The organism is Margalitia sp. FSL K6-0131 (genome assembly GCF_038008735.1).
GTDB classification, from domain to species: domain Bacteria; phylum Bacillota; class Bacilli; order Bacillales; family Bacillaceae_C; genus Margalitia; species Margalitia shackletonii.
This window is the reverse complement of sequence record NZ_JBBOZS010000001.1, coordinates 1-57,671: the sequence shown is the minus strand read 5'-3', so window position 1 is coordinate 57,671 and position 57,671 is coordinate 1. Positions and strand designations below refer to the sequence as shown.

The following is a 57,671-nucleotide window of genomic DNA, read 5'->3' as shown; positions in this document are numbered from 1 at the left end:
TCTTCATCGGATGCATCCTTATGCTCAACAATTTTCTCTACATATCCTGCATCATTTCTTATGATGCGTCCATAACCGTCTGGTTTTTCTGTATATGCTGTTAAAATGGTAGCCTTTGCATTTTGCTCCTCATGATGCTTTAATAAAGCCTCAATCGTTTCCGCTTTGATAAGCGGAGTATCTCCACAAACTACAACAGTTGTTCCATTTTCTTTAGATAAATCTTGTTCCGCTTGCATAACAGCATGGGCAGTACCCAATTGTTCTTCTTGAAGGGCATAAAGTGTTTTACCATCTAGCTTTGACTTTACCAAATCTGCTCCATGTCCAATAATGGTGACCATTTTATTAACATTTAGCTTTGATATTTGGTCAACAACATGTTCCACCATTGGTTTTCCGCAGACAGGGTGAAGTACCTTATAAAGCTTCGATTTCATTCTCGTCCCTTGTCCTGCCGCTAAAATAACAGCAAATCGATTTGTCATATTTGGTCCCCCAATAAACCTATTTATCCATAAAAAATATATCTTAAAAAGGAGCGTATTTCAAGGAATCTTCGTGAAGTACATATTATTGTTAAAAAATGAGGAAAGTGGAATCTCAAGATTTGATATTTGAGAATAGAGGCTAGACTTGAGGAAAGGATTGCCGATACCATAATTTTTTCTATTTAATTCTAACAAAAATATATAATAGGCAGAAAAAGAGCCTTACTATTTATTAAGTAGGCTCTAGTTGCTTTATTTCAATTTAAGAAGCACCTGCTTCTTCGAATTCAACTTCCTCTAACTCACCCAATCTATTGTACTCCGTTAATACAGCTTCTTGAATTTTACTGCGCGTATTGGAGTTAATTGGATGTGCAATATCACGAAATTCTCCATCTGGAGTACGTTTGCTTGGCATTGCTACAAACAAACCGTTATTTCCATCAATGACACGGATATCATGAACAACAAATTCATTGTCCAGAGTAATAGAGGCAATCGCTCTCATTCTTCCTTCCGTATTAACCCGGCGCAATCTAACGTCTGTTACTTCCATCCTGTTCACCACCTTTTTCCCTAGATAGAATCTAGTTAATGTATTCAACAGATTTTAGAAAACTCCTTCTTTAATTGTATAATTTTTTAAAAAATTTCATGAGTTCCAGTTTTGTAAAAAAACTAATAGCTTATTGTCCAACATACTAGGACAATATGGACAACAAACTTATAATTTATACGAAAGTTTTCCTTAAAAGTTTCAAAAAGATAGAAAAGCGTAAGCGCAGCAGCTCTTAGCTTACAGATATCGGAATCTCCGACGGAAGATTTAAGAAACACGGCGAGGTAGTTCATGAGTCAATGCCCGCTTATCGTTGGGTGAAAACGTAGAAATCCGTTCGGCGATAGACAAAGATCAAACTTGTGAAATAATTTATGTGATACAAACCTTTTAAATTGTTTATACCAAAAAAAAACAAACCGAATACGGTTTGTTTTCCTGGAATTTATTTAACTAGTGCTACTACTTCGATCTCTATTAAAGCATCTTTCGGCAATCTAGCAACCTCTACACATGAACGTGCAGGCTTATGTACGGAAAAATACTCTCCATATATTTCATTTATGGCCGCGAAATCATCCATATTTTTAATAAAAACGGTTGCTTTTACAACTGTTTCTAAAGAAGCTCCTGCTTCTTTTAATACTGCTTGAAGATTGCGAAATACTTGATGTGTTTGTTCTTTAATATCACTCGATATCATTACACCTTCAGTAGTTAACGGAATTTGTCCAGAGCTAAAAAATAGATTATTAACAACAATTCCTTGTGAATATGGACCTATAGCCGCTGGTGCTTCATTGGTAGCAATTACCTTCATTCTATTTCCCCCTCAAAAATAGTTTACTTTAAAGTTCCTGAAGTATTGTTTTCGTATACAGATACAATAAAGTATAAGAAAAGAACTTTAAGTAAAATAATTTCCCTCAACAACTTTAATTCTTTTCTCTTTCATGTCTACATCCATAAGCTTTACTAGAGAAACATAGTCGTCCACTAATCTTTCCTGTGCATCCTCGGATTCAACCAAAACAGCAATTCCTGCAACGAAAGCCTTGAACTCTTCTAAGAGATTCATCATCCCCGTAATCGTTCCTCCTGCTTTCATAAAATCATCTACGATTAATACTTTTGCACCTTCATTCAAGCTTCTCTTGGAAAGAACCATCGTTTGGATACGTTTTGTAGATCCTGAAACATAGTTAATGCTGACTGTAGACCCTTCCGTTACCTTACTATCCCCTCTGACAATAACGAACGGTACATTTAAGTGCTCTGAAATCGCATGGGCAATTGGAATTCCCTTTGTTGCTACCGTCATAATAACATCAATGTCGGTATCAGCAAAAGCGGAAGCTAGCAGTTTTCCTACTTTGTTCATAATTTGCGGCGTCCCTAACAAATCAGTCAAATACAGATAGCCTCCAGGAAGCAGGCGGTCAGCGCTGGCAATAAGTTCACAAAGCTCGCCAATAAATTCCTTTGCTTCTTTTGTACTCGCTTTTGAAATATATTTTACCCCGCCGGCAGCACCCGGTACAGTTTGAAGGGTCCCGATTCCTTGCTTTTCAAACGTTTCTTTGATAATGGCAAGATCTTCGCTTATAGAAGATTTGGCAGAGCCATATCTTTCCGAAAAGAATGTCAATGAAACAAGTTCCTTCGGCCGTTCTAATAAATAATGCGTCATATCGATTAGGCGCTCACTACGACGAAACTTCATATAACAAGCCTCCGTTAAAATCCGAATAATATAGGTTAAATATAGCACCAATATACGGAATTTGTCTATAACTGTTAATGATTAATTATTTAGGCTGCTTTCGTATAAATTATTATTTTTCATAAGCTGGGATTAAACCTAATCTAAACTTAGTTTAGGACAGCTTTACTTATTTCCCTTTTTTCATTGAAATTTGGAAATAAAAAAGATATTTAAATATAGAAAAGCGAAAAGAGTCATTATTAAGAAGGAAAACGCTCGCCTAACAACCTTACCGCAAACACTTGATCACAAAATCCACGTAGCCCATTATAAATTCTTTGAAGCCGTGAATCGTATTGTACAAGACCAAATACAGTTGGTCCGCTCCCGCTCATTAGCACAGTATCCGCTCCAAACCTCTCCATTTGTTCTTTGATTTGATATACCTCTGGATGGAGCTTCAAAGTTACGCTTTCTAGTACATTTCCAGTCTCCCTGCATACACCTTCATAATTCTTTTGCTGGATGGCATGAATCATTGCCGCTGTATTAGGATGTTTAACGCTGGATAGATCCAAATTATTATACACATCTGCTGTCGATACACCTATAGAAGGCTTGGCCAAAATGACCCAGCAATTTGGCGGTGCAGGCAATTCCAATATCTTTTCTCCACGGCCTTTTGCCAATGCGGTTCCTCCATACACACAAAAAGACACATCCGACCCAATCTCTGCACCTATTTCAGCAAGCTGATCTATCGATAATCCAAGATTCCAAAGCTGATTTAATCCTCTTAATGTTGCAGCAGCATCACTGCTTCCACCTGCAAGCCCCGCTGCAACAGGAATCATTTTATCAATAGCAATCGAAACGCCTTGTTTGATTTGAAATTTTTCCTTCAAAAGCTTTGCCGCCTGATAGGCTAAATTGCGCTGATCATCTGGTACGAAACGGCTTTGTGAAATAATAAATATCTCACTATCTGTTCTCTCTGAAAGTTCGATACGATCTGATAAATCAATGGTAGTCATTACCATTTCAACTTCATGATAACCATCTTCACGTTTTTTTAAGACATCTAATGATAAATTTATCTTGGCCGGAGCTTTTACTAAAAGCTTCACTATATACACCTACTTTAAATCCTGCTTAACAAACATTTTCCGATTTCAATTAAACAAAAGCTTATTTGTCCTATTTTAACATAAATAGATATGTACATGACAATCTCCACAAATACTGTATTTTATCATGATTAAACAAAAGTCGAAAGTATTATTTTTTTATTGTATAATCGTTATCCTTATTTGTGGACAAAATAGCGTTCTCTTAATCAATTTGGGGGATATGCATCGATAATTTCAACAATTAAAGTAGTCAGCCAGACTGTATTTTTCTCACACAAAAAGACCGAGTTAAACTCGGTCAGACGGTATGTTCTAGTTATTCGCTTTGTGAGCTTCATTTGTATTCATTATATTTGATTCTTATTAGCTAGTTGTTGTTGTGCAATTTCAATGGCTTTTTTCACCATATTACCTGCATCCCTTGCCTTAATGCCGCCCCATCCTTCTTGTTGGACAACATCATAAAAGCCCAACTCCTTGGCCAACTCTTGCTTCATCTCATCAGACATAATGCCTCTTCTTCTGCCCATTACGATTTCCCCCTTTAACATACCGCATTATTAGTATATACTTGGGGGCCGCAAATATTTTGGATGAAATTTACAACATTATTATTTCAGAAAAAAGCCTTATTTATCATTTTTCTACTTTCCAATGAAGAATTAGTTTTCAAAGGAAGGAATAATGTTGAAATTTGTCTATTATTATATGCAGCTCTAATTAATTCCCATTAAAAAGACCTTATCTAGAAGAACGCTCAAAGACAAAATAAAAAGCAGTAAACATAATGTCTACTGCTAGCTATTTTATATTTCTTGATGTTTTTCAAAGAAGGTAAGTTGTACTGTTTCAGTAAGTACATCTGCATAGCTATAGGAAACACGCTCAAAAGCATTTTCCTCTTGATCTAATTCGATGACAAAAACTGATGGATAAGTTTCTGCCAAAACACCAGAACGTTCAATCGTTTTTCTTCGACCGCCATTAGCTTTTAACATTAATCGTTTACCCAGATTAGAATCAAGGGATTTTTTAATGTCAGTTAATGTTTTTGGCATTTTGCTCCACCTCACTATGTATTAGTGTAACACAGCTTCAAAAAAAGGTCAAACATAAATTATTTATTTTATCAATGAAACAAAGTCAATGTCAATATTTTTTCATCAACAAAATGATTGTTTTTTTTACATTTACTAGTATTTCCAACTTAAAGTTTATTATGTAAAAATAATAATTAATAAGAAAAGCGCAAGTACTTTAGCTCAATCCTGGGGACTTCAACACAAGATTTAGGAAACACAGTGAAGGACAGTTGGTGTTAAACATGGGGAGAAAATGTAGAGATTTGCTAGCAAATAATTGAATGGTAATAAACCTATACTTACTTATTCCTTCAAAAAAAAACAAAAGCTCTAATGATTTCATTAGCGGCTTTTGTTTTAGTCTTCAATTGGTTTGTATGGCATCCCCGTCCGCAGTACTCCTTTTGTTTCTACTCCACCAATCCCCTTTTCACCTGTCAAGGTATTACGTAAAACATCCCATACATTAATTTGTTCCATGAATGGTGTATAACAAATTTTGGCTACGATATAAACCGGGTCTAGCGCATGAATATTTACTCTTAACGGAGAACTTGCAAAATTCGCACCGGCATAAATGAGTGATTCAAAGTGCGATTGGCATGCACCCGCAAAAATAACTAATTGATCCAAGTGGGGAACCTTTCTTCTAGCCTCACTTACTGTTTTAACAAAGTATTTAGAATGACGATAAGCATTAATATCCGATTTCTTCCCTTTTGCTTTAGAGTAGGCATCGTGCCCTGTAATAACAAGAATATCCGGACGGTATTGATCAATTAAATGAGATATTTGATTTGGCATTTCCTTCTCATTGCAATGTACACCGTAAACCGTTAGTCCTATCTTTTCATATAAATCTAAACATTTTTGCAAATAGGAGGGGTCTCCATCAATATGAAGAACACGTCCGGGAATTTGAAAGAAATTAAAATCGTGATTATAGCTATTTGTTACTCGGTATTCTTGCCTCTGTCTTAGTAACTCCATTTCCTGCTGAAATAATTTAAAGGATTGAGCTTCAAGGTTTCGATATTCCCGAGATATTTTTGAACGTTCATCCGAATTGATTGAAATTAAATCGTCCACGGGAGCATCTGCAATTAATCGAAAGTCTTCTCCATAAAGAATAGCCGTTTTCTTACCATTGATTTCTTTTATATCAATTACTTTAAAAAGAAGATCACATTCATAAGACAGACGCCCAACAATTGAATTTACCTGAACATTCACCATTTTCAACTCCACTGGTCAGATTACTCATTGATACTTCTTTTATAGGCTATGCGAAGACGAAAAAGGTGTGATAAGAAAAACGAAAGCGCCGCAAGTCTAGCGTAAGGATGAGTGAAATTCGAAGTGTAATTAACTTTTCAAAATTTCACCTTCGTAGTCTTCGACGCAAGATTCAGGAAACACGGCGAAGACGTAGAAGTCCGCTAGCCTATAGACGCAGGAGCTAGACAATAATTATACTTGTCAAATAGTTATTTATTTAAGTTAGGAAGGGTTCTCAGTAAAACATCGCTTAATGCAGCAAATTCCTGAATAGACAGTGTTTCTCCTCGTCTGGAAGGATCAATGTTTGCCTTTTCAAGAGAGGATAAAATCAAGTCTTTATTTTCCTTTCCGTTTGGTAATGCACTTGTTAGGTTATTTAAAATGGTTTTTCTTCGCTGTGCAAAGGAAGCACGAGTAATTTGAAAGAAAAATGCTTCGTCTTCCACCTCTACAATTGGCTTTTCTCGCTTCATTAAACGGATAACTGCCGAATCAACATTAGGCTGCGGGTTAAATACCGTCTTCGGAACAATCATAACGGTTTCTGCCTTTGTATAATACTGAATAGCAATCGATAATGATCCATATTCTTTCGTTCCGGGATTTGCAGAGACACGGTCTGCCACTTCCTTCTGTAGCATGACAACGATTCCCTTAAGAGGCAGCTGCTCCGTCAATAATTTTAATAATATTGGAGTAGTAACATAATACGGAAGGTTTGCAACTACCATAATATCTTTGATTCCGCTGAATTCCTTTTCTATAACATCTTGTACATTTGCTTTTAAAATATCTTGATGAATAATTTGTATATTATCGTATGGTGATAAAGTGTCTTCTAAGATTGGCAAAAGGCGCTGATCAATTTCAAACGCAACCACCTTTTTACTTGATCTTGCTAAATGCTCGGTTAACGCACCAATACCAGGGCCAATTTCAATAACGCCTGTTTCCTTTGTTAAATCTGCAAACTCAGTTATTTTTCTTAATATATTGGTGTCTACAAGAAAATTTTGTCCTAAGCTCTTTTTAAAAGAAAAACCATACTTATGTAGAATTTCTTTCGTTCTTAATGGAGTAGCAATATCCTTATGCATCCTCTTCCTCCTGCAATACTATTGTTAAAGCATCTGCAAACGCCTCTTTTGTGATTTGGAACATCATCAGCCGCTTATGCAGTTGCTTGCCGTTCGTATAACCAATTTTCAAAAGTTCACCCAAGCGTTCTCTTCTTCTTTTGGACTTTTGTCCTCCTATTAGCCCTGCAGTAAGCAAGTCCTCCTGAGTAATCCATTCCACCATTTCTGTTTCCATTGTATGTGCTTCCATCAGTGCTTCTCTTATTGCTTCCGGGCTTGCATATTCAACACCAATTCCCCTGCCTGAAGAAGGCTTTGCATCCTGTTTTTTCAGAAACGCATGCTTACAGTCAGGGATTTTACTTGCAATGGTTTTTCTGATTTTTTCTCCTGGAAAATCGGGATCCGTGAAAATAATAACGCCTCTTTTTTCTTGAGCCAATCGAATTTTTTCTATTGTTTCCTCAGAAATAGCAGAGCCATTTGTCTCAATCGTATCAGCATCAATCGCCCGTCTAATGGCCGTTGTATCATCACGGCCTTCTACCACAATAATTTCTTTAATCTTCATTTTTCCTCCAAAATAATGAAACATTTTTGAAACAATTTCGTCTAATTATATAAAAGCAGTTTCGTATAGATTGTTGCTTTTTGTAAGCGATCGTAAATCCTAATATTGTCTTAGTTTCGGGACATCTTTTCTTAAAAAGACTATTCATTCTTATCCTTAAGAATAATTAATCAGTTATCGTCTACAAAAGCAACAAAGTTTTAGCAAAGAGCCTTAATAAATATACTTTTCATATTATATAACATGTTTTCAATAAAAGAAAAAACAGAGGGCAATCCCTCTGTTTGCATTACTTCAGTATGCGAATTTTCACATAGCGTCTGCCCCATCGATAAGCATCGGATGTACTTGAAAAGTATACGTCAATCATGTTTCCTCTAATGGCACCGCCGGTATCACCAGCGATTGCATATCCATAACCTTCTACATAAACCTTTGAACCAAGTGGAATAACTCGCGGATCCACTGCTATCAGCTTTATACCTGGATTTACATTTAGATTAATACCTGTTGCAGTGCGGCTGGAGCAGCCGTTGCAATTTGCCGTATATGCAGTAGAGTTTACATATAGCTCCCGTGCTGTATCCATGTTTCCTCTTGATACTTGATTCGTAAGGCTTTTGGAACCAACCGCAACAACTTTTGATTTACTATCTTTTAAGATATTTTTTCTAACAAGACTTCTGCTTACTTCTTTACCATTTTCTTTTATTACTTCGTACAATTTTTGAACAAGACCGTTTTGACCATGCTGGATAACCTTCTTTTCTCCCATTGATAGATTAGAATCCTTTTGGGTTACTACAGCGTATTCAAGTGGTTCTTCCACTACATCGGTGACCTTTTTAACTCGAATCACTTTTATTACATCATTTGGCTTTACTTTTTGATTTGCCTCGGGATTTGTGCGATCCAATTCTTCTAGTACAATACCCTGCTGCTTTAAAAAGTCACCGACAGTAGTCGAAGTAGACCATACCTTTTTCTTCTTTCCTCCGTTATTAAGAGTAACTGGGAAAGCCTTCTTTATGACAATATTCATATCTTTATAGATTTTAGTGTCTTTATTAGGTTCAACTTGATCATATTGATGAAGACCGAAATCCCCTTCCTTTACAAATTCCTGAATCGTACCGGCAGTGGTCCAGACCTCTTCTTTCTTCCCATCCACTGTCACCGTTACCTTTTTAGCAGGCATCCACTCAACCGTTAATTGATCCTTTACTTTGGTTTCAACAGGTAAAGATAGATAGTCATGATTGTGTAGGTTTATATTCATGTCTGCTAGTATTTCCCCTACTGTATCGGCATGTGTCTTAATTACCTTTCGTTTCCCATCAATCGTCATAGCCACTGTTTTTTTAGTTGTTTCGAAAGTAATAAAACAAATGGCAGCTGCAAAGACTAGGAAACTAGCAATAAAAATAGTCCACCTTTTCTTACTCATAGTCCTGGATAACAGGTTTTTCATGTTATTCACTAGCATGAAAATAACTCGCCTCCTTCTCATTGGTGAGATTACATAGACTATTACGCCGCTGTTCGCCCTTCGATGTTTTACGTAAATTAGTTTCTATTATGCAAAACTATATTATTTTTTGAAAGGGAGACTTATCGACATGAATATCCTATGTAGGAGGAGAGACATGTAGAACCATTAAGAATTTTAAAATATCTGGACAAGCTCCCTTATCATTCGACACATTTTACTATCAATTTATGCCGAATAATCTTTTGGCATTTTGATAAGTATGTGCAACCACTTCTTCGTAGGTTATCTCTTTTATTTCGGCAATTTGTTCTGCAACTAGCTTTACATAAGCGGGTTCATTTCTTTTTCCTCTGTATGGATGCGGGGCTAAATAAGGACAATCTGTTTCAATTAATAAATGGTTTAATGGAATTTCTTTTGCAACTTCCTTTGGTTTTTTTGCATTTTTAAATGTAACAGGTCCTCCTAGTGAAATAAAAAAGTTCATGTTTATGCATTCCTTAGCGGTATCAACGCTTCCACTAAAACAATGCATAATCCCCCCTACTTCACTTGCCTTCTCTTCTTTTAAAATTTCTACTATGTCTTGGGTAGCTTCACGATTATGTATAATGATTGGAAGGTTTACCTTTTTAGCTAAACGGATTTGTTTACGGAAAACTTCCTTCTGAATATCCTTTGGTGATTTGTCCCAGTGGTAATCTAATCCCATTTCACCTAATGCAACTACCTTTGGATGAGAAGATAATTCTTCAATCCATTGCAAATCATTTTCCGTCATATCAATTGCATCAACTGGATGCCAACCAATACTTGCGTATAAAAAATCATACTCTTCGATCAAGGCCATTGCCTTTGTTATGGTCGGCCGGTCAAAACCGACTACAACCATTTTTTCAACACCAGTATTTAAAGCATTTTGTATAACTTCCTTTAAGTCTTGATCATATTGTTCATCGTTCAGATGAACATGTGTATCAAATAACATCTTGATTCTCCTTATCCATCTATAGTTTAATATAAAAATCCTACACAAGCTTTGCATTCACTTAACATTTACTTTACACATAAAATAGGTCATAAATAGCTCAAAACTGGAAATTTACAGTATATATTTTACTCTATAATTCCTGCCTTATTTCGACATCATCAAAATAGCATTTTTCCTAAAAATGATAAAAGTAATAAAACAGTCAATATTTAAAAAGCAAAGCGCATATAAAAATAGCATAGAGAATCACGTCGAAAAATGTTCCACGTGAAACATTCTATGCTATTTTTCTTTTAATGATTGGAAAAAGTAACTAAAAGAATATTACAATTACTTTACAAGAGCTCCATTTGGAAGACTTTGGTCTACACTAGCCAGTGAAAGCACACCGTCTTTTTTACCTGCTAAAATCATTCCTTGTGAAAGCTCCCCTCTGAGTTTTACAGGTTTCAGGTTTGCAACACAGATCAATTTTCGGCCAATTAATTCCTCTGGTTTATAAAACTCAGCGATTCCAGATACAACCTGTCTCTTTTCATAACCTAAATCCAATTGTAGCTTCAGTAGTTTATCCGCCTTTTTCACCGGTTCCGCATGAAGCACCTGTGCTACACGAAGTTCAACTTTCATAAAATCATCAATTGTGATTTCTTGCTTTTGATCAACTATTTCTTCCTTTTTATCCGATGGTTCTTCTACTTTCGGAGCAGAGCTGCCCATCTTTTCTTTGATAAAGTTTACTTCCTCTTCCATTTCTAGTCTCGGAAATATAGGATCGCCTTTTTCCACTACTTTAGTTCCTTCTGGGATGTTTCCAAATGACTCAAGGCTTTCCCAAGTTTTCAAATCATTATTTAGAAGAGCTAGTTGTTCAAAAATCTTTTCTGGTGTTTTAGTTAAAAATGGTTGCAATAACACGGCAATTCTTCGCAGTGATTCCGCTAAGTGAACCATTACATTAGCGAGTTCGTCTCTTTTTGAATCGTCTTTAGCCAAGTTCCAAGGTGTTGTTTCATCAATATATTTATTAGAACGGCTAATCAGCTCCCAAATAGCCGATAAGGCAACAGAGAATTCCATCTTTTCCATTGCATCCTCATACTTTTTCACTGCCGCTTCATTTACTTGGATTAATTGTTGATCAAACTCACTATTAGAACCTTTATATGCTGGAATTTTACCATCAAAATACTTATTAATCATAGCAATGGTTCTATTTAATAAGTTCCCTAAATCATTTGCCAAGTCAAAATTGATTCTTTCCACAAATCCTTCCGGCGTAAAAACTCCGTCAGCTCCAAACGGTACCTCGCGCAATAAATAGTATCTGAGTGAATCTAATCCATAACGATCTATTAATGTTACAGGATCTACAACGTTTCCTTTTGATTTGGACATTTTCCCATCTTTCATTAATAACCAGCCGTGTGCAAAAACTTTTTTCGGAAGTGGAAGATCCAACGCCATTAACATGATTGGCCAATAAATAGTATGGAATCGAACAATTTCCTTTCCTACTAAATGTACATCCGCAGGCCAATACTTTTGGTATCTCGAGTCATCGTCTGTTCCATATCCTAAAGCTGTAATATAGTTGGAAAGTGCATCGATCCAAACATAAATAACATGTTTTGGATCTCCTGGAACCTTTACCCCCCAGTCAAAGGTCGTACGCGATACTGCTAAATCTTCAAGCCCAGGCTTAATAAAATTGTTAATCATTTCGTTCTTTCGTGATTCAGGCTGGATAAAGTCAGGGTTCTCTTCATAATATTGAAGAAGACGGTCGACATATTTCCCCATTTTAAAGAAATAAGACTCTTCTTTTACCCATTCTACTGGATGACCGCTATCCGGGCTCTTGCCCCCTACTACTTTTCCATTCTCTGTAATTGGATCTACAAGTTGGTGTTCTGTGTAGAAGGTTTCATCCGGAACGGAGTACCAGCCCTCGTATTGATCTAAGTAAATATCACCTTGATCTAAAAGTCTTTTAAAAATTTTTTCAACCACTTTTTTATGTCTTTCTTCTGTAGTACGAATAAAATCGTTATAAGAAATATCCAATTTATCCCAAAGAACACGTATCCCACTTACAATATCGTCCACGTATTGTTGCGGTGTAACCTTTTTTTCTTCCGCCTTTCGTTGTATTTTCTGGCCATGTTCATCTGTTCCAGTTAAATACATAACATCAAAACCGCGCATTCTCTTATAACGCGCCATTGCATCACCTGCTACCGTGGTATAGGCATGTCCAATATGTAAATTTCCGCTTGGATAATAAATAGGTGTCGTAATGTAAAATGTTTTCGACCTTTCGCTCAACTTAAGTTCCCACCTTTTTATAAAGTAATATTCTTATACAAATACGATCAAATGCGTACGCCGATAGGCGCTGTAGATAGACGTAAACTATTTTTAAAAGGTTTCCACAGGATTATCCTAATCGACAAAAAACTCTCACCCAAAGGACGAGAGCTCTTTAATGCCATTTTGGGGCAATTCTTAGATACCTTTTATATTTCATATACATCATAACCTCTTATATCATCAAAATATACATAAAAAGTATGCATCCTGCAACTTTTGACTGTCTTTTTTCTATTATTTCTTACTCTTTATTTTAATGAATTCAACAGATTTTGTCGAAAAATATTTGTGAATTAATTTTACATTTTTTTACGATTATGATACTTTTTATACATTTTCACATCATTATTATACAATCATTACCTTAATAATTACCTTTATATCAATGTTTTTACGAGTTTTTTAAATTCCTATTTTATACAAAATAATTATTGACGGATATGGGAATGCTTGGTATGATATAAACAGTTATAAAAAATATGTCGAAAATCGTCGACAAAATAACCGGAGAAAATGAGAGGAGAAACAAAATGAAATCTACTGGTATTGTACGTAAGGTTGATGAATTAGGTCGTGTAGTTATTCCTATTGAGCTTCGCCGTACACTTGGAATTGCAGAAAAAGATGCATTAGAAATTTACGTAGATGATGAAAAAATTATCCTTAAAAAATATAAACCTAGCATGACTTGCCATATTACTGGTGAAGTTTCTGATAATAATGTTCAATTAGCAGGCGGAAAATTAGTTCTTAGCCGTGAAGGTGCCGAATTATTATTACAAGAAATTCAAAACGCATTTCAATCTGCGAAGTAATAAGAGATCCGACAGGCATGAGCTTGACATAAAAAAGGATGACTGTATAAATAACAGTCATCCTTTTTCTTCAACATGATACTCTTGATAAACATCCCTTTTAGGGATTCCCCGATCTTTAGCTGTCTGTTTGATAGCATCCTTTGAACTTAATCTTTCTTGATTAATATAGGTATTTACATGTTCGATAACGGAAAGGGATTCCCACCATTTTTGTTCTTCATCTAACTCTTCACTTTCATTTCCTTGAACAATAATACAAAATTCACCGCGTATATCATTCTGCTCAGACCATTCCAATATTTCCTCTATTGTGCCTCGAATAAATTCCTCAAACTTCTTTGTTAATTCTCTGCACAACGTTATATTCCTGTTTCCTAATACACTATTCATTGCTATTAGCGTATCTTTCAAACGATGTGGAGCTTCATATAAAATAAAAGTGGATGTTTGTTTTTTTAAAATCTCCAATTCCTCGATTCTTTCTTTCTTCCCTCTAGGAAGGAACCCATAAAAATAAAAAGGCTGCGGTTTTAACCCGGAGGCAATTAATGCTGTTAATGCAGCATTGGCCCCTGGTAAAGGAACAACAGAAATCTGTTCCTCAATGGCCGCTACTACTAGCTCATAGCCTGGGTCTGAAATGGATGGCATTCCCGCATCACTAACAAGTGCCACCTTTTCTCCGTCTAACAACCGTGAAATTAATAGTTTAGAGCTTGTCTCTTTATTATGCTCGTGATAGCTAGTAATAGGAGTGGATATATCAAAGTAGTTACACAGCTTTTTTGTGTTTCTTGTGTCTTCTGCAGCAATAATAGATGCCTCTTTCAATATTCTAATCGCCCTAAATGTCATATCTTCTAAATTTCCAATCGGAGTTGGCACAAGGTATAATATTCCTTTATTTTCTTCATTCATAAAACTTTTTTGTTGCTGCATTTGATCGACCAGCCTTTTTCAAAAATTGTTCTCTCTCGGTCTAGTGAGTTTTTTAAAAGTATGTTCAGGACGCATAGCTTCCTAATATGTAACAAACTCCTCATCATATAATAATCTAACCAGATTCCTAAATTTTATATACTTTGCACCTTTTCGTGTTGCTTATGCTCCTTCAAACTTCTAGTTAAATTAGTTATATAAACGCTATAAAATATGCTTATTCCGCTTTTCCATATAATATTTCTTCAATCTCATCTGTATATTGGTTATTATCTTTATACACAATCTGTGGTGGAAGGACTTTTAAATCTCGATTGCCGTCTTTTATTCCTTCAATTAGAATAGTATTCGCCTCTTTCCCTAATTTCGGATATACAAATTGAAGGCGCTTTGGCTCTAGTCGATATTTTTGCATCAAGGTTAATATATCCACCAATCTTCCTGGCCTATGGACAAAAGCTGCCTTCCCGCCTTGTTTTAATAATAAGCTGCTTGTTTTTACGACATCCTCTAGCGTACACATTATTTCATGTCTTGCAATCGCTAAATGTTCATTTTCATTAATAATCCCTTTAGGCGGAGTAACAAAATACGGAGGGTTACAGGTAACAACATCAAATTTACCTATTCCCAATTCCTTTGGCATATCCTTTAAATCGCCATTTATCATATGTATTTGATTTGTTAATTGGTTGTACTCTACACTTCTTACCGCCATACTATAAAGTCTTTCTTGAATTTCTACCCCTGTAATCATCCCTTTTGTGCGTGTACTTAATAATAGCGGGATTACGCCATTTCCCGTACACAAATCGATGATGTTTCCCTTTTGGATTGGAAGATAGGCAAATCTGGCTAATAGTACAGCATCTAGAGAGAAAGAAAATACAGATGGGCTCTGAATAATTCTTAAATTTTCTGCAAGTAAATAATCCAGTCTTTCATCGCCTATTAGCAAGCTAGTCAACCTCCGTTAAAAAGGAGGTTGTCCCAAAAGCAAATTGACCGACACTTATGGAACAACCTCTATATACATTTTATTTCTTATTTAAAAACGACAGACAAAATAAACAATCTTCATCTTTTCGAGGACTTCCAAAATGAACATTACAAATGTGAAATCCTTCTTGATACAATCTCGCAAGATTATCGTAGCCTTCACCAATATCTATTTCTTTATCGGCTTTATCAGGGTAATCTTTTCTATCCCTACCGGAAAATGAAATACTCTCGTTGTTTATGGATTTTCCTCTGTTATCCAGCCGCCTTCGTAAATGTTCATTTTCTATTCTTAATGCATTATTTTCTTCTATCATCTTGGCTAAATACTTTTTTAATTCACCCAGCTGCTGATACAAATCACCAATTTGTATTTCCATGTTGCTGACTGAATCGAAGAATTCGTTTTTATCCATAAACTCCACCTCATTATTCCGTGGCTTGGATTGATATGGCATCTTCATTCAGGATTTCATCCATCGTAAATTCCAATATCCGTTCTTGCCCAGCTAATTCTATTTGTAAAACTCTCTCCAAAATATTTAATCCAATAACTTTACCCATTCCATTAGGTGTCTGTATCATTTCACCGATATCGGGTAAGCTTTCCTTCGCTGCTTCGTATTCATCATTTTCATATTTTAAGCAGCACATTAAACGTCCGCATAAGCCAGAAATCTTAGTAGGATTCAGCGATAAATTCTGATCCTTGGCCATTTTGATGGAAACTGGCTCGAAATCTCCCAAAAAGGTAGAGCAACAAAGCATTCGTCCACATGGGCCAATTCCGCCTAGCATCTTCGCTTCATCTCTCACACCAATTTGCCTTAATTCAATCCTGGTTCGGAAAATAGCTGCCAAATCTTTTACAAGCTCACGAAAATCGACACGGCCATCAGCGGTAAAATAAAAAATTACTTTATTTCGGTCAAAGGTATACTCCACATCCACTAGCTTCATATCAAGCTGATGCTCTGCAACCTTTTCACAACAAACCTCATATGCTTCCTTTGCTGCATCTTTATTTTCGCTAACTATCAATTGATCCTTTTCATTTGCAATTCGAATGACCTTTTTTAATGGCAAGACAACATCGTTTTCATCGACTGACTTACGATCTGTTACCACTTTACCAAATTCTATTCCCCGAACTGTTTCTACAATTACAGAGTCATTTTTTTGAATAAAGAGATCACCCGGATCAAAGTAATATATTTTTCCGGCCTTTTTAAATCTAACTCCTACAACATCAAACAAAGGTAGATCCCCCCTGCAATTTTAAAACAAGTTGTTCCATTAATAATTGAGGATTCATATTCGCGTTTAACTTACGTTTTGCCTCTAAAATGGAAGTCATTTTATCTGTTAAAGAACGAGTGGATAATTGTAATGCATCAGCCTCGAATGAACCACGATAATTTGGATATAGAAGATGTTTATCCTTACCTATCCGTAATGAAATAAGATCTTTATATACAAAAAGCAATAGATCCAGCCCGCGATCTATTTGACTTTTTTCTTTGAAATGAGAAAACCAGTCCTCTTGGAGTGCAACCATAGCAGAGGCTGCACTTTTCTTAAGGGCCTCATATAATTTTAACACTAATTTTCTAGCTTGTGCAAACCACTCATCATTATTTAACTCAAGAGCCTCTTGAATATTATTGGTAATACTAGCTAATATGAATGCATTAGAAGGAGAAACACCCATTTCTAATAATTTATTGACTAAGATATCAGTTGGGAATGTTCTAAATGTAATAACCTGACATCTTGAAATGATGGTAGGCAAAATTTGTTGAATTTGCTCCGTAATTAATATTGCAGTAGTACCTTCATTCGGCTCCTCCAGAAACTTTAGCAAACTATTAGCCGCATTTACCGTCATCTTATCCGCATGGACAATCGTATATAATTTCCTCTTAGACTCTACACCTGATTTGCTAAACTCTTGCTGTAAATTCTTAATTTGGTCCTTTTTAATAGACAGACCATCAGGTTCAACTAAATGAACATCAGGATGACTTCCGTTATTTATTCTCTTGCAATTAATACATTCTTCACAAGGTTTAAATTGATCTTGTAAATCCAGACAAAGCAATGTCTTTGCAATTAAAAAGCTTGCATCCTTTTTGCCTGTTCCACGCTCTCCCTCAAGCAGATATGCGTGCGCAATTCTATTTTTTTGGATACTATTTTTTAATATCTTTGCCGCAAGAGGTTGAACCTTTTCTAGTTCATCCCATGTTACTGCCAAACTGCATCACTCTCTTACGTATATAAATTAATTAATAATCCTTTTATTTCGCCAATTTTCCCTAATATATCAATGGATGGTCTTTCTTTTTTTATATAATCATTGGTAAGCTCTACAAGCTGCTTATCTACTGTTTCAATGATATTCAGCTTTCTGCCTTCTCCGAATTGATTCCAAGTATGTGATTGCTTTAAATTCATTCCAAAATCAACGGTTTCACGTATAAATCGCTTCACCAACGTTTTATATTTTGCTAAGTCCTTAAAAGTGCGGGATTTAGCAAGCTTTTCTCCAGCGCTTTCAATTTCAGATAATAATTTGTTTAGTTGGTCCATCTGAAGCTTTTCATCTTGTTTTTGAACAATAGCGGAAAACTTTGTTCCACTATTCGTGACTTGTTTCGAATCCTGACGGGATTTTTCAAGACCAACTCTTATATCTTGATTAATTTTCACTTTATTCTCCTCTTTAAAGGCCGTTTCGTTTTTTCGTTCTTTTTCAAAATAATGTATTGTTTAACTTTGAGGAATTTTTTCCTTCAAAAATAACATAGTGTAACTTTATGAGAGTTAAGAATTGTTACTGATTAAAAATGATGAAATTGCTCAACTGGAAGTACAAATACCGTTGCTCCTCCAACTTCTACTTCTACAGGATATGGAATATATGAATCTGCATTTCCACCCATTGGTGATACTGGTGCCATTAGCTGTTCACGTGACTTACAATTATCCTTGATTACTTGAAGGGCTTTCTCCACTCTGATGTCTTCTGTTCCAATCATAAATGTCGTGTTACCAGACTTTAAAAAACCACCTGTACTTGCAAGTTTTGTAACCCTAAAATTATGATCGACCATCGCATTCATTAATCGAGCACTATCCTGATCTTGTACAACCGCTAATATAAGTTTCATAATACTCCCCTCCTAAAATATTGTTTGATAGATTATCTATTCATTCCGCGATAAAACTTTTTTCTATTATACCATTTATTATTATATATGTATTTGCGTTCATACCGTAATAATCCTCTTTATTCACAAAAAACCTTGAAGAAATAATTTCCTCCAAGGTCACTTTTGCAAAAATTCACTTCATTTCCATTGTGTAAATTTGCATTACTTTTTCCTTCACCATTTGATATACCTCATTTATTTCTTTACTTGCATCAATTTCATGAAATCTTTTTGGGAATCTTTCCTTCAATAAGGTAAACCCTTCATGAACCCTTTTATGAAAATCAAGCTCCTCCAGGTCTAATCTATTTACTTCTCTCCCCTTATTATCTTGAATTCTTTTCAGACCAATTTCCACTGGTACATCAAAATAAATAGTGGCATCAGGCATTACATCCTCAATAGCAAATTGATTAATGGAAAACACTTCGTCAATCCCTATGCCTCTTGCAAAACCTTGATACGCGAGGGAGCTATCAATAAAACGATCACAAAGCACGATGGACCCCTTTTTTAAAGCGGGCAATACTCTTTCCACTAAATGCTGTCTTCTGGCAGCAGCATATAATAATGCTTCTGTGCGGGAATCCATTTCTGTATTATTTTTATTTAAAATAACTTCACGAATTTGTTCCGCAATCCTGATACCGCCTGGTTCCCTAGTCATGACAATATCTAGACCATTTTGCTGCAGTTCCTTTCCTAATTTTTGCAGAATGGTTGTTTTTCCAGCTCCCTCAGGCCCCTCAAATGTGATAAATAAACCTTTCATAAGATGTCCTCCGATATTCGACAGAATATAGCTTTTCTACAATTACCTATCTTTAAATACAGATATGTTTCCTTTATATAAAGGAGAAATATCACCTTGAAATTTAGCGTTCAATGCAAGTAACTGCTCTAGTCTTTCAATCTGCTCTTTTTTTATTTTTTCGCCAGGTAGTAGTAATGGTATTCCTGGCGGATAAGGAGTAACCATTTTTGCAGCAACACGATTAATTGCATTCTTTATTTCTACATACTCCACTTCATTATGTTCCATTTCTTCATATGTCATGGACAATGAGGTAAGCTCCCCCTTATTTTTATACAGCATTTTTTCCACTTGTATAGAGGGAGTCCATTTTTCAAGCGAAGTCTTTATTCTTTTCACAGTGTCACCATATGGGTATGTGAAACCTTGCTTGAGTAACGGAAGAACGAAAACAACATGGTATTGATCTGCTAATTCGGTAAAAATGGCTTGTTCCTCTAAAATTTCCTGCAGCTCAAAGCCTGAATAACCTTCATAAGAAACAATCACCTTAAGTGGATCCTGCTCTTTTCTTGTTTTTACAGATAACCCGTCAATTAGTGACAACTGTGAAATAAATCGATTTCGATGTGACAGAGTGAATTCCAAATCCTCTTTTGTAAAGTTCGCTAAGTAATGACGAGCAATATCCAAGGAAACCATTATTGGATAAGATGGACTACTTGATTGAAGCATCCCCAGATAATATTTAATCCGTTCATTCGAAACACGTTCACTGTTTATATGTAAATAAGAACCCATCGTCATAGCCGGGAGCATTTTATGTGCGGAATGAATGACTATATCAGCTCCTAATGTGACCCCCGAATCTGGAAAGGGACTACCTATTAGAAAATGTGGTCCATGTGCTTCATCGACGATTACCAAACCATTGTTTTGATGTACAATTTCAATAATATCTTTTAAATTGTACGTAAAACCATAATAATTAGGATACGTCAGGATGCATCCTTTAAGATTAGGGTAGCGTTTAAAAGCATCCCTTACCAGTGACGGTTCTATTTCCATCGGTATACATAATTCATTATCCACTTTTGGGGAAAGAAATATTGGATTTACATTCGCCATAAAAAGTGCATTTAGAACAGACTTATGGCAATTTCGCTGGACAAGGACATAGTCCCCCTTTGTAAAAGATGCTAAAATGCTTGCCACGTTCCCTACGGTACTCCCATTTACAAGAAAATAACTGTTTCTTGACCCATACAATGAACTCAGTAATTTTTGTGCATCAAATATTGGTCCTTCTGGTGCATGTAAATCATCCAGACCTCTTAGCTCTGTTACATCATATTGAAGAAATTTTGCCCACTCAGGGTTTACTTCCTTATATACAAGTCCGTTTTTATGTCCTGGGACATGATAGGATATAGGATGTTTTTCTTTAAAATTATTTAAAGCCTCATATAAGGGAATTCTTTTTTGATTCACTTTTAATGATTACCTTTCCTTCTTTAGCTTATCTTATTGTACTATACGTATCCATAAAGGGGAAACCTTCATATGAAATGATTGAATGACGCTCAAAAAAATAAAAACCAAGCTCCGTTTATATGGCTTGGTTAGGAAATATTTTGTTTGTACGTAATCATTTTTAGTCGTTCAATATAATACTTGTATTTGGGATCATTTGTATCCGTTAAAACCATATCTTTTTCACAATCTTCACAAATAAAGGAAGTATATAGATGGATCCCTTTTTCTTTATTCTGTTCACAAACGATACACGTTTCCCCTGTCTTTCCTATTGCTGAAGAGCTCATGCCTCTCCACCTCCATACCATTCATTATTCCCAACAATTATTTTAATATACAATATTCTAAATATTAGTTCAGGGAATATGAGTACATTTACTATTGTATGTTTTTTAGGTATTCCTTGTGTATGTCTATAACATTATTCCTTTTTTGTTTTGTTAAAGTAAATACTCTCGTGATACATTAGCATAATCTCGCGAAAATGGCACTTAATCTCGTCAATTTAGCAGTTAATCGCGCAAATCGGGACTATAGAACTATTTTTACCATACAAAAAAGCCACAGACCAATATCTGTGACTTTCTCCGATTGCCTGGCAACGTCCTACTCTTGCAGGGGGAGAGCCCCCAACTACCATCGGCGCTGAGAAGCTTAACTTCCGTGTTCGGGATGGGAACGGGTGTGACCTTCTCGCCATAATTACCAGACTATATGAGGTTTGTTCCCTCAAAACTAAATACTGTAGAAGAAGAAGTAAAGAGAATCGCTCTATTTTGGTTAAGTCCTCGATCGATTAGTATTCGTCAGCTCCATGTGTCGCCACACTTCCACCTCGAACCTATCAACCTGATCATCTTTCAGGGATCTTACTAGCTTGCGCTATGGGAAATCTCATCTTGAGGGGGGCTTCATGCTTAGATGCTTTCAGCACTTATCCCTTCCGCACATAGCTACCCAGCGATGCCTTTGGCAAGACAACTGGTACACCAGCGGTGCGTCCATCCCGGTCCTCTCGTACTAAGGACAGCTCCTCTCAAATTTCCTACGCCCACGACGGATAGGGACCGAACTGTCTCACGACGTTCTGAACCCAGCTCGCGTACCGCTTTAATGGGCGAACAGCCCAACCCTTGGGACCGACTACAGCCCCAGGATGCGATGAGCCGACATCGAGGTGCCAAACCTCCCCGTCGATGTGGACTCTTGGGGGAGATAAGCCTGTTATCCCCGGGGTAGCTTTTATCCGTTGAGCGATGGCCCTTCCATGCGGAACCACCGGATCACTAAGCCCGACTTTCGTCCCTGCTCGACTTGTAGGTCTCGCAGTCAAGCTCCCTTGTGCCTTTACACTCTACGAATGATTTCCAACCATTCTGAGGGAACCTTTGGGCGCCTCCGTTACTCTTTAGGAGGCGACCGCCCCAGTCAAACTGCCTGCCTGACACTGTCTCCCACCCCGATCAGGGGTGCGGGTTAGAATTTCAATACAGCCAGGGTAGTATCCCACCGACGCCTCCACCGAAGCTGGCGCTCCGGCTTCAAAGGCTCCTACCTATCCTGTACAAGCTGTACCAAAATTCAATATCAGGCTGCAGTAAAGCTCCACGGGGTCTTTCCGTCCTGTCGCGGGTAACCTGCATCTTCACAGGTACTATAATTTCACCGAGTCTCTCGTTGAGACAGTGCCCAGATCGTTACGCCTTTCGTGCGGGTCAGAACTTACCTGACAAGGAATTTCGCTACCTTAGGACCGTTATAGTTACGGCCGCCGTTTACTGGGGCTTCAATTCAGAGCTTCGCTTACGCTAACCCCTCCTCTTAACCTTCCAGCACCGGGCAGGCGTCAGCCCCTATACTTCGCCTTGCGGCTTCGCAGAGACCTGTGTTTTTGCTAAACAGTCGCCTGGGCCTATTCACTGCGGCTCTCTCGGGCTTGCACCCTACCAGAGCACCCCTTCTCCCGAAGTTACGGGGTCATTTTGCCGAGTTCCTTAACGAGAGTTCTCTCGCTCACCTTAGGATTCTCTCCTCGCCTACCTGTGTCGGTTTGCGGTACGGGCACCTTTCACCTCACTAGAGGATTTTCTTGGCAGTGTGGAATCAGGAACTTCGGTACTATATTTCCCTCGCTATCACAGCTCCGCCTTCACGGTTACGGGATTTGCCTCGTAACCAGCCTAACTGCTTAGACGCACATAACCAGCAGTGCGCTTACCCTATCCTCCTGCGTCCCCCCATCGTTCAAACGGTGAAGAGGTGGTACAGGAATATCAACCTGTTGTCCATCGCCTACGCCTTTCGGCCTCGGCTTAGGTCCCGACTAACCCTGAGCGGACGAGCCTTCCTCAGGAAACCTTAGGCATTCGGTGGAAGGGATTCTCACCCTTCTTTCGCTACTCATACCGGCATTCTCACTTCTAAGCGCTCCACTAGTCCTTCCGGTCTAGCTTCACCGCCCTTAGAACGCTCTCCTACCACGGACACCTGTCAGGTGTCCATCCACAGCTTCGGTGATACGTTTAGCCCCGGTACATTTTCGGCGCAGAGTCACTCGACCAGTGAGCTATTACGCACTCTTTAAATGGTGGCTGCTTCTAAGCCAACATCCTGGTTGTCTAAGCAACTCCACATCCTTTTCCACTTAACGTATACTTTGGGACCTTAGCTGGTGGTCTGGGCTGTTTCCCTTTTGACTACGGATCTTATCACTCGCAGTCTGACTCCCAAGCATAAGTATTTGGCATTCGGAGTTTGTCTGAATTCGGTAACCCGATGAGGGCCCCTAGTCCAAACAGTGCTCTACCTCCAATACTCTTCATCTTGAGGCTAGCCCTAAAGCTATTTCGGAGAGAACCAGCTATCTCCAAGTTCGATTGGAATTTCTCCGCTACCCACACCTCATCCCCGCACTTTTCAACGTGCGTGGGTTCGGGCCTCCAGTAAGTGTTACCTTACCTTCACCCTGGACATGGGTAGATCACCTGGTTTCGGGTCTACGACCTCATACTTATTCGCCCTATTCAGACTCGCTTTCGCTGCGGCTCCGCTTCATCAGCTTAACCTTGCATGAAATCGTAACTCGCCGGTTCATTCTACAAAAGGCACGCTATCACCCATTAACGGGCTCTAACTACTTGTAGGCACACGGTTTCAGGTTCTCTTTCACTCCCCTCCCGGGGTGCTTTTCACCTTTCCCTCACGGTACTGGTTCACTATCGGTCACTAGGGAGTATTTAGCCTTGGGAGATGGTCCTCCCTGCTTCCGACGGGATTTCACGTGTCCCGCCGTACTCAGGATCCACTCTGGAGGGAACGAAGTTTCAACTACAGGGTTGTTACCTTCTTTGACGGGCCTTTCCAGACCTCTTCATCTACTCCGTTCCTTTGTAACTCCGTATAGAGTGTCCTACAACCCCAAGAGGCAAGCCTCTTGGTTTGGGCTTCTTCCGTTTCGCTCGCCGCTACTCAGGAAATCGCGTTTGCTTTCTCTTCCTCCGGGTACTTAGATGTTTCAGTTCCCCGGGTCTGCCTTCATTACCCTATGTATTCAGGTAAAGATACTGCTCCATTACGAGCAGTGGGTTCCCCCATTCGGAAATCTCCGGATCAAAGCTTGCTTACAGCTCCCCGAAGCATATCGGTGTTAGTCCCGTCCTTCATCGGCTCCTAGTGCCAAGGCATCCACCGTGCGCCCTTACTAACTTAACCTATAAGGTTATTACTACTTTAAAATGGATGAAATCCATAAAGTGGCGATTCTCGGTTTTACTTGGTTTCTTCTATCAGTATCTAGTTTTCAAGGAACAAAAATTGGTGGAGCCTAGCGGGATCGAACCGCTGACCTCCTGCGTGCAAAGCAGGCGCTCTCCCAGCTGAGCTAAGGCCCCATAATGAAATATGCAATTATAATGGTGGGCCTAAATGGACTCGAACCATCGACCTCACGCTTATCAGGCGTGCGCTCTAACCAGCTGAGCTATAGGCCCATCTTTCTTTCTCATAGAAAGATTGCTCTTTCAAAACTAAACAGAACGAAAACGTCTCTTCGTAACCACGAAAGTGGTTTTCCATTATCCTTAGAAAGGAGGTGATCCAGCCGCACCTTCCGATACGGCTACCTTGTTACGACTTCACCCCAATCATCTGTCCCACCTTCGGCGGCTGGCTCCAAAAGGTTACCTCACCGACTTCGGGTGTTACAAACTCTCGTGGTGTGACGGGCGGTGTGTACAAGGCCCGGGAACGTATTCACCGCGGCATGCTGATCCGCGATTACTAGCGATTCCGGCTTCATGCAGGCGAGTTGCAGCCTGCAATCCGAACTGAGAATGGTTTTATGGGATTGGCTTAACCTCGCGGTCTCGCAGCCCTTTGTACCATCCATTGTAGCACGTGTGTAGCCCAGGTCATAAGGGGCATGATGATTTGACGTCATCCCCACCTTCCTCCGGTTTGTCACCGGCAGTCACCTTAGAGTGCCCAACTGAATGCTGGCAACTAAGGTCAAGGGTTGCGCTCGTTGCGGGACTTAACCCAACATCTCACGACACGAGCTGACGACAACCATGCACCACCTGTCACTCTGTCCCCCGAAGGGGAACGCCCTATCTCTAGGGTTGTCAGAGGATGTCAAGACCTGGTAAGGTTCTTCGCGTTGCTTCGAATTAAACCACATGCTCCACCGCTTGTGCGGGCCCCCGTCAATTCCTTTGAGTTTCAGCCTTGCGGCCGTACTCCCCAGGCGGAGTGCTTAATGCGTTAGCTGCAGCACTAAAGGGCGGAAACCCTCTAACACTTAGCACTCATCGTTTACGGCGTGGACTACCAGGGTATCTAATCCTGTTCGCTCCCCACGCTTTCGCGCCTCAGCGTCAGTTACAGACCAGAGAGTCGCCTTCGCCACTGGTGTTCCTCCACATCTCTACGCATTTCACCGCTACACGTGGAATTCCACTCTCCTCTTCTGCACTCAAGTCTCCCAGTTTCCAATGACCCTCCACGGTTGAGCCGTGGGCTTTCACATCAGACTTAAGAAACCGCCTGCGCGCGCTTTACGCCCAATAATTCCGGACAACGCTTGCCACCTACGTATTACCGCGGCTGCTGGCACGTAGTTAGCCGTGGCTTTCTGGTTAGGTACCGTCAAGGTACCGCCCTATTCGAACGATACTTGTTCTTCCCTAACAACAGAGTTTTACGATCCGAAAACCTTCATCACTCACGCGGCGTTGCTCCGTCAGACTTTCGTCCATTGCGGAAGATTCCCTACTGCTGCCTCCCGTAGGAGTCTGGGCCGTGTCTCAGTCCCAGTGTGGCCGATCACCCTCTCAGGTCGGCTACGCATCGTCGCCTTGGTGAGCCGTTACCTCACCAACTAGCTAATGCGCCGCGGGTCCATCTGTAAGTGATAGCCGAAGCCATCTTTCAATCTTTCCTCATGCGAGGAAAGAAGTTATCCGGTATTAGCCCCGGTTTCCCGGAGTTATCCCAGTCTTACAGGCAGGTTACCCACGTGTTACTCACCCGTCCGCCGCTAACTTTTAAAAGCAAGCTTTTAAAAGTCCGCTCGACTTGCATGTATTAGGCACGCCGCCAGCGTTCGTCCTGAGCCAGGATCAAACTCTCCAAAAAAGTGTTTGATGTAGCTCATTATTTAAAACATTGACGTTTTGTTCTGTTTAGTTTTCAAAGATCAATCATTGTTGCTTTTTTAATGAAGCAACTTTTATATAATATCACTTTTAAATCCCTTTGTCAAATGTTTTTTTCTTATTATTTGACTGAAGTATTTCAGCGACGTTTTATATATTATCATCTATTATATCCAAAGTCAATAAAAACATTAAAAATTCCTCAAAAGAGGAATTTTTAATGAAGAATCCAAGTTTGAATAATGGTTAAACCTATTACACCGGGGATTCCTAACAAACCTGATATGGCAGTTGTTATGAAATTAATTGGAACATGAAGACCATAGTGACTTCCTATAGTATTTAAAAAGAACAAAAATACGGCTCCTATTATAAACTTTATAAGCAATTGACCAAACCATTTCACTGGTTTTCCCAATGTCCCTGCAGCTAACAATAGTAAAATCAAAACAATAATAATGGATACTATGATAACTGGGCTCAATTTCTCCACTCCTTATTTCTGCATATTTACTATCCATTTTATGAACAGATTGTCCAAAAAGAACTTTTATGCAGAAATAATCAATGGATTCTATACTTTTATTCTTAAATTTCGTTTTTTAGCTTCTCTGAAGAGAAAGAAATATTTCGCTTCAGCCGTCATTTTATAATAATTAAGCTCTTCATCATATTCAAAACTCATATCAACCAAGGATTTTTGATGTATCCAATCTTTTCTTGCGGTTGTCATTAGATTGATCAGCTTTTGATCATATTCTTCTCGCAGCTTTTGTTTTCGTCCAAACAAGAGAGTTCACCCCGCTTATACTTCTCTTCTTCCCTCAAGTGCCTTGGATAAAGTAACTTCATCCGCATATTCTAAATCTCCACCAACAGGTAAACCATGAGCAATACGAGTAATTTTGATACCAGATGGTTTCAATAATCTAGAGATATACATTGCGGTTGCTTCTCCTTCAATATTCGGATTCGTGGCTAATATTACTTCTTGAACTGTTTCATCCTGAAGCCTTTTTAATAAATCGGGTACATTAATATCCTCCGGGCCAATCCCATCCATCGGAGAAATCGCCCCATGTAGAACGTGATATAATCCATTAAATTCCTTCATTTTTTCCATTGCTATAACATCCTTAGGATCTTGCACTACACAAATGACACTTCTGTCTCTTCTTTGATCAGTACAAATATAGCAAGGATCTTGATCGGTTATATGACCGCAAACCGAACAATAGCCTAGATTTCGTTTTGCATCTACAAGTGCTTTTGCAAAGTCAAGCACTATGTCTTCTTTCATGGTTAACACAAAAAACGCCAGTCTTGAAGCCGTCTTTGGGCCAATCCCTGGCAGTTTCATAAAGCTATCCATGAGCTTTGTAATCGGTTCAGGATAATGCATTCTTTATTTCCCCTTAAAAACCTGGTAGATTTAGTCCTTTTGTAAATTGTCCCATTGTTTGGTTCGTTAGTTCATCTGCCTTTTTCAATGCATCATTTGTAGCAGCCAAAACAAGATCTTGAAGCATTTCAATATCTTCAGGATCTACAACCTCTTCTTTAATATTTACTTCTAACACTTCTTTATGCCCGGAAACAATTACTGATACCATTCCTCCGCCGGCAGTACCTTCAATACGTTGTTCCCCCAATTGTTCCTGTGCTTCTGCCATTTTTTTTTGCATTTTTTGCATTTGTTTCATCATATTTTGCATATTACCCATGCCACGCATTTTCATCATCCTCCAAATTCATTAATCCTGTATTTCAATTAAATCTATACCAACTAATTTCTTAGCTTCTGCAATAATTGGATCATCCTCAGCTTCTTCTTGCGCATCCCCAGATGAATCCATATTATTTTTCAAAAAATCTTCCCTAACTTCATTCCATTGATTCTCCGGAATGCCAACAGCTTGATAATGGATTCCTGTTATCTCCTGAAGAATAGAAGAAATAGCTTCTAGAAATTTATTATTTTCCATGGCCATTTGGCAATGAATTTCATATTTAAACTTCAATACAAACGCATTGTTCGAGGCCGCAACAGGCTCTGCCTCATTCAGTAATGCCGCCTGGGATCGCATTTGGCGATTATTTAGCATCTCCAGCATATCGCCCCATCGGCTTTTAATGAGTTGTAAATCCTGTTTGGTTGCCCCTTTTAATATATCATGAATTCTTCCCGTTTGTACCTTATATCCTTTCCCAGTTCGAGGAGCTCTTTTAGCAGCTTGAGGCTTTTCCTCTTGAGAAACGGTTACACCATTTTCTTTAAGAGCTTGTATTTCCTTTTCAAGCCTTTCTATTTTACCAAGCAAATTTTGAACATCGTCACTATGATGTACAGTTGCCACCTTTGTTTCACATAAACGTATTAAGGCAACTTCGATATACATTTTTGCTATATTGGAAAATTTCATTTCTTGCTGTGTCCTATTTAATATATCAATGTATTCATAAATTTGCTCGTTGGTTATAGTTTGCGCAAGGTTTTGGAAATCTGTGTCAACCATAACGCGCTCAATAGACTCCTCAAGATTTGGTGCCGTTTTATATAACAGCATATCCCGAAAATAAAGAATCAAATCCTCGATAAACCTTGTTTCGTCTTTTCCCTGATATAACAGATCCTCCAACGTTTTCAATGCGAGAGCTACATTATTTTCCTTTATCGATAAAGCCAATTGATTTAAATACTCTTGAGAAATAGCACCTGTTACAGTTAGTGCATCATTCACTGTAACGACTTCATCACTAAATGAAACAGCTTGATCGAGTAAGCTTAAAGCATCCCGAAGTCCGCCCTCTGCCGCACGTGCAATTATTTCAAAAGCTTTTTCCTCGAATTGTATCCCAGACCCATTTGCAATATGCACCATTCTTTTCATAATATCTTTTGCTGTGATCCTTTTAAAATCAAAGCGCTGGCACCTAGAAATAATGGTTAACGGTATTTTATGAGGTTCTGTCGTCGCCAAAATGAAGATGACATGTTGAGGAGGCTCCTCCAATGTTTTTAAAAGCGCATTAAATGCCCCAATGGAAAGCATATGAACTTCATCAATAATATAGACCTTATACGGTACAGCATTTGGCGCAAATTTCACTTTATCACGGATATCCCTAATTTCCTCAACGCCATTATTGGAGGCTGCATCAATTTCAATAACATCTGGAATAGATCCGTCGGTTATACCTCGACACGCTGCACATTCATTGCATGGTTCTGCTACTGGGGCTTTTTCACAATTTATTGCTTTAGCCAAAATTTTTGCAGCACTTGTTTTACCAGTTCCTCTTGGCCCGGAAAATAAATAAGCATGTGAAATCTTTTGCTGCAGGAGGGCATTCTGAAGTGTCTTCGTTACATGCTCTTGTCCCGCAACATCTTCAAATGATTGCGGTCGCCACACTCTATATAATGCTTGATATGCCATGTCCCTCCCACCTTCTTTATAAAATATTTTATATCCATTTAAGTTCTAATAATATTGCTTTTCCCTATTATACATTATACAGTTGCAATTTCCCATTTATAAAGGGGAAACTATTTTAATTTCAAATAATGCAAAAAACCCATCCAAATTGGATGAGTTAGTATGTAGAAGTAACTGCCGTGCACCTTCCCTCGACTAGCTCCCATAAGCGTTACTTAAGCAGTTAGCTCGGCTCAGGCTGCCCTGCGGCACATGGAAGAGTCCACTTAATGCTGCTTCCTTCCGGACCTGACATGGTTCATGGATTTCCATTGCGCAGGACCCAAGCGTCAACACCACTTACTTAAGGCAGACCCTACAGGAAACTAGCCTCAAGAAGGGATTCAGTCCCGCTAGAGCGGATTGCGGGTACAGGGCACCGCTACCTCCCCACCTAGCACGGCAAAGTTGATACCATATTAAGTTGCGTTTAATTAACGCTAAACATAGTATACTAGTGTTTGAACAAAAAATCAATGAATAGTGCGTTGTTAATTATTGGCCGCATTGCCACCCAACTTTTCCTGCTTTTTTTTATGGCGAATTTCCCGAAAAAATGTACTTAACATTTCCCCACATTCTTTTCCTAAAACATCACTGGTTACTTCACATTGATGGTTGAACCTTTCATCTTCTAATAAATTCATCAAACTGCCTGCGCAACCTGCTTTAGGATCATACGCACCAAATACAACTCTCTTTATTCTTGAAAGAATAATTGCCCCGCTGCACATAGGGCAAGGCTCTAAAGTGACATAAAGAACAGCATTCTCCAGCCGCCATGAACCAATACGATTACATGCTTCTTGAATCGCTAGTATTTCTGCATGTGTTGTAGCATTTTGAGTTGTTTCTCGTAGGTTGTGGGCAGATGCCACTACTTCGTTGTCCAAAACAATAACAGCCCCAATCGGAACCTCATTTATTTCCGCAGCCTTTTTAGCCTCTTCCAAAGCCAGACTCATAAAATGTCTATCATCTAAACCTGTATCTAATGTCATCATTATAACCTCTGTTTATTAAGTACGAATTTCTTCGCCTATTATAACCAATTAGTAAATGAATTTATAGGATTTATCGTCATTACTCAAAACATAACATTTTTTTTCATAGGAGACATAGAATGTTTAAGAGTTATATTTGCTTTTTATCACATATACATTTTATTTTAAATAGAGGAGGGTTTGCATTGCAAATACATGTGGTTAAACCAAATGAAACAGTTGCGGGGATAGCAAGATTGTACCAAGTTTCAGCAAATGAGCTTACGTCCGCTAATGAACTTCCAAACCCAGATCATTTAGTGGAAGGGCAAGCCTTAGTAATCCCCATTATCGGAAGCTTTTATTGGGTGCAACGCGGTGACAGTCTAACCTCCATTGCCCGTAAATTCCATACCACTCCAGCTGAACTCGCGAGGATCAATGGTATTTCAATCAACCAACCATTACATGTAGGAATGAAATTATATATATCCCAACAAAGAAAAGTGAATGCTGAATTTAATGCTTATGTAGAACCGTTTGGAAATACTGTATCTACCGCTTTAGAAAACAGTTCTCGTGAGGCGGCACCATACTTAACTTACTTATCTCCCTTTGCATTTCGAGTAAATCGTGATGGATCATTAATAGCCCCCCCTTTAGGAAACCTGCCTGAGATTGCAAGAAGAAACAAAAACGTCTTAGTTATGGCTATAAATAACCAAGAGCAAGGGCAATTTAGCGATGAATTAGGAAGAATTTTATTAACGGATCAAGCCATCCAAAACACATTTTTAAATAATATTGTTTCCACTGCTAAAAGGTACGGTTTCCGTGATATTCATATTGATTTTGAGTATTTACGTCCGCAAGATAAAGATGCCTATAATCAATTTTTACGAAAAGCAAAAAATCTCTTTTCGAAGGAAGGTTGGTTTTTGTCCACTGCTTTAGCACCAAAAATAAGCTCAACACAGAAAGGTCGCTGGTATGAAGCTCATGATTATAAAGCTCATGGTGAAATTGTAGATTTTGTCGTTATTATGACATATGAATGGGGCTATAGCGGCGGGCCACCAATGGCCGTATCTCCCATTAATCAAGTTAGGAAAGTGTTAGAATACGCTGTAAAGGAAATACCTTCCAAGAAAATTTTGATGGGACAGAATCTCTATGGGTATGACTGGACACTTCCTTTTACTCCCGGAAAAGATATTGCCAAAGCAATAAGCCCCCAACAAGCTATTAAAATTGCTGCCAATCACAATGTCCCTATTAAATATGATTCCGCGGCTCAAGCTCCAAATATTGACTATGTTGACGATTCCGGTAAAAAACATAAGGTTTGGTTTGAAGATGCAAGATCGATTCAAGCGAAATTTAATCTTCTCAAAGAACTAAATTTACGTGGTATGAGCTATTGGAAATTAGGTTTATCTTTTCCGCAAAATTGGCTGTTAATTGTAGAAAATTTCAATGTAGAAAAAAAGTGATTCAAAATTTCCCCTTTTACGCATAAAGGGGGATTTTTGATTTAAAAACATATAATATCTGACTAACGCAGTGCCTATCGGCTAGCGGATTTCTCCGTCTCCTCCCCACGATAATTGACATCAAGCAAAATTTGAAGTACAAATTTCACTCATCCGTACGCCGATGAGCAAGGCGCCTAACGCTTCCCTTTTTAGAATTATATTCCGTACCACACCTTTTTAACATGTGCTAAAATATGTATTAGTGTGCTTTTTACGACGTTTTATTCATTTTCCATATGGAAAGATGACTACTTGAGGAGGACAGTAAATGGAAACTCTACCGTTTATAACGGTTGAAGGGCCAATTGGTATAGGCAAAACCTCTCTCGCAAAGGCAATTTCTTCCCACTTACACTATCATCTGTTAAAAGAAATTGTAGACGAGAACCCATTTCTTGAAAAATTCTACGATAATATTGAGGAATGGAGTTTTCAACTAGAGATGTTTTTCCTTTGTAATCGCTACAAACAACTAGAGGATATTAACACTGACTATCTCCTAAAAAACAAGCCAGTTGTGTCTGATTATCATATTTTTAAAAACTTAATATTTGCCAGGAGAACGTTAAAAACAGACCAATATCAAAAATACCTGCAAATATACAACATTTTAATAAAAGATATGCCTCAGCCTAATTTAGTTATTTACTTAAATGCTAGTTTAGATACTGTCATGAAAAGAATCAAAATGAGAGGCAGAGATTTTGAAAAGAATATAAGTGCGGATTATTTAAAACAATTATCAGCAGACTATGACCTTTTTATGGATAATTTTGAACGTACTCATCCAAGCATCCCTGTATTGCGATTTAATGGAGACGACCTTGATTTTATCCAATACGAAGGTGATCTTCAATATATTTTGGATCAATTATCCTTAACTTTACAAAAAGGGGCACAGTGCTATGGAACTTCGCAATAAATACGGTATCCCCAACAATACAGTTATCACAATTGCCGGAACTGTTGGAGTGGGAAAATCCACGATGACGAAAACATTAGCTAAAGCGTTAAATTTTCGTACATCCTTTGAAAAAGTAGATTCCAATCCATATTTGGACAAGTTTTATAATGACTTTAAAAGATGGAGTTTTCATTTACAAATCTATTTTTTAGGGGAACGCTTTAAAGAACAAAAGAGAATTTTCGAGTATGGTGGAGGATTCATTCAAGATCGATCGATTTACGAAGATACTGGGATTTTTGCCAAAATGCATTATGAAAAAGGGAACATGTCTGAAGTAGATTATGAGACATATAAAAATTTATTTGATGCTATGGTAATGACACCTTATTTCCCTCATCCGGACTTATTGATTTATTTAGATGGATCTATCGAAGATATTTTGGAAAGAATTCAAAAGCGCGGCAGACCTATGGAACAAAAGACGCCTATTGAATACTGGATTGAGATGCATAAACGCTATGAGGATTGGATTAATTCTTTCAATGCTTGTCCTGTTCTCCGTTTGAATATTAACGATTATGATTTATTAAATGATGAAGAAAGCATTGAACCAATTATTGAAAGAATAAGCTATTTTCTTAAACAAACACAATTGTTAAGAAATAAATAAGATATACTCTAGTTCCAACTTCACCCTCAATCTCAGGCGGGACCAGAGGTAATTCACGAGCTAGTGAAAAGTAGTTCGAATTTCACCTTTATATCACAAACTTCCTTATCATATTAAAAGAAGTCGCCTAAAAAGCGGCTTCTTTTATTTCCTCTATAAAACAAAAGATTCGTTACAAAAAGTAACGAATCTCAAATCTCCAATATTTTATGCGTGTTATTATTCAATATGGCGGAGGAAGAGGGATTCGAACCCCCGCGCGGTTTAACCCGCCTGTCGGTTTTCAAGACCGATCCCTTCAGCCGGACTTGGGTATTCCTCCGTATCGACAAGTAATAATATAACAAACAAAAAACAGCTTGTCAACACTATTTATAAGTTATTTTTTATCTTCTTTTTCCCGATTGATATTTGTGTTTATTATTAACTTTTGCCTAATGCGTACACGTGTACAGTTATATCGAGAGAAAACCTAGTAAACATGTACGCATAAAGGCATTTAGATTACATAAATTTATTTTGCTTTAATAACATCCACATTTCTCATATATGGACGCAACACTTCTGGAATTATTACACTGCCATCTTCTTGTTGGTAGTTCTCCAAAATAGCAGCGACTGTACGTCCGATTGCCAAGCCTGAACCATTTAGTGTATGAACATGTTCTGGCTTCCCATTAAGTTCGCGGCGGAAACGAATATTTGCCCTGCGTGCTTGAAATGCCTCAAAGTTACTGCAAGAAGAAATCTCGCGATAAGCATTATAGCTTGGGATCCATACTTCGATATCGTATTTTTTAGCAGCTGTAAATCCTAAATCTGCTGTACACATACTTAAAACACGGTATGGCAATCCAAGTAATTGAAGTACTTTTTCTGCATGACCTGTTAATTTTTCAAGCTCCTCATAAGAATCTTCCGGTTTCACAAACTTCACCAGCTCTACCTTGTTAAATTGATGTTGGCGAATGAGTCCCCTAGTATCACGACCTGCAGAACCTGCCTCAGAACGGAAACATGCACTAAATGCTGCATAATTGATAGGAAGCTGATCCCCGTCTAAAATTTCATCTCGGTGTAAATTTGTCACCGGTACTTCTGCTGTAGGGATTAAGAAGTAATCTTCACTCTCTACTAAAAATGCATCTTCCTCGAACTTAGGCAGCTGGCCAGTACCTGTCATACTTGCACGATTCACTAAATATGGCGGTAATACTTCTTCATAACCATGCTCTTCTACATGCAGGTCTAACATAAAGTTAAATAAAGCCCGTTCTAGCCTGGCACCTAACCCTTTGTAAAATACAAAACGGCTTCCTGTTACTTTCGCTGCGCGTTCAAAATCTAATATACTTAAATTTGTCGCAATATCCCAATGCGGCTTAGCTTCAAAATCAAACTCTCTTACCTCTCCCCATTTACGGATTTCGACATTATCATCTTCTGATTCTCCAATTGGAGTACTTTCATGAGGAATATTAGGAATAGACATGAGGATGCGATCCAATGTTTCTTCCACCTGACGCAATTCATCGTCATATAGTTTTATTTTTTCTCCAACTTCACGCATTTCGGTGATCAAGTTGTCAGCATCTTGCTTTTCCCTTTTCAATTGCGCTATTTTTTGACTTACTTCATTGCGTTTGCTTTTTAAATCTTCTGTAACAACAATAAGTTCCCGTCTTTTTATATCCAATTCCTCAAACTTTTCAAAGTCGGTCAAATCTTCCCCGCGATGCTGCAATTTTTCCTTTACTTTATCGAAGTTTGCTCTTAAATATTTAATATCAAGCATGCTATTTTCCTCCTTATTCTTAATAAAAACAAAAAACTCCCGTCCCCTATAAAGGGACGAGAGTTACCCGCGTTGCCACCCAGATTGAAAGCAAATTAGATTTGCTTTCCACTTTAATCGATAACGGTTTTACCCGAAAGTACTTACTAGTTTAAAAAACATTCGGTACTTCGCTCAAGGATGGATTCGCAAATTTCCTTTATCGGTTTACACCGGCCACCGACTCTCTAAAAAAGAATAACTTGCTACTATTTCCTGTCAATGCTTTAAATTGATATTAAAAAATAATTTACTACAATTTTTACCTAAATGCAACTGCTTTTATGCATTTTCTTTTGATTTTTTGACCATATCCACAAAATATTCTGTTAGTCTGCTGTCATCTGTTAATTCCGGATGGAAGGAGCAGCCTAAAAACTGTCCTTCTCGAGCTGCTACTATTCTTCCATTATGTTTGGCAAGTACTTCAACGTTCTCGCCAGCTTCAACGATATGTGGCGCACGTATAAATACTGCCGGAAAATGGTCAGCTACACCAGCTATATCTAAATCAGTTTCAAAGCTTTCCTTTTGTCGACCAAATGAATTTCTTTCAACCTTTACATCTAACACTCCAATATGCGGTTGATCATATCCTACAATCGATTTAGCCAGTAATATTAAGCCAGCACAAGTGCCGAACATCGGCTTACCTTGTTTTCCAAAGTTCTTAAGCTCATCTAAAAAGTCATACTTATCTATGAGCTTCCTCATTGTTGTGCTCTCACCACCGGGTAGAATCAACCCATCCAGCTCATTTAATTGCTCCTTGTGCTTTACTACAACTGCATTAGCACCACATTTCTCTATTGCATTAACATGTTCTCTTACAGCCCCTTGAAGGCCTAGTACACCGATTTTAACCATTAGACGATACTCCTTACCAGCCTCGTTCTTGCATACGAGATTCTGGTGATAATGAAGATATTTCAATTCCTTTCATTGCTGTTCCTAGGTTTTTGGAAATATGAGCAATAAGCTCATAGTCTTGATAATGTGTTGTTGCTTCTACAATAGCTTTAGCAAATTTTGCAGGGTTTTCTGATTTGAATATACCCGAACCAACAAAAACACCATCTGCTCCTAATTGCATCATAAGTGCTGCATCAGCTGGAGTTGCAACCCCACCAGCAGCAAAGTTAACGACTGGCAAACCGCCATGCCTTTTAATTTCAAGCAATACTTCGTATGGCGCCCCTAGAATTTTGGCTTCAGTCATTAATTCATCTTCATTCATGCTGATGACTTTTCTTACCTGTGCATTTACTTTTCGTATATGTCTAACTGCTTCTACAATATTTCCTGTACCTGGTTCACCTTTTGTGCGCAGCATTGAAGCACCTTCACCGATTCGGCGTGCTGCCTCCCCTAAATCACGACAGCCACAAACAAATGGAACAGTATATTCCTTTTTATTTAAATGGTATTCTTCATCAGCTGGAGTTAATACTTCACTTTCATCAATATAATCTACTCCCATTGCCTCAAGAACACGTGCCTCAACAATATGGCCAATTCTTGCTTTAGCCATTACAGGGATTGTCACAGCATTCATCACTTCTTCCACAATACGTGGATCAGCCATTCTTGCTACACCACCAGCTTTTCGTATATCTGAAGGTACGCGTTCTAATGCCATAACAGCAACTGCTCCAGCATCTTCTGCAATTTTTGCTTGTTCCGCATTTATAACGTCCATAATTACCCCGCCTTTTTGCATTTCTGCCATGCCGCGCTTAACTCTATCAGTTCCTGTTTTCACGAACACTACCCCTTTTTTCTGAAAATATTTAATTCCCATAAAGTTCCTAAGATTAATAAACAGCAAAAAAGACACCTTGTCAAGAAGGTGCCTTTAAAATGCTTTATTTGTATAGTATTAATTTTAGAACCAACCTTTAACTGTAGATGTTATTCCGCCCCAAATATTAGCAAAAAAGTGGCCCACGCCTCTCATCATAAGAACAAACCAATTTGCCTTATCGACATTATTTGCAGTTACAACATAAACACTAGCAGATTTTTGGCCATATAAATATCCATAATCCTTTGAACCTTTATATTCTGCTACAAGTTTTCCCACTGCTTCGTTCTTTTTCACAGGTGCTAAAAGATTGCCATCTTTGTCGAGCTTTTTCTTATCTAACACTAAAACAGGTTTAAAAGCTTTATCCTCACCATTTTTTACAACTAAACGAAGAGGCTCTTTTGTGGAAATCTTTACATTTTTTTCTTTCCCTTTTAACACTGGAAGAGTTTTATGTTTACTAATTTCATAGTTTTTAGGATAAACCTCTTTAACGGAAAAATTACTGAACGCATAATCCATCATTTTTTTCGTTTCATCAAATCGTGCGCTGTATCCGCCTTGACCTTTTGCATTTGTTGCATTTAATACAACCGTAATAACCCGCATTCCATTTCGTTGAGCAGTACCCGTAAAGCAATAGCCTGCAAAATCTGTAGTACCTGTTTTCAAACCATCCACACCATTATCCTTTGAACCATAGACTAATGATGGCAGCATCCAATTCCAGTTTTCCATTTTAACATCTTCATCTGGAGTAAAGCCTGCATGAAACACCATTTTTGGAATACTTGATGTTTTCAACATTTCAGGATAGTCATTTACTAAGTGGTAGGCAAGTTTTGCCGTTGCTCTTGCTGACATTATATTTTCATCATCAGGTCCTCCAAATTTCTTTGGATACATACCTTGTAAATCTGAGTTGTTTAAACCCGTACAGTTTACAAATTTGTAATCTTTTAACCCGAGTTTCTTTGCTTCTTCATTCATCATCTTTACGAAATTTGTTTCCGAACCTGCAATCGTTTCAGCAATCGCAATTGTCGCTGCATTTGCTGAATATATTGCCATAGCATGATATAAATCAATAATTTTGTATTTCTTATCTTTTCTCAATGGAACATTTGAAAGTTTTGTATTATGAGAGATTTTATAAACATAATCACTAGGCGTATATTCCTGATCCCATTTTACTTTTCCCTTTTTAACGGACTCCAATAAAATATACTCTGTCATCATTTTTGACATGGATGCAACACCCAGTGCAGTGTCTGCATTTTTTTCATAAAGCACTTTTCCAGTACTTGCTTCGATTGCAATAGCCCCATCAGCATGCACATCTAAAATATCATCGGCCGCAAATGCATTTTTTGGTAATTGCAACAAACTCACTATTAATATAAATGCCAGTGCACTGGCAAGACACTTCTTTAACTTATTTTTAGCTTTCACTCATAACCCTCCATCACGATGAACTACACTTTCGTTATTGTATCATAGTTCGAATCTATTGAGTAGACGGAGGATATACCTAAGTAAAACAAAAAATGGTAGAATTCTGTATCATAGATACGGAATTCTACCATTTTTTTATAAAATATTTCCTAAATTGTGAACACCTTATGACAATGAGTAATTTGGTGCCTCTTTGGTTATTTGAACATCATGCGGATGGCTTTCTTTTAATCCGGCTCCAGTCATACGAATAAATTGTGCCTCTTCACGTAGAGCTTGTAAATCCTTCGATCCACAATACCCCATTCCAGATCGCAATCCACCTAATAATTGGTAAATAACTTCTTCTACTGAGCCTTTATATGGAATTCTTCCTTCAATACCTTCTGGAACAAATTTTTTCGCATCTTCCTGAAAATATCGGTCTTTTGATCCTTGTTCCATTGCCGCAACAGAACCCATTCCACGATATACTTTAAAACGGCGACCTTGGAAAATTTCTGTTTCTCCAGGACTTTCAGTTGTACCTGCTAATAAACTTCCAAGCATAACAGCATGACCACCAGCAGCCAATGCTTTTACGATATCACCAGAATACTTAATTCCACCATCTGCAATAATGGCTTTACCTTGTTTTCGTGCTTCAGTAGCACAATCATATATAGCGGTAATTTGAGGAACACCAACTCCTGCAACAACCCGTGTAGTACAAATGGAACCTGGTCCAATTCCTACTTTTACCACATCTGCACCGGCATTAAATAATTCGCGCGTTGCTTCTGCTGTCGCAACATTTCCAGCAATAATATTTAAGTTTGGATATGCAGCCCTAATTTCACGTACAGTATTTAAAACGCCATAAGAATGCCCATGGGCTGTATCAATAACAATCGCATCAACATTGGCTTTTACAAGCTGTTCTACCCGTTTTAAGGTATCTTTTGTTACCCCGACTGCTGCTCCGACCAAAAGTCTACCATGTATATCTTTTGAAGAATTTGGAAATTCAATAACTTTTTCAATATCTTTTATAGTAATTAGCCCTTTAAGAACTCCGTTATTATCAACTAAAGGAAGCTTTTCAATTTTACGCCTTTGAAGAATTTGTTCAGCTTCTTTTAATGTAGTGCCTACTGGAGCAGTTACTAAATTTTCTTTTGTCATTACATCTGAAATGGGAATAGAGAAGTCCTGAATAAAACGAAGATCACGATTTGTAATAATACCGACTAATTTTTGTTCTTCTTCATTGTTTACAATAGGTACACCAGAAATTCGATACTTACCCATTAAATGTTCTGCGGAAAATACTTGATGCTCAGGAGTTAAAAAGAAAGGATCTGTAATAACGCCGCTTTCTGAGCGTTTTACTTTATCAACTTGTTCTGCCTGTTGTTCAATACTCATATTCTTATGAATGATTCCAAGTCCACCTTGACGTGCCATCGAAATCGCCATTTCTGCTTCTGTTACAGTATCCATGCCAGCACTAATAATCGGCATATTTAATTTCAGCGTTTCTGTTAATGATACACTTAAGCTTACATCCTTAGGTAATACGTCCGATTTTGCTGGAATTAATAAGACATCATCAAAGGTTAGTCCTTCTTTAACAAATTTTGTTTCCCACATAATTTTCCCTCCTGCACCCAAAAAAATATTATTAGTAGGTTATCAATTGGATAAACTACTGTCAAGTACATACAAATATGTTCCACTTTTCTAACAATTTGGAGGTTCTACTTTTGAAGAAAATATGGGAGCAATTAGATTATTTTCAATCTGCAGTCTACACGCAAGAATATTTAAAAGAGTGTTATAAAAAATTATCACCTGATATAGATTCTAGTAAACTGGGGTATGATAATTGCTTTTCCTTTATGTATTATTTGGATCACGGGAAATTATATTATACTCAGGCGGAGATTACTCCGCTTGCAATTAAACCAGTTCTTCTCTTTTATGGCCTGGTTCATTTAATTAAGGCATGTATTTTAACGGTTGATCCGAATTATCCAGAAACAACTTCCGTGTTGGCGCATGGCGTTACATCGCGTAAAAAGAAAAAACAGCAATATCAATTTATTCATGATGAGGTCAAAGTCCAAAAGCTCGGTTTATTCACTCATTTTTCTAAGCATATGTTTCACGTGGAACATTTAGATGGAGAGAAATTTGTCATGAAGGATCTTTTAACCCAATTGCCGGAGCTTGATGATTGCCTTGATTTTTTTAAAATCTCAAATTTTTATCCTGTATATCAAAATGACAATACATATAGTTTACCAATTAGAGTTTTGGATTATTATCATAAAACTTTTGATTCATTCAAGGAGTATATTAATGCAAAAAGCAATTCCGAAATTCTATGGGAGAAACCCACAAAAGATAATATTTATTTTACTTGTGATAGTACACTCCCTCTTCCTTTTCGCTACCATATTGATAAAAACATCTATTGTCTTCCCCTTGAGAAGAATAGATTAGGAATGATTCCAGAATTAATTATTTATTATTTGCTTTTATATAATCTAAGTATGATAGCAAGATATGAAACAGAATGGTGGTCAGAACTATTAAAAACAACACCTACAAATGACTATCCTATAATTACTAACTTTTTATCAATATCTATGTATAAGACAACTTATTTAGTTCTTCAATATCTTTTGAATAAATAAGAACAACATGGATGCTGCAAGGCAGATTATTGGTATAAACGATTATGTCTTCAAAAGAGAGTTTTGAAGAAAAAAGTAAGGCAAACGATACTGCCAATATTCCGAGGCAAAAAATTAATCTCGTGATTCTTTAGCATAATCTCGTGATTTATTACAATAATCTCGCGAAAATGGCACTTAATCTCGTCAATTTAGCAGTTAATCGCGCAAATCGGGACTATAGAACTATTTTTACCATACAAAAAAGCCACAGACCAATATCTGTGACTTTCTCCGATTGCCTGGCAACGTCCTACTCTTGCAGGGGGAGAGCCCCCAACTACCATCGGCGCTGAGAAGCTTAACTTCCGTGTTCGGGATGGGAACGGGTGTGACCTTCTCGCCATAATTACCAGACTATATGAGGTTTGTTCCCTCAAAACTAAATACTGTAGAAGAAGAAGTAAAGAGAATCGCTCTATTTTGGTTAAGTCCTCGATCGATTAGTATTCGTCAGCTCCATGTGTCGCCACACTTCCACCTCGAACCTATCAACCTGATCATCTTTCAGGGATCTTACTAGCTTGCGCTATGGGAAATCTCATCTTGAGGGGGGCTTCATGCTTAGATGCTTTCAGCACTTATCCCTTCCGCACATAGCTACCCAGCGATGCCTTTGGCAAGACAACTGGTACACCAGCGGTGCGTCCATCCCGGTCCTCTCGTACTAAGGACAGCTCCTCTCAAATTTCCTACGCCCACGACGGATAGGGACCGAACTGTCTCACGACGTTCTGAACCCAGCTCGCGTACCGCTTTAATGGGCGAACAGCCCAACCCTTGGGACCGACTACAGCCCCAGGATGCGATGAGCCGACATCGAGGTGCCAAACCTCCCCGTCGATGTGGACTCTTGGGGGAGATAAGCCTGTTATCCCCGGGGTAGCTTTTATCCGTTGAGCGATGGCCCTTCCATGCGGAACCACCGGATCACTAAGCCCGACTTTCGTCCCTGCTCGACTTGTAGGTCTCGCAGTCAAGCTCCCTTGTGCCTTTACACTCTACGAATGATTTCCAACCATTCTGAGGGAACCTTTGGGCGCCTCCGTTACTCTTTAGGAGGCGACCGCCCCAGTCAAACTGCCTGCCTGACACTGTCTCCCACCCCGATCAGGGGTGCGGGTTAGAATTTCAATACAGCCAGGGTAGTATCCCACCGACGCCTCCACCGAAGCTGGCGCTCCGGCTTCAAAGGCTCCTACCTATCCTGTACAAGCTGTACCAAAATTCAATATCAGGCTGCAGTAAAGCTCCACGGGGTCTTTCCGTCCTGTCGCGGGTAACCTGCATCTTCACAGGTACTATAATTTCACCGAGTCTCTCGTTGAGACAGTGCCCAGATCGTTACGCCTTTCGTGCGGGTCAGAACTTACCTGACAAGGAATTTCGCTACCTTAGGACCGTTATAGTTACGGCCGCCGTTTACTGGGGCTTCAATTCAGAGCTTCGCTTACGCTAACCCCTCCTCTTAACCTTCCAGCACCGGGCAGGCGTCAGCCCCTATACTTCGCCTTGCGGCTTCGCAGAGACCTGTGTTTTTGCTAAACAGTCGCCTGGGCCTATTCACTGCGGCTCTCTCGGGCTTGCACCCTACCAGAGCACCCCTTCTCCCGAAGTTACGGGGTCATTTTGCCGAGTTCCTTAACGAGAGTTCTCTCGCTCACCTTAGGATTCTCTCCTCGCCTACCTGTGTCGGTTTGCGGTACGGGCACCTTTCACCTCACTAGAGGATTTTCTTGGCAGTGTGGAATCAGGAACTTCGGTACTATATTTCCCTCGCTATCACAGCTCCGCCTTCACGGTTACGGGATTTGCCTCGTAACCAGCCTAACTGCTTAGACGCACATAACCAGCAGTGCGCTTACCCTATCCTCCTGCGTCCCCCCATCGTTCAAACGGTGAAGAGGTGGTACAGGAATATCAACCTGTTGTCCATCGCCTACGCCTTTCGGCCTCGGCTTAGGTCCCGACTAACCCTGAGCGGACGAGCCTTCCTCAGGAAACCTTAGGCATTCGGTGGAAGGGATTCTCACCCTTCTTTCGCTACTCATACCGGCATTCTCACTTCTAAGCGCTCCACTAATCCTTCCGGTTTAGCTTCACCGCCCTTAGAACGCTCTCCTACCACGGACACCTGTCAGGTGTCCATCCACAGCTTCGGTGATACGTTTAGCCCCGGTACATTTTCGGCGCAGAGTCACTCGACCAGTGAGCTATTACGCACTCTTTAAATGGTGGCTGCTTCTAAGCCAACATCCTGGTTGTCTAAGCAACTCCACATCCTTTTCCACTTAACGTATACTTTGGGACCTTAGCTGGTGGTCTGGGCTGTTTCCCTTTTGACTACGGATCTTATCACTCGCAGTCTGACTCCCAAGCATAAGTATTTGGCATTCGGAGTTTGTCTGAATTCGGTAACCCGATGAGGGCCCCTAGTCCAAACAGTGCTCTACCTCCAATACTCTTCATCTTGAGGCTAGCCCTAAAGCTATTTCGGAGAGAACCAGCTATCTCCAAGTTCGATTGGAATTTCTCCGCTACCCACACCTCATCCCCGCACTTTTCAACGTGCGTGGGTTCGGGCCTCCAGTAAGTGTTACCTTACCTTCACCCTGGACATGGGTAGATCACCTGGTTTCGGGTCTACGACCTCATACTTATTCGCCCTATTCAGACTCGCTTTCGCTGCGGCTCCGCTTCATCAGCTTAACCTTGCATGAAATCGTAACTCGCCGGTTCATTCTACAAAAGGCACGCTATCACCCATTAACGGGCTCTAACTACTTGTAGGCACACGGTTTCAGGTTCTCTTTCACTCCCCTCCCGGGGTGCTTTTCACCTTTCCCTCACGGTACTGGTTCACTATCGGTCACTAGGGAGTATTTAGCCTTGGGAGATGGTCCTCCCTGCTTCCGACGGGATTTCACGTGTCCCGCCGTACTCAGGATCCACTCTGGAGGGAACGAAGTTTCAACTACAGGGTTGTTACCTTCTTTGACGGGCCTTTCCAGACCTCTTCATCTACTCCGTTCCTTTGTAACTCCGTATAGAGTGTCCTACAACCCCAAGAGGCAAGCCTCTTGGTTTGGGCTTCTTCCGTTTCGCTCGCCGCTACTCAGGAAATCGCGTTTGCTTTCTCTTCCTCCGGGTACTTAGATGTTTCAGTTCCCCGGGTCTGCCTTCATTACCCTATGTATTCAGGTAAAGATACTGCTCCATTACGAGCAGTGGGTTCCCCCATTCGGAAATCTCCGGATCAAAGCTTGCTTACAGCTCCCCGAAGCATATCGGTGTTAGTCCCGTCCTTCATCGGCTCCTAGTGCCAAGGCATCCACCGTGCGCCCTTACTAACTTAACCTATAAGGTTATTACTACTTTAAAATGGATTAAATCCATAAAGTGGCGATTCTCGGTTTTACTTGGTTTCTTCTATCAGTATCTAGTTTTCAAGGAACAAAAATTGGTGGAGCCTAGCGGGATCGAACCGCTGACCTCCTGCGTGCAAAGCAGGCGCTCTCCCAGCTGAGCTAAGGCCCCATAATGAAATATGCAATTATAATGGTGGGCCTAAATGGACTCGAACCATCGACCTCACGCTTATCAGGCGTGCGCTCTAACCAGCTGAGCTATAGGCCCATCTTTCTTTCTCATAGAAAGATTGCTCTTTCAAAACTAAACAGAACGAAAACGTCTCTTCGTAACCACGAAAGTGGTTTTCCATTATCCTTAGAAAGGAGGTGATCCAGCCGCACCTTCCGATACGGCTACCTTGTTACGACTTCACCCCAATCATCTGTCCCACCTTCGGCGGCTGGCTCCAAAAGGTTACCTCACCGACTTCGGGTGTTACAAACTCTCGTGGTGTGACGGGCGGTGTGTACAAGGCCCGGGAACGTATTCACCGCGGCATGCTGATCCGCGATTACTAGCGATTCCGGCTTCATGCAGGCGAGTTGCAGCCTGCAATCCGAACTGAGAATGGTTTTATGGGATTGGCTTAACCTCGCGGTCTCGCAGCCCTTTGTACCATCCATTGTAGCACGTGTGTAGCCCAGGTCATAAGGGGCATGATGATTTGACGTCATCCCCACCTTCCTCCGGTTTGTCACCGGCAGTCACCTTAGAGTGCCCAACTGAATGCTGGCAACTAAGGTCAAGGGTTGCGCTCGTTGCGGGACTTAACCCAACATCTCACGACACGAGCTGACGACAACCATGCACCACCTGTCACTCTGTCCCCCGAAGGGGAACGCCCTATCTCTAGGGTTGTCAGAGGATGTCAAGACCTGGTAAGGTTCTTCGCGTTGCTTCGAATTAAACCACATGCTCCACCGCTTGTGCGGGCCCCCGTCAATTCCTTTGAGTTTCAGCCTTGCGGCCGTACTCCCCAGGCGGAGTGCTTAATGCGTTAGCTGCAGCACTAAAGGGCGGAAACCCTCTAACACTTAGCACTCATCGTTTACGGCGTGGACTACCAGGGTATCTAATCCTGTTCGCTCCCCACGCTTTCGCGCCTCAGCGTCAGTTACAGACCAGAGAGTCGCCTTCGCCACTGGTGTTCCTCCACATCTCTACGCATTTCACCGCTACACGTGGAATTCCACTCTCCTCTTCTGCACTCAAGTCTCCCAGTTTCCAATGACCCTCCACGGTTGAGCCGTGGGCTTTCACATCAGACTTAAGAAACCGCCTGCGCGCGCTTTACGCCCAATAATTCCGGACAACGCTTGCCACCTACGTATTACCGCGGCTGCTGGCACGTAGTTAGCCGTGGCTTTCTGGTTAGGTACCGTCAAGGTACCGCCCTATTCGAACGATACTTGTTCTTCCCTAACAACAGAGTTTTACGATCCGAAAACCTTCATCACTCACGCGGCGTTGCTCCGTCAGACTTTCGTCCATTGCGGAAGATTCCCTACTGCTGCCTCCCGTAGGAGTCTGGGCCGTGTCTCAGTCCCAGTGTGGCCGATCACCCTCTCAGGTCGGCTACGCATCGTCGCCTTGGTGAGCCGTTACCTCACCAACTAGCTAATGCGCCGCGGGTCCATCTGTAAGTGATAGCCGAAGCCATCTTTCAATCTTTCCTCATGCGAGGAAAGAAGTTATCCGGTATTAGCCCCGGTTTCCCGGAGTTATCCCAGTCTTACAGGCAGGTTACCCACGTGTTACTCACCCGTCCGCCGCTAACTTTTAAAAGCAAGCTTTTAAAAGTCCGCTCGACTTGCATGTATTAGGCACGCCGCCAGCGTTCGTCCTGAGCCAGGATCAAACTCTCCAAAAAAGTGTTTGATATAGCTCATCATTTAAAACATTGACGTTTTGTTCTGTTTAGTTTTCAAAGACCAATCATCTTAACGACTTTAATAGTTTATCACAGATAATCTATTTAGTCAAATGTTTTTAAAATATTATTTTTGAAGCATTTTGTTGTTTTTTTAAACCAACGAATATTATTCTATCAACTTTTTCTATGAAATGCAATACTTTTTTAGAATAAAAAAGGAGATAATTAAACTATCTCCTCAATACAGATATCTCTTCTTTTCTCCAAATCAATAATATCACTGCTGTTTAACATTTTTATTAACGGTCTTGTTAAAGCTGAACTTTTTGTAAACATAATTTCGCCTAATTGATTATTCGATAATTTCACCTTTGTTCCGATAACTAAATGAACGGAAATCATATTTAGTAAAACATTTATTACAGATATGTCAAATTGTCCAAAGCAATCAGAGATTAATATTTCAATCGCCTTAAATACTGATACATTTTCATGGTATAACCGATCACTTATAAGAGCATGAAATACATCTGCAACTGCCACAATTCTGGATAGGGAATGAATTTTATTTCCTTTCAATTTCAGCGGATAGCCGGATCCATCCAGACGTTCATGATGTTGAAAAATGGCCAGCTTCGTTTCAGATTTCAATAAAGGAGTATTTTGCACCATTTTAAGGCTTTGAACAACATGCTCCTGCACCTCATTCATCTCGCCACTTATCAGAGTGCTTTTTTTCTTAATAATATATGGTGAAACCTTTGACATACCAGCATTAGCCAAGCAACCAGCTAATGCTGCCTGAAAATATTCCCCTTTGGAATAGTTCATTTTTTTAGCTATTATCCCGCTGAGAATTCCTACAGCTATAGAATGATGATAAATATAATCTTCTTTATTAGAATAATGATGGAGCGATAAAATCTGTCTATTCACATCATCCTCTATTTTTTCAAGCAAAGGATATAAATATTCTTTTACATTTGCAACATTAATCACTGCTCCTGATTGCCAATTTTTAAAATCAGTTTTATATTTTAGGACCGCTTCATTATATTGTTCTTGAAAGGAAGATTTGAGTTTATTTTTCACTGTACTCTCTGTTGATAGTTTCTGTTCACTATTTTGTGTCTTCAAACTCGTTCCATCAGCCATTTTATTTTCAACATTCACTTCATTTATTTTAAAGGCTAATAAAATATTAATATAATTTTTGTCTATTATTGTTTTCTTCGGAATAATAGGGAAGCTAGTCATTCCCATAACATCTTCCTCAAGGATGCAACCTTCTCTTAGACTTTCTACCTTTATTTTCATAACCTTCCCCCTGGTGCAAATGTCAGAACTTTCCCTAATTATATATTTTACCAAAAAAGAGACATCAAAACGATGCCTCTTTTAAAATTATTCATTGCTATCTTCCAGTTTTTCTTCCGGTTCTTCTGTTTCTTCTTCTGATTCTTTTTCTACTTTTGCAACCGTTGCAACATATTCATCTTCTCCAAGTTTTATTAACTTGACACCTTGTGTATTTCTTCCAAGAAGAGAAATATCACTAACAGCCATTCTGATTAAGACCCCGCCAGCCGTAATAAGCATTAAATCTTCTTCACCAGTAACTGTTTTAACTGAGACAAGTGAGCCGTTCTTCTCGGTAATATTACATGTTTTAATTCCTTTTCCGCCACGGCTTTGGATGCGATATTCAGACGCAGGTGTACGCTTTCCATATCCGTTTAAGGTTACAATGAGAACCTCATTATTTTCATCTAAGATTTCCATTCCAACGACATCATCTTCACCATACAATGTAATACCTTTTACCCCAGTTGCAGTTCTTCCCATTGAACGTACATCCGTTTCCGGAAAGCGAATAAGCATACCATTTTTTGTACCGATAATAATATCTTTATTTCCATCTGTTAGTTTAACAGAAATTAACTCATCTTCTTCGCGTAGATGAATCGCAATTAAGCCATTGGTTCGAATATTAGCAAAATCAGATAATGGTGTACGTTTTGATATTCCCTTTTTCGTTGTAAAGAATAAATATGAATCCTCTACGAATTCTTCTACTCGAATGATTGTATTGATCCATTCATCCTTCTCAATTCCCAATAGGTTAATGATTGGTAGTCCCTTCGCTGTACGGCTATACTCAGGAATTTCGTAGCCTTTGGCTCTATAGACCTTCCCTTTATTGGTGAAGAATAGAATCGTATCGTGAGTAGAAGTAGTTAGAAGATGTTCAACAAAGTCATCTTCATTTGTTCCCATCCCTTGTACACCTCTGCCGCCTCGTTTTTGGCTGCGATATGTTGAAATTGGCAAACGTTTAATATAGCCATTATGAGTTAATGTCACTACTATATTTTCTTGAGGAATCAAATCTTCATCTTCAATTTGCTCAATTCCGCCGGAAACAATTTCCGTTCTTCTTGTATCATTAAATCGTTCTTTAATTTCCAGCAACTCTTCACGGATAATATGAAGAACCTTTTCCTCATCCGCTAAGATTGCTTTCAATTCAGCAATTAGTTTAATTAATTCTTGATATTCTTCTTCTATTTTTTCACGTTCTAATCCTGTTAAACGTTGGAGTCGCATATCAAGAATTGCTTGTGCTTGCTTTTCAGATAATGAAAATTGCTCCATTAAACCATTTCTTGCTATATCCGTTGTTTGTGATGAACGAATTAAGCTAATAATTTCATCTATATGATCTAAAGCAATTCTTAATCCTTCTAAAATATGGGCGCGTGCTTCCGCTTTTTTTAATTCAAATTCTGTTCTGCGTCGAATGATAACCTTTTGATGCTCTAAATAATGATATAGACATTCTTTTAAATTTAATACTTTAGGCTGACCCTTAACTAGTGCTAGAAGGTTAATTCCAAAAGTAGTTTGTAACGCAGTATGCTTAAATAAATTATTTAGCAGTACATTTGCGTTTGCATCTTTACGAACTTCAATTACAACGCGCATCCCTGTCCGATCGGATTCGTCACGTAAATCTGTAATCCCATCAATTTTCTTATCTCTTACTAACTCAGCAATTCTTTCTACTAATTTAGCTTTATTAACTTGATAAGGAATTTCCTTAACGATGATCATTTCTTTTCCGCTTGCTTTTTGCTCAATTTCAACGCGGGCTCTTAACGTGATCGAACCTTTTCCTGTTTCATAGGCTCTGCGTATTCCGCTTCTTCCTACAATTAATCCGGCTGTAGGAAAATCTGGACCTGGGATATATTCCATTAGCTCCTGAATAGTGATATCAGGTTCCTTACTTAATGCAAGTACACCATCAATGACCTCACCAAGTTGATGAGGTGGGATATTTGTTGCCATCCCTACGGCGATACCAGATGTACCATTGACTAATAAATTTGGAAATCTAGAAGGCAAGACTACTGGCTCTTTTTCTGAACCATCATAGTTATCCTGATAATCTATTGTGTCTTTATTAATATCACGGAGCAGTTCCATAGATATTTTTGACATACGGGCTTCTGTATAACGCATCGCTGCTGCGGAGTCTCCGTCTACAGAACCGAAGTTGCCGTGTCCATCAACAAGCATATAACGATAGCTAAAATCTTGGGCCATACGAACCATTGTTTCATAAACAGCAGAATCACCATGTGGATGATACTTTCCGATTACTTCACCAACGATACGGGCTGACTTTTTATAAGCCTTATCGGATGTCATTCCTAAATCATTCATTGCATAAAGAATTCTGCGATGCACAGGCTTTAATCCGTCACGTACGTCTGGAAGTGCACGAGCAACAATAACACTCATCGCATAATCTAGGAAGGAAGTACGCATTTCTTTACTTATATTTACTTCTTTTATATTTGCATTCGGTGTTTCAGCCAAGCTAGAGAACCTCCTTTAAGAGAATCAAGCAATCAGCATTAACTGATTGCTTTATTTAAAATAATAAGAAGTATAATTTTATTTCGTGAGATTCGCCTTTGACTAGCCCCATTGCCTATCGGATAGGAAATAACCAAGGCGCTTGCAAATTTCTTATTATCAAAATTAGATGTCTAGATTTTTTACATAGATGGCATTTTCTTCGATAAAATTTCGACGTGGTTCTACCTTATCTCCCATAAGCATTTCAAATGTTTCATCCGCTTCAATAGCATCTTCGAGATTTACTTGCAATAAAGTTCGATTGGAAGGATCCATCGTTGTTTCCCAAAGCTGTTCTGGATTCATTTCTCCGAGACCTTTGTATCTTTGAATTCCCGGCTTAGGCTGCTGAGGCATTTGGCTTAAGGCAACCTCAAGCTCACGATCGCTGTATACATATTCCACTCTTTTTCCTTGGGAAATTTTATATAAAGGCGGTTGGGCAATATAAACATATCCCGCTTCTAAAATTTGTCTCATATAACGATAGAAAAAGGTTAATAATAAGGTTCTTATATGTGCGCCGTCCACATCGGCATCAGTCATGATAACCACTTTATGATAACGTGCCTTTGAAATTTCAAAATCTTCACTAATGCCTGTACCCAGTGCCGTAATGATGGTACGAATTTCATTATTGGATAAAATTTTATCTAAACGAGCCTTTTCAACGTTTAAAATTTTACCTCTTAACGGCAAAATCGCCTGAAAATGTCTATCCCTGCCTTGTTTTGCAGACCCGCCTGCAGAATCACCCTCTACTATAAATAACTCACTAATTTGTGGGTCCCTAGATGAACAGTCAGCTAGTTTACCTGGCAAACTTGAAACCTCTAGTGCGCTTTTACGACGGGTTAATTCACGGGCTTTTTTGGCAGCCAATCGTGCTCGGGCAGCCATTAATCCTTTTTCAACAATTTTTCTTGCAACGGTAGGGTTTTCAAGCATGAATTTTTCAAAGTGCTCAGAGAATACTGCATCTGTAATAGTTCTTGCTTCCGAGTTTCCAAGCTTTGTTTTCGTTTGACCTTCAAACTGCGGGTCAGGATGTTTGATGGAAACAATCGCAGTTAATCCTTCACGAACATCTTCACCTGAAAGATTAGAATCGTTTTCCTTTATCAAACCATTTTTTCTGGCATAGTCATTTATCACCCTTGTTAAAGCAGTTTTAAATCCAAATTCATGTGTACCGCCTTCATAAGTATGGATATTATTTGTGAAGGAGTAAATATTCCCTGTGAAGCCATCGTTGTATTGAATGGAAACTTCTACTAAAACTCCATCCTTTTCCCCTTCAACATAAATTGGATCCTCGTGAAGGACTTCCTTCGATCTATTTAAATGTTCAACGTAAGATTTAATACCGCCTTCATAATGGAATTCTTGTTTCTTAGGCGGTTCTACCCTCATATCCTCAATGGTAATTTTGATTCCTCTATTTAAAAACGCTAGTTCGCGTATACGTGTAGCTAAAATGTCATATTCATACTCAGTTGTTTCTGTAAATATTTCCGGATCTGGCTTAAAACGAGTTGTGGTTCCGGTATGATCGGTTTCCCCTACAATTTTCAAATCAAAGCAAGGTACTCCACGTTCATACTTCTGGTAATGGATTTTCCCATCGCGATGAACATAGACTTCCATTTCGCTTGATAGGGCATTCACTACCGAAGCACCAACCCCATGTAAACCTCCGGAAACCTTATATCCGCCGCCGCCAAATTTACCGCCTGCATGCAGGACTGTATGGATAACCTCAACGGCTGGACGGCCCATTTTCTCATGGATCCCAACAGGAATACCACGTCCATTATCAATTACTTTGATACTATTGTCTTTCTCGATAATAACATCAATTTGATCACAAAAACCGGCTAAAGCCTCGTCAATACTATTATCCACAATTTCCCATACAAGATGATGAAGCCCTTTTGAACTCGTTGATCCAATATACATACCAGGGCGTTTTCTAACTGCTTCTAATCCCTCAAGAACTTGTATCTGATTCTCATCATATGATTGATTTTGCAATTGTTCTTGTTCCATTGGCAATGAATTTCACCTACACTTCCTAATAAATAAACTGCTAAAAGGTCAATAAAAAATCTATTTATAAGTCCGCACTATAATTCAATTAAAAAAAGATGAATAAAATATATAATGTATTTTTAAGAAATCTGCTGATTCTCGTATTTTGTACGTTTATTAAGCGTACTTGAGGCTAATGGTGAGAGATATACTTGATGACAGGTAATAATAATAGATTTGAATTCACCCTTTGATAAATTGATAATTTCCTTCGTTCTTGTTTGCAAAAATTCTTGCGTAATGGGGGAATCTTGTACCGATTCTTTATCAAGGATAGCAATTATTTCATTGCTCCCGACCAACACATCTTCACCTATATGAATATACACATTTCCACCTCATTTTCCGCTGGAAATACAACCCTCTGTAACCAAAAAGGTTGATGCTTCTTTTAAAGTTTGATGATCAATTCCCTCAATGCTTGTTGTTGTAACAAACGTTTGGACCCTTCCTTGAATCGTGTTTAACAAATGAGATTGTCTGTAATCATCTAATTCAGAAAGTACATCATCTAAAAGAAGAATAGGATATTCACCAATCTCAGAGTGAATTAACTCTATTTCAGCCAGTTTTAAAGATAAGGCAGTTGTACGCTGTTGACCTTGAGATCCAAATGTTTGTACATCGCGATCGTTTACATTAAAGGTCATATCATCCCTGTGAGGCCCAACTAAAGTTACACCACGTTCAATCTCCCTATTTCGGATTGAGGAAAATTTTTCCTCATATATCTTTATCATGGTTGACGAATCCAGCTCTTCTGATACATCTAATGAGGGTTTATAGTTAATTTTTAGCGATTCTAGTCCTCTAGAAATACCAGTGTGAATAGGACTTGCCCATTCCTGCAGCATTTTAATAAAGTCAAACCTTTTTATAATAATTTTTACAGCAATTTGAATGAATTGTTCTGTTAGAACATCCAACATCGTTTCGTCCGTTTGTTTTTTTATTTGAAGTTGTTTCAAATAATGGTTTCGCTGCTGTAATATTTTTTGATATTGGCCAATATCGTGTAAATAAACAGGAGAAACCTGACCAATTTCCATATCAATAAAACGCCGCCTTACTTGAGGGCTCCCTTTTACAAGATTTAAATCCTCAGGAGCAAACATGACGACATTCATATTTCCTATATATTGACTTAGCTTCCGTTGCTCAATATGGTTAAACTTTGCCTTTTTTCCCTTTTTGGAAATAATCAGCTCTAACGGAAAAGAACCGCTTCCTTTTTTTATCCTCCCATTTATTTTAGCATATTCCGCGTCCCAACGTATCAAATCTTTATCATTTGTTGTCCGGTGGGATTTGGCCATTGCTAAAACATAAAGGGATTCCATTACATTCGTTTTCCCTTGAGCATTTTCCCCGAGAATGACATTTACTTTATCTTGAAACTCAATTGAAAGCTTTTCATAATTGCGATAATTACGTAACTCCAGTTCCTCTATATACATTTCGTAACATCCTTTATTCCATGTACGGATAATAATATGGACGATCAGAACTTGGCCTATTTTATTTAGTTATCATAAACTGGCCAATTCCCGGTATCTCTACCTTATCACCTTCGACCAGCTTTTTTCCTCTTCTTTGGTCCTGTATTCCGTTCACATATACTTCGTATTCACTTAAAAACCATTTCGCCATTCCACCACTTTGAATAACATCGGCTAATTTAAGAAATTGCCCTAAAGTAATGAATTCCGTTTCGATTTTTACATTTTTATCCAAATTATTCAACATCCTCATCTAAGTATCTAATTTATAATTTTACTAAATATTTTTAATGAATACAAAGCATCTTTACATGTAAGAATTTTCATATTCGAAAAAATAGACGTTATCCACATGTTAATAACTTTTTTCAAAAGAACTTTTACCTAAAGGAGCCTATTTACGGGTGAAAAATGGACGGAGGGGGAGTAAAAAATAAATCGGTGAGCTTAAATGTTCACCGATTTATCCTTTATTAAATTTAATACGTTCTTACTGGCAGGATAAGCTGTATAATGGATTCGTCATTCATCGGATGGATGATAAACGGACGCATTGCACCTGTAAAATTAATTTTTATTTCAAGTCCTTCAAGCGCTTTAAGTGCATCCATCATATATTTAGCACTAAAGGAAATTTTCAAATCTTCTCCCTCGATTGAATTACTTTGAACTTGTTCCACTACTTTACCAACTTCAGGAGTATTGGAGGATATTTCAATAACACCTGAGGAAAGGGTAGAAAGTTTAACCACATTAGGGTTACGGCCCTCTCTGGCAAGCAATGAAGCACGATCAATTGCTTGTAAAAATTCTTTTGTGTTAATAATTAATTCCGTCTTACTTTCAGAAGGAATTAATCGGGAAGTATCTGGATAATTTCCTTCCAATAATCGTGAAAAGAACAATAGATGTTTTGCTTTAAATAAGATTTGATTTTGAGTAATAACAATTTCAACCGGTTCATTTGTATCATCTAAAATCTTACTTAATTCATTTAAACTTTTTCCAGGAATAACGATGTTGTATTGTAAATCACCAGTTGTTTCTACCTCTGCGCTTCGTTTTGCCAACCGATGACTATCTGTTGCAATACAAGAAATTTTATTACCTTCTAGTTGCCAGTTTACACCTGTCAAGATTGGGCGTGTTTCTGAAGCAGACACAGCAAATACAGTTTGGCGTATAACATTTTTTAATATATCGGTTGGAATTCTAATAATATTTTCTTCAGATATTTGCGGTAAGTGTGGATATTCCTCTGGATCCAGTCCATTTAAGTTGAATTCTGCTTTACCTGAACGAATAACTGTTTGAAATTGATTAATAACTTCCATTTCGACAGTATCCATTGGCAGTTTTTTGACAATTTCACCGAAAAACTTTGCCTGCAAAACAATTCCACCAGTAGAATGAATCTCTACTAATTCATCTCCATCTTCTTCTTTCGGTATAAAAGATTCGATGGAAACATCTGAATCACTTCCTGTTAAAGTTACACCTTCATTTGTTGCCACAATTTTTATACCAGTCAAAATTGGAATAGTAGTTCTTGTACTAATTGCTTTCATAACGTCTTGTACACTTTGAATAAGACGATCTCGTTGAATTGAAAATTTCATTATTCAGCCCCCGGATTATTATTAATAATTCTTTTAAAAAACCGTAGTAATAGTAATAGGGGATGTGGATTTGTGGATAACGTCAAATTTGAAAGGAAAGAAAGTCTATCCACATGTGGATAGACTGTGTATATCTTTAGTAATGTTATTCACAATATCCCCTAAAGAAAAAACATTAGCTTTTTAGGATACTTTGAATTTCTTCAATTTTTTTCTGTAATTGTCCGTCACTTTGGATCATTTTAGATATTTTTTCGTGAGCATGGATTACAGTAGTATGGTCTCTGCCTCCAAATTCCTCTCCGATTTTAGGAAGAGAAAAATCTGTTAGTTCTCTGGCCAAATACATTGCAATTTGCCGAGGGAATGCTACAGATTGTGTTCGTTTTTTCGCTTTGAAATCTTCCAGCTTTACATTATACTGTTCCCCGACCTTTTTTTGAATATCTAGTATCGTAATAACCTTTGGTTTGGAGCTAGGAATAATATCCTTTAATGCTTCAGCTGCTAAATCTGCATTGATATCCTTATTAATTAAAGAGGAATAAGCAACAACGCGTATTAATGCACCTTCAAGCTCACGAATATTGGAATCAATTTGATTAGCTATATAGAGCATTACTTCATTTGGAATATCAAGACCATCTGCTTTCGCTTTTTTACGAAGGATGGCAATTCTTGTCTCTAAATCAGGCGGTGTAATATCTGTAATTAGACCCCATTCAAATCGTGATCTAAGGCGATCCTCAAGTGTCGGTATTTCCTTTGGAGGTCTATCACTGGAAATCACAATTTGCTTGCTTTCCTCATGTAAGGCATTAAAAGTATGGAAAAATTCCTCTTGAGTTGATTCTTTTCCTGCAAGGAATTGAATATCATCTATTAATAGAATATCAACGTTACGGTATTTATTCCGGAAATACTCTGCCTTGTTATCGCGAATAGAATTAATAAATTCATTTGTAAACTTTTCAGATGAGAGATACACAACCTTCGCTGTAGGATTATGTTCAATAACATAATGGCCAATAGCGTGCATTAAATGGGTTTTCCCTAATCCTACACCACCATAAATAAAAAAAGGATTATATGCTTTTGCCGGAGCTTCAGCAACTGCTAAAGAGGCAGCATGTGCAAAACGATTTCCGGATCCAATGACAAATGTGTCAAATGTATACTTTGGATTCAGCAT

The 57,671-nt window shown here is 38.7% G+C and carries 47 protein-coding genes, 5 tRNA genes, 6 rRNA genes, 1 other RNA gene and 1 other annotated feature (1 of these 60 running past the window's edge); of the genes, 5 read left to right on the top strand and 54 right to left on the bottom strand.

The features are described 5' to 3' along the window. The 13 genes from glmU to metG all read right to left on the bottom strand — a co-directional run. On the bottom strand, positions 1–488 hold the start of the coding sequence (gene glmU, locus NSQ59_RS00295; protein ID WP_126648488.1) for a bifunctional UDP-N-acetylglucosamine diphosphorylase/glucosamine-1-phosphate N-acetyltransferase GlmU. The gene continues 886 nt to the left of window position 1, outside the view; the window shows 488 of its 1,374 coding nt (coding positions 1–488); the start codon lies at positions 486–488; its stop codon lies beyond the left edge, outside the window. 265 nt (positions 489–753) lie between these two features. Continuing rightward, positions 754–1,047: a septation regulator SpoVG gene (gene spoVG, locus NSQ59_RS00290; RefSeq protein WP_055741679.1), complete on the bottom strand. Its 294-nt coding sequence runs from the start codon at positions 1,045–1,047 to the stop codon at positions 754–756. 448 nt (positions 1,048–1,495) lie between these two features. Continuing rightward, positions 1,496–1,870, bottom strand: coding sequence for a RidA family protein (locus NSQ59_RS00285; RefSeq protein ID WP_340828524.1), 375 nt, complete (start codon positions 1,868–1,870; stop codon positions 1,496–1,498). Between the two features lie 87 nt (positions 1,871–1,957). Further along, a complete protein-coding gene (gene purR / locus NSQ59_RS00280; RefSeq protein WP_055741676.1) occupies positions 1,958–2,773 on the bottom strand; it encodes a pur operon repressor in 816 nt (271 codons plus the stop codon). Between the two features lie 242 nt (positions 2,774–3,015). Then, the gene (ispE, locus tag NSQ59_RS00275) at positions 3,016–3,882 is read right to left on the bottom strand and encodes a 4-(cytidine 5'-diphospho)-2-C-methyl-D-erythritol kinase (RefSeq protein WP_055741675.1); all 867 of its coding nucleotides are present in this window, start codon (positions 3,880–3,882) and stop codon (positions 3,016–3,018) included. Positions 3,883–4,232: 350 nt separating this feature from the next. Next, positions 4,233–4,415, bottom strand: a complete 183-nt coding sequence (locus NSQ59_RS00270; protein ID WP_055741674.1) for a small, acid-soluble spore protein, alpha/beta type — start codon at positions 4,413–4,415, stop codon at positions 4,233–4,235. A gap of 276 nt (positions 4,416–4,691) precedes the next feature. Beyond that, positions 4,692–4,943, bottom strand: coding sequence for a biofilm formation stimulator Veg (gene veg / locus NSQ59_RS00265; RefSeq protein ID WP_055741673.1), 252 nt, complete (start codon positions 4,941–4,943; stop codon positions 4,692–4,694). A 381-nt stretch (positions 4,944–5,324) separates the two neighbouring features. Further along, on the bottom strand, positions 5,325–6,203 hold the full coding sequence (gene yabG / locus NSQ59_RS00260) for a sporulation peptidase YabG (protein WP_055741672.1): 879 nt from the start codon (positions 6,201–6,203) through the stop codon (positions 5,325–5,327). Between the two features lie 251 nt (positions 6,204–6,454). Next, entirely contained in the window at positions 6,455–7,345 is an 891-nt protein-coding gene (rsmA, locus tag NSQ59_RS00255) for a 16S rRNA (adenine(1518)-N(6)/adenine(1519)-N(6))-dimethyltransferase RsmA (RefSeq protein WP_340828522.1), read from the bottom strand. Further along, positions 7,338–7,898 carry a ribonuclease M5 gene (gene rnmV / locus NSQ59_RS00250; RefSeq protein ID WP_055741670.1) on the bottom strand — a complete coding sequence of 187 codons (561 nt, stop codon included), beginning with the start codon at positions 7,896–7,898 and terminating at the stop codon, positions 7,338–7,340. Before rnmV ends, rsmA begins: the two co-directional genes overlap by 8 nt. Before the next feature lie 289 nt (positions 7,899–8,187). Continuing rightward, positions 8,188–9,384 (bottom strand): ubiquitin-like domain-containing protein, encoded by a 1,197-nt coding sequence (locus NSQ59_RS00245; protein WP_340828521.1) that lies wholly within the window; start codon positions 9,382–9,384, stop codon positions 8,188–8,190. A gap of 226 nt (positions 9,385–9,610) precedes the next feature. Beyond that, complete coding sequence (locus tag NSQ59_RS00240; protein ID WP_340828520.1) at positions 9,611–10,378, bottom strand: TatD family hydrolase; 768 nt, start codon at positions 10,376–10,378, stop codon at positions 9,611–9,613. 333 nt (positions 10,379–10,711) lie between these two features. Next, the gene (gene metG, locus NSQ59_RS00235; RefSeq protein ID WP_126648491.1) at positions 10,712–12,709 is read right to left on the bottom strand and encodes a methionine--tRNA ligase; all 1,998 of its coding nucleotides are present in this window, start codon (positions 12,707–12,709) and stop codon (positions 10,712–10,714) included. Positions 12,710–13,284: 575 nt separating this feature from the next. Here metG and NSQ59_RS00230 point away from each other — a divergent pair. After that, positions 13,285–13,569: an AbrB/MazE/SpoVT family DNA-binding domain-containing protein gene (locus NSQ59_RS00230; protein ID WP_055741667.1), complete on the top strand. Its 285-nt coding sequence runs from the start codon at positions 13,285–13,287 to the stop codon at positions 13,567–13,569. 57 nt (positions 13,570–13,626) lie between these two features. On the opposite strand, the gene rsmI is transcribed toward NSQ59_RS00230, so the two are convergent. From rsmI to tadA, 22 genes are all read right to left on the bottom strand, one after another. Continuing rightward, entirely contained in the window at positions 13,627–14,511 is an 885-nt protein-coding gene (rsmI, locus tag NSQ59_RS00225) for a 16S rRNA (cytidine(1402)-2'-O)-methyltransferase (RefSeq protein WP_340828517.1), read from the bottom strand. 217 nt (positions 14,512–14,728) lie between these two features. Beyond that, complete coding sequence (locus NSQ59_RS00220; RefSeq protein ID WP_055741666.1) at positions 14,729–15,469, bottom strand: tRNA1(Val) (adenine(37)-N6)-methyltransferase; 741 nt, start codon at positions 15,467–15,469, stop codon at positions 14,729–14,731. Between the two features lie 79 nt (positions 15,470–15,548). Continuing rightward, positions 15,549–15,926, bottom strand: a complete 378-nt coding sequence (yabA, locus tag NSQ59_RS00215) for a DNA replication initiation control protein YabA (RefSeq protein WP_055741665.1) — start codon at positions 15,924–15,926, stop codon at positions 15,549–15,551. 13 nt (positions 15,927–15,939) lie between these two features. Then, a complete protein-coding gene (locus NSQ59_RS00210) occupies positions 15,940–16,767 on the bottom strand; it encodes a PSP1 domain-containing protein (protein ID WP_055741664.1) in 828 nt (275 codons plus the stop codon). After that, positions 16,760–17,767 carry a DNA polymerase III subunit delta' gene (gene holB / locus NSQ59_RS00205; protein ID WP_055741663.1) on the bottom strand — a complete coding sequence of 336 codons (1,008 nt, stop codon included), beginning with the start codon at positions 17,765–17,767 and terminating at the stop codon, positions 16,760–16,762. The genes NSQ59_RS00210 and holB overlap by 8 nt, the downstream gene beginning before the upstream one ends. Positions 17,768–17,781: 14 nt before the next feature. After that, positions 17,782–18,222, bottom strand: a complete 441-nt coding sequence (locus tag NSQ59_RS00200) for a YaaR family protein (protein ID WP_055741662.1) — start codon at positions 18,220–18,222, stop codon at positions 17,782–17,784. A 131-nt stretch (positions 18,223–18,353) separates the two neighbouring features. After that, positions 18,354–18,683, bottom strand: a complete 330-nt coding sequence (locus NSQ59_RS00195) for a cyclic-di-AMP receptor (protein ID WP_055741661.1) — start codon at positions 18,681–18,683, stop codon at positions 18,354–18,356. A gap of 175 nt (positions 18,684–18,858) precedes the next feature. Further along, positions 18,859–19,497, bottom strand: a complete 639-nt coding sequence (gene tmk, locus NSQ59_RS00190; protein WP_055741660.1) for a dTMP kinase — start codon at positions 19,495–19,497, stop codon at positions 18,859–18,861. A gap of 42 nt (positions 19,498–19,539) precedes the next feature. Then, positions 19,540–20,970, bottom strand: coding sequence for an aminotransferase class I/II-fold pyridoxal phosphate-dependent enzyme (locus tag NSQ59_RS00185; protein WP_055741659.1), 1,431 nt, complete (start codon positions 20,968–20,970; stop codon positions 19,540–19,542). 131 nt (positions 20,971–21,101) lie between these two features. Then, the gene (locus tag NSQ59_RS00180; RefSeq protein ID WP_055741658.1) at positions 21,102–21,302 is read right to left on the bottom strand and encodes a sigma factor G inhibitor Gin; all 201 of its coding nucleotides are present in this window, start codon (positions 21,300–21,302) and stop codon (positions 21,102–21,104) included. 306 nt (positions 21,303–21,608) lie between these two features. Continuing rightward, positions 21,609–21,725, bottom strand: a 5S ribosomal RNA gene (gene rrf, locus NSQ59_RS00175). A 66-nt stretch (positions 21,726–21,791) separates the two neighbouring features. After that, a 23S ribosomal RNA gene (locus tag NSQ59_RS00170) occupies positions 21,792–24,726 on the bottom strand. 103 nt (positions 24,727–24,829) lie between these two features. Beyond that, positions 24,830–24,905, bottom strand: a tRNA-Ala gene (locus tag NSQ59_RS00165). Positions 24,906–24,927: 22 nt separating this feature from the next. Further along, positions 24,928–25,004: transfer RNA gene (locus NSQ59_RS00160), tRNA-Ile, on the bottom strand. Positions 25,005–25,098: 94 nt separating this feature from the next. Continuing rightward, positions 25,099–26,649, bottom strand: a 16S ribosomal RNA gene (locus NSQ59_RS00155). The 16S, 23S and 5S rRNA genes sit together here with 2 tRNA genes alongside, the layout of an rRNA operon. A 237-nt stretch (positions 26,650–26,886) precedes the next feature. Beyond that, positions 26,887–27,153 carry a pro-sigmaK processing inhibitor BofA family protein gene (locus NSQ59_RS00150; protein WP_055741657.1) on the bottom strand — a complete coding sequence of 89 codons (267 nt, stop codon included), beginning with the start codon at positions 27,151–27,153 and terminating at the stop codon, positions 26,887–26,889. A 90-nt stretch (positions 27,154–27,243) separates the two neighbouring features. After that, on the bottom strand, positions 27,244–27,459 hold the full coding sequence (locus tag NSQ59_RS00145) for a YaaL family protein (RefSeq protein WP_055741656.1): 216 nt from the start codon (positions 27,457–27,459) through the stop codon (positions 27,244–27,246). A gap of 15 nt (positions 27,460–27,474) precedes the next feature. Beyond that, a complete protein-coding gene (gene recR, locus NSQ59_RS00140; RefSeq protein WP_055741655.1) occupies positions 27,475–28,071 on the bottom strand; it encodes a recombination mediator RecR in 597 nt (198 codons plus the stop codon). Positions 28,072–28,084: 13 nt separating this feature from the next. Then, positions 28,085–28,402 (bottom strand): YbaB/EbfC family nucleoid-associated protein, encoded by a 318-nt coding sequence (locus NSQ59_RS00135; RefSeq protein WP_055741654.1) that lies wholly within the window; start codon positions 28,400–28,402, stop codon positions 28,085–28,087. A 21-nt stretch (positions 28,403–28,423) separates the two neighbouring features. Next, positions 28,424–30,109, bottom strand: coding sequence for a DNA polymerase III subunit gamma/tau (gene dnaX / locus NSQ59_RS00130; protein WP_055741653.1), 1,686 nt, complete (start codon positions 30,107–30,109; stop codon positions 28,424–28,426). A gap of 177 nt (positions 30,110–30,286) precedes the next feature. Further along, positions 30,287–30,551: signal recognition particle sRNA large type (gene ffs, locus NSQ59_RS00125), an RNA gene on the bottom strand. A gap of 88 nt (positions 30,552–30,639) precedes the next feature. Next, a complete protein-coding gene (gene tadA / locus NSQ59_RS00120; RefSeq protein WP_340828507.1) occupies positions 30,640–31,149 on the bottom strand; it encodes a tRNA adenosine(34) deaminase TadA in 510 nt (169 codons plus the stop codon). A gap of 188 nt (positions 31,150–31,337) precedes the next feature. Between tadA and NSQ59_RS00115 the strand changes: the two genes are divergently transcribed. The 3 genes from NSQ59_RS00115 to NSQ59_RS00105 all read left to right on the top strand — a co-directional run bounded on the left by NSQ59_RS00115 (position 31,338) and on the right by NSQ59_RS00105 (position 34,243). Further along, on the top strand, positions 31,338–32,624 hold the full coding sequence (locus NSQ59_RS00115; RefSeq protein ID WP_055741651.1) for a glycosyl hydrolase family 18 protein: 1,287 nt from the start codon (positions 31,338–31,340) through the stop codon (positions 32,622–32,624). Positions 32,625–32,934: 310 nt separating this feature from the next. Further along, positions 32,935–33,588, top strand: coding sequence for a deoxynucleoside kinase (locus NSQ59_RS00110; RefSeq protein ID WP_055741650.1), 654 nt, complete (start codon positions 32,935–32,937; stop codon positions 33,586–33,588). Next, positions 33,572–34,243: a deoxynucleoside kinase gene (locus NSQ59_RS00105; RefSeq protein ID WP_055741649.1), complete on the top strand. Its 672-nt coding sequence runs from the start codon at positions 33,572–33,574 to the stop codon at positions 34,241–34,243. The genes NSQ59_RS00110 and NSQ59_RS00105 overlap by 17 nt, the downstream gene beginning before the upstream one ends. Positions 34,244–34,472: 229 nt before the next feature. On the opposite strand, the gene NSQ59_RS00100 is transcribed toward NSQ59_RS00105, so the two are convergent. The 6 genes from NSQ59_RS00100 to guaB all read right to left on the bottom strand — a co-directional run bounded on the left by NSQ59_RS00100 (position 34,473) and on the right by guaB (position 40,971). After that, positions 34,473–34,565, bottom strand: a tRNA-Ser gene (locus tag NSQ59_RS00100). Between the two features lie 192 nt (positions 34,566–34,757). Continuing rightward, positions 34,758–36,038: a serine--tRNA ligase gene (gene serS, locus NSQ59_RS00095; protein ID WP_055741648.1), complete on the bottom strand. Its 1,281-nt coding sequence runs from the start codon at positions 36,036–36,038 to the stop codon at positions 34,758–34,760. A gap of 49 nt (positions 36,039–36,087) precedes the next feature. Beyond that, positions 36,088–36,309 (bottom strand) — a binding site (T-box leader). Between the two features lie 50 nt (positions 36,310–36,359). Beyond that, on the bottom strand, positions 36,360–36,944 hold the full coding sequence (pdxT, locus tag NSQ59_RS00090) for a pyridoxal 5'-phosphate synthase glutaminase subunit PdxT (protein ID WP_055741647.1): 585 nt from the start codon (positions 36,942–36,944) through the stop codon (positions 36,360–36,362). A gap of 13 nt (positions 36,945–36,957) precedes the next feature. After that, positions 36,958–37,878 carry a pyridoxal 5'-phosphate synthase lyase subunit PdxS gene (gene pdxS, locus NSQ59_RS00085; RefSeq protein WP_183102096.1) on the bottom strand — a complete coding sequence of 307 codons (921 nt, stop codon included), beginning with the start codon at positions 37,876–37,878 and terminating at the stop codon, positions 36,958–36,960. Between the two features lie 84 nt (positions 37,879–37,962). Further along, a complete protein-coding gene (locus tag NSQ59_RS00080; protein WP_055741645.1) occupies positions 37,963–39,336 on the bottom strand; it encodes a serine hydrolase in 1,374 nt (457 codons plus the stop codon). Positions 39,337–39,504: 168 nt separating this feature from the next. Then, a complete protein-coding gene (gene guaB, locus NSQ59_RS00075; protein ID WP_055741644.1) occupies positions 39,505–40,971 on the bottom strand; it encodes an IMP dehydrogenase in 1,467 nt (488 codons plus the stop codon). Positions 40,972–41,084: 113 nt separating this feature from the next. Between guaB and NSQ59_RS00070 the strand changes: the two genes are divergently transcribed. Then, positions 41,085–42,020: a YaaC family protein gene (locus NSQ59_RS00070; protein WP_235950824.1), complete on the top strand. Its 936-nt coding sequence runs from the start codon at positions 41,085–41,087 to the stop codon at positions 42,018–42,020. 279 nt (positions 42,021–42,299) lie between these two features. On the opposite strand, the gene rrf (NSQ59_RS00065) is transcribed toward NSQ59_RS00070, so the two are convergent. From rrf (NSQ59_RS00065) to dnaA, 13 genes are all read right to left on the bottom strand, one after another. Further along, positions 42,300–42,416 (bottom strand): 5S ribosomal RNA (gene rrf / locus NSQ59_RS00065). Positions 42,417–42,482: 66 nt separating this feature from the next. Further along, positions 42,483–45,417, bottom strand: a 23S ribosomal RNA gene (locus NSQ59_RS00060). Positions 45,418–45,520: 103 nt separating this feature from the next. Continuing rightward, a tRNA-Ala gene (locus NSQ59_RS00055) sits at positions 45,521–45,596 on the bottom strand. 22 nt (positions 45,597–45,618) lie between these two features. Then, positions 45,619–45,695, bottom strand: a tRNA-Ile gene (locus NSQ59_RS00050). Between the two features lie 94 nt (positions 45,696–45,789). Further along, positions 45,790–47,340: ribosomal RNA gene (locus NSQ59_RS00045) — 16S ribosomal RNA — on the bottom strand. Between the two features lie 228 nt (positions 47,341–47,568). Beyond that, the gene (locus tag NSQ59_RS00040) at positions 47,569–48,660 is read right to left on the bottom strand and encodes an HD-GYP domain-containing protein (RefSeq protein WP_055741642.1); all 1,092 of its coding nucleotides are present in this window, start codon (positions 48,658–48,660) and stop codon (positions 47,569–47,571) included. Positions 48,661–48,747: 87 nt separating this feature from the next. Beyond that, positions 48,748–51,228, bottom strand: a complete 2,481-nt coding sequence (gene gyrA, locus NSQ59_RS00035; RefSeq protein WP_340828498.1) for a DNA gyrase subunit A — start codon at positions 51,226–51,228, stop codon at positions 48,748–48,750. Between the two features lie 165 nt (positions 51,229–51,393). After that, the gene (gene gyrB / locus NSQ59_RS00030) at positions 51,394–53,319 is read right to left on the bottom strand and encodes a DNA topoisomerase (ATP-hydrolyzing) subunit B (RefSeq protein WP_055741887.1); all 1,926 of its coding nucleotides are present in this window, start codon (positions 53,317–53,319) and stop codon (positions 51,394–51,396) included. 122 nt (positions 53,320–53,441) lie between these two features. Continuing rightward, positions 53,442–53,690, bottom strand: a complete 249-nt coding sequence (remB, locus tag NSQ59_RS00025) for an extracellular matrix regulator RemB (RefSeq protein ID WP_055741640.1) — start codon at positions 53,688–53,690, stop codon at positions 53,442–53,444. A gap of 9 nt (positions 53,691–53,699) precedes the next feature. Continuing rightward, entirely contained in the window at positions 53,700–54,818 is a 1,119-nt protein-coding gene (recF, locus tag NSQ59_RS00020; RefSeq protein WP_126649320.1) for a DNA replication/repair protein RecF, read from the bottom strand. Between the two features lie 61 nt (positions 54,819–54,879). Continuing rightward, entirely contained in the window at positions 54,880–55,107 is a 228-nt protein-coding gene (gene yaaA, locus NSQ59_RS00015) for a S4 domain-containing protein YaaA (protein ID WP_437177121.1), read from the bottom strand. 232 nt (positions 55,108–55,339) lie between these two features. Next, positions 55,340–56,479, bottom strand: a complete 1,140-nt coding sequence (dnaN, locus tag NSQ59_RS00010) for a DNA polymerase III subunit beta (RefSeq protein WP_055741637.1) — start codon at positions 56,477–56,479, stop codon at positions 55,340–55,342. A 175-nt stretch (positions 56,480–56,654) separates the two neighbouring features. Beyond that, the coding region (gene dnaA, locus NSQ59_RS00005; RefSeq protein ID WP_340828494.1) for a chromosomal replication initiator protein DnaA at positions 56,655–57,671 on the bottom strand (1,017 nt) is incomplete at its 5' end.

What these genes read in the sequence shown, in the direction of transcription:
- spoVG (WP_055741679.1), bottom strand. Translation starts at nt 1,047, where the DNA reads ATGGAAGTAACAGACGTTAGATTGCGCCGGGTTAATACGGAAGGAAGA.
- NSQ59_RS00285 (WP_340828524.1), bottom strand. Translation starts at nt 1,870, where the DNA reads ATGAAGGTAATTGCTACCAATGAAGCACCAGCGGCTATAGGTCCATAT.
- purR (WP_055741676.1), bottom strand. Translation starts at nt 2,773, where the DNA reads ATGAAGTTTCGTCGTAGTGAGCGCCTAATCGATATGACGCATTATTTA.
- NSQ59_RS00270 (WP_055741674.1), bottom strand. Translation starts at nt 4,415, where the DNA reads ATGGGCAGAAGAAGAGGCATTATGTCTGATGAGATGAAGCAAGAGTTG.
- veg (WP_055741673.1), bottom strand. Translation starts at nt 4,943, where the DNA reads ATGCCAAAAACATTAACTGACATTAAAAAATCCCTTGATTCTAATCTG.
- yabG (WP_055741672.1), bottom strand. Translation starts at nt 6,203, where the DNA reads ATGGTGAATGTTCAGGTAAATTCAATTGTTGGGCGTCTGTCTTATGAA.
- rsmA (WP_340828522.1), bottom strand. Translation starts at nt 7,345, where the DNA reads ATGCATAAGGATATTGCTACTCCATTAAGAACGAAAGAAATTCTACAT.
- rnmV (WP_055741670.1), bottom strand. Translation starts at nt 7,898, where the DNA reads ATGAAGATTAAAGAAATTATTGTGGTAGAAGGCCGTGATGATACAACG.
- NSQ59_RS00245 (WP_340828521.1), bottom strand. Translation starts at nt 9,384, where the DNA reads ATGCTAGTGAATAACATGAAAAACCTGTTATCCAGGACTATGAGTAAG.
- NSQ59_RS00240 (WP_340828520.1), bottom strand. Translation starts at nt 10,378, where the DNA reads ATGTTATTTGATACACATGTTCATCTGAACGATGAACAATATGATCAA.
- NSQ59_RS00230 (WP_055741667.1), top strand. Translation starts at nt 13,285, where the DNA reads ATGAAATCTACTGGTATTGTACGTAAGGTTGATGAATTAGGTCGTGTA.
- rsmI (WP_340828517.1), bottom strand. Translation starts at nt 14,511, where the DNA reads ATGCAGCAACAAAAAAGTTTTATGAATGAAGAAAATAAAGGAATATTA.
- yabA (WP_055741665.1), bottom strand. Translation starts at nt 15,926, where the DNA reads ATGGATAAAAACGAATTCTTCGATTCAGTCAGCAACATGGAAATACAA.
- NSQ59_RS00195 (WP_055741661.1), bottom strand. Translation starts at nt 18,683, where the DNA reads ATGAAACTTATATTAGCGGTTGTACAAGATCAGGATAGTGCTCGATTA.
- tmk (WP_055741660.1), bottom strand. Translation starts at nt 19,497, where the DNA reads ATGAAAGGTTTATTTATCACATTTGAGGGGCCTGAGGGAGCTGGAAAA.
- NSQ59_RS00180 (WP_055741658.1), bottom strand. Translation starts at nt 21,302, where the DNA reads ATGAGCTCTTCAGCAATAGGAAAGACAGGGGAAACGTGTATCGTTTGT.
- recR (WP_055741655.1), bottom strand. Translation starts at nt 28,071, where the DNA reads ATGCATTATCCTGAACCGATTACAAAGCTCATGGATAGCTTTATGAAA.
- NSQ59_RS00135 (WP_055741654.1), bottom strand. Translation starts at nt 28,402, where the DNA reads ATGCGTGGCATGGGTAATATGCAAAATATGATGAAACAAATGCAAAAA.
- dnaX (WP_055741653.1), bottom strand. Translation starts at nt 30,109, where the DNA reads ATGGCATATCAAGCATTATATAGAGTGTGGCGACCGCAATCATTTGAA.
- tadA (WP_340828507.1), bottom strand. Translation starts at nt 31,149, where the DNA reads ATGACATTAGATACAGGTTTAGATGATAGACATTTTATGAGTCTGGCT.
- NSQ59_RS00110 (WP_055741650.1), top strand. Translation starts at nt 32,935, where the DNA reads ATGGAAACTCTACCGTTTATAACGGTTGAAGGGCCAATTGGTATAGGC.
- NSQ59_RS00105 (WP_055741649.1), top strand. Translation starts at nt 33,572, where the DNA reads ATGGAACTTCGCAATAAATACGGTATCCCCAACAATACAGTTATCACA.
- serS (WP_055741648.1), bottom strand. Translation starts at nt 36,038, where the DNA reads ATGCTTGATATTAAATATTTAAGAGCAAACTTCGATAAAGTAAAGGAA.
- pdxT (WP_055741647.1), bottom strand. Translation starts at nt 36,944, where the DNA reads ATGGTTAAAATCGGTGTACTAGGCCTTCAAGGGGCTGTAAGAGAACAT.
- pdxS (WP_183102096.1), bottom strand. Translation starts at nt 37,878, where the DNA reads ATGGGAATTAAATATTTTCAGAAAAAAGGGGTAGTGTTCGTGAAAACA.
- guaB (WP_055741644.1), bottom strand. Translation starts at nt 40,971, where the DNA reads ATGTGGGAAACAAAATTTGTTAAAGAAGGACTAACCTTTGATGATGTC.
- NSQ59_RS00040 (WP_055741642.1), bottom strand. Translation starts at nt 48,660, where the DNA reads ATGAAAATAAAGGTAGAAAGTCTAAGAGAAGGTTGCATCCTTGAGGAA.
- gyrB (WP_055741887.1), bottom strand. Translation starts at nt 53,319, where the DNA reads ATGGAACAAGAACAATTGCAAAATCAATCATATGATGAGAATCAGATA.
- recF (WP_126649320.1), bottom strand. Translation starts at nt 54,818, where the DNA reads ATGTATATAGAGGAACTGGAGTTACGTAATTATCGCAATTATGAAAAG.
- yaaA (WP_437177121.1), bottom strand. Translation starts at nt 55,107, where the DNA reads ATGTTGAATAATTTGGATAAAAATGTAAAAATCGAAACGGAATTCATT.
- dnaN (WP_055741637.1), bottom strand. Translation starts at nt 56,479, where the DNA reads ATGAAATTTTCAATTCAACGAGATCGTCTTATTCAAAGTGTACAAGAC.